64 protein-coding genes (1 of these 64 only partly in view) are annotated in these 54,216 nt (G+C 60.6%); 32 read left to right on the top strand and 32 right to left on the bottom strand.

What is annotated here, in order from left to right; translation table 11 throughout:
• From AC1DZU_RS05080 to AC1DZU_RS05050, 7 genes are all read left to right on the top strand, one after another.
• A protein-coding gene (locus AC1DZU_RS05080) for a DMT family transporter (protein WP_477282346.1) crosses the window boundary here: on the top strand, window positions 1–389 show its end. Its footprint begins 517 nt before the window's first position; 389 of the gene's 906 nt are visible here — the last part of the coding sequence; the start codon falls outside the window, past its left edge; the stop codon is at window positions 387–389.
• A gap of 253 nt (window positions 390–642) precedes the next feature.
• Window positions 643–2,169, top strand: coding sequence for an ABC-F family ATP-binding cassette domain-containing protein (locus tag AC1DZU_RS05075; RefSeq protein WP_477282344.1), 1,527 nt, complete (start codon window positions 643–645; stop codon window positions 2,167–2,169).
• Window positions 2,170–2,276: 107 nt separating this feature from the next.
• Window positions 2,277–2,555 carry a type II toxin-antitoxin system RelE/ParE family toxin gene (locus tag AC1DZU_RS05070; RefSeq protein ID WP_477282342.1) on the top strand — a complete coding sequence of 93 codons (279 nt, stop codon included), beginning with the start codon at window positions 2,277–2,279 and terminating at the stop codon, window positions 2,553–2,555.
• 27 nt (window positions 2,556–2,582) lie between these two features.
• Window positions 2,583–2,891, top strand: a complete 309-nt coding sequence (locus AC1DZU_RS05065; RefSeq protein WP_184874639.1) for a HigA family addiction module antitoxin — start codon at window positions 2,583–2,585, stop codon at window positions 2,889–2,891.
• Window positions 2,892–3,026: 135 nt separating this feature from the next.
• Window positions 3,027–3,209, top strand: coding sequence for a hypothetical protein (locus AC1DZU_RS05060; RefSeq protein WP_477282340.1), 183 nt, complete (start codon window positions 3,027–3,029; stop codon window positions 3,207–3,209).
• A 160-nt stretch (window positions 3,210–3,369) separates the two neighbouring features.
• Entirely contained in the window at window positions 3,370–3,792 is a 423-nt protein-coding gene (locus AC1DZU_RS05055; protein ID WP_457153410.1) for a VOC family protein, read from the top strand.
• Window positions 3,793–3,904: 112 nt separating this feature from the next.
• Window positions 3,905–4,258, top strand: a complete 354-nt coding sequence (locus AC1DZU_RS05050; RefSeq protein ID WP_477282337.1) for a DUF1428 domain-containing protein — start codon at window positions 3,905–3,907, stop codon at window positions 4,256–4,258.
• A 232-nt stretch (window positions 4,259–4,490) separates the two neighbouring features.
• Here the strand turns inward: AC1DZU_RS05050 and AC1DZU_RS05045 are convergent, their stop codons facing one another.
• Window positions 4,491–6,125 (bottom strand): tetratricopeptide repeat-containing sulfotransferase family protein, encoded by a 1,635-nt coding sequence (locus AC1DZU_RS05045; RefSeq protein ID WP_477282335.1) that lies wholly within the window; start codon window positions 6,123–6,125, stop codon window positions 4,491–4,493.
• Window positions 6,126–6,909: 784 nt separating this feature from the next.
• On the opposite strand from AC1DZU_RS05045, the gene AC1DZU_RS05040 reads away from it, so the two are divergent.
• From AC1DZU_RS05040 to AC1DZU_RS05020, 5 genes are all read left to right on the top strand, one after another.
• Window positions 6,910–7,116 carry a cold-shock protein gene (locus AC1DZU_RS05040; RefSeq protein WP_023809797.1) on the top strand — a complete coding sequence of 69 codons (207 nt, stop codon included), beginning with the start codon at window positions 6,910–6,912 and terminating at the stop codon, window positions 7,114–7,116.
• 148 nt (window positions 7,117–7,264) lie between these two features.
• Window positions 7,265–7,534, top strand: coding sequence for a hypothetical protein (locus AC1DZU_RS05035; RefSeq protein ID WP_095090880.1), 270 nt, complete (start codon window positions 7,265–7,267; stop codon window positions 7,532–7,534).
• Window positions 7,531–7,815: a hypothetical protein gene (locus AC1DZU_RS05030; RefSeq protein WP_477282332.1), complete on the top strand. Its 285-nt coding sequence runs from the start codon at window positions 7,531–7,533 to the stop codon at window positions 7,813–7,815. The genes AC1DZU_RS05035 and AC1DZU_RS05030 overlap by 4 nt, the downstream gene beginning before the upstream one ends.
• 41 nt (window positions 7,816–7,856) lie before the next feature.
• Window positions 7,857–7,994 carry a hypothetical protein gene (locus AC1DZU_RS05025; protein WP_477282330.1) on the top strand — a complete coding sequence of 46 codons (138 nt, stop codon included), beginning with the start codon at window positions 7,857–7,859 and terminating at the stop codon, window positions 7,992–7,994.
• 99 nt (window positions 7,995–8,093) lie between these two features.
• The gene (locus AC1DZU_RS05020) at window positions 8,094–8,318 is read left to right on the top strand and encodes a hypothetical protein (RefSeq protein WP_095091701.1); all 225 of its coding nucleotides are present in this window, start codon (window positions 8,094–8,096) and stop codon (window positions 8,316–8,318) included.
• A 59-nt stretch (window positions 8,319–8,377) separates the two neighbouring features.
• On the opposite strand, the gene AC1DZU_RS05015 is transcribed toward AC1DZU_RS05020, so the two are convergent.
• Window positions 8,378–8,797, bottom strand: a complete 420-nt coding sequence (locus AC1DZU_RS05015) for a Kazal-type serine protease inhibitor family protein (protein ID WP_477282328.1) — start codon at window positions 8,795–8,797, stop codon at window positions 8,378–8,380.
• Window positions 8,798–9,307: 510 nt separating this feature from the next.
• On the opposite strand from AC1DZU_RS05015, the gene AC1DZU_RS05010 reads away from it, so the two are divergent.
• The 4 genes from AC1DZU_RS05010 (at window position 9,308) to AC1DZU_RS04995 (ending at window position 10,686) form a co-directional block, all read left to right on the top strand.
• Window positions 9,308–9,520, top strand: coding sequence for a cold-shock protein (locus AC1DZU_RS05010; RefSeq protein ID WP_006202520.1), 213 nt, complete (start codon window positions 9,308–9,310; stop codon window positions 9,518–9,520).
• Between the two features lie 44 nt (window positions 9,521–9,564).
• On the top strand, window positions 9,565–9,756 hold the full coding sequence (locus tag AC1DZU_RS05005; RefSeq protein WP_477282325.1) for a hypothetical protein: 192 nt from the start codon (window positions 9,565–9,567) through the stop codon (window positions 9,754–9,756).
• 107 nt (window positions 9,757–9,863) lie between these two features.
• On the top strand, window positions 9,864–10,076 hold the full coding sequence (locus tag AC1DZU_RS05000; protein WP_013530020.1) for a cold-shock protein: 213 nt from the start codon (window positions 9,864–9,866) through the stop codon (window positions 10,074–10,076).
• Between the two features lie 181 nt (window positions 10,077–10,257).
• Window positions 10,258–10,686 carry a BA14K family protein gene (locus AC1DZU_RS04995; RefSeq protein WP_477282323.1) on the top strand — a complete coding sequence of 143 codons (429 nt, stop codon included), beginning with the start codon at window positions 10,258–10,260 and terminating at the stop codon, window positions 10,684–10,686.
• 122 nt (window positions 10,687–10,808) lie between these two features.
• On the opposite strand, the gene AC1DZU_RS04990 is transcribed toward AC1DZU_RS04995, so the two are convergent.
• The 3 genes from AC1DZU_RS04990 to AC1DZU_RS04980 form a co-directional block, all read right to left on the bottom strand.
• Window positions 10,809–11,447 carry an MBL fold metallo-hydrolase gene (locus AC1DZU_RS04990; protein WP_477282321.1) on the bottom strand — a complete coding sequence of 213 codons (639 nt, stop codon included), beginning with the start codon at window positions 11,445–11,447 and terminating at the stop codon, window positions 10,809–10,811.
• A gap of 139 nt (window positions 11,448–11,586) precedes the next feature.
• Complete coding sequence (locus tag AC1DZU_RS04985) at window positions 11,587–11,904, bottom strand: hypothetical protein (protein WP_095091700.1); 318 nt, start codon at window positions 11,902–11,904, stop codon at window positions 11,587–11,589.
• A gap of 145 nt (window positions 11,905–12,049) precedes the next feature.
• Entirely contained in the window at window positions 12,050–12,943 is an 894-nt protein-coding gene (locus AC1DZU_RS04980; RefSeq protein WP_379100864.1) for a branched-chain amino acid aminotransferase, read from the bottom strand.
• Window positions 12,944–13,191: 248 nt separating this feature from the next.
• Between AC1DZU_RS04980 and AC1DZU_RS04975 the strand changes: the two genes are divergently transcribed.
• Window positions 13,192–13,725, top strand: a complete 534-nt coding sequence (locus AC1DZU_RS04975) for a MarR family winged helix-turn-helix transcriptional regulator (RefSeq protein WP_167392346.1) — start codon at window positions 13,192–13,194, stop codon at window positions 13,723–13,725.
• Window positions 13,712–14,431, top strand: a complete 720-nt coding sequence (locus AC1DZU_RS04970) for a response regulator (protein WP_095090873.1) — start codon at window positions 13,712–13,714, stop codon at window positions 14,429–14,431. The genes AC1DZU_RS04975 and AC1DZU_RS04970 overlap by 14 nt, the downstream gene beginning before the upstream one ends.
• A gap of 44 nt (window positions 14,432–14,475) precedes the next feature.
• Here the strand turns inward: AC1DZU_RS04970 and AC1DZU_RS04965 are convergent, their stop codons facing one another.
• Together AC1DZU_RS04965 and AC1DZU_RS04960 are read right to left on the bottom strand one after the other, a co-directional pair.
• Complete coding sequence (locus tag AC1DZU_RS04965; protein ID WP_477282319.1) at window positions 14,476–15,453, bottom strand: tyrosine-type recombinase/integrase; 978 nt, start codon at window positions 15,451–15,453, stop codon at window positions 14,476–14,478.
• Window positions 15,454–15,566: 113 nt separating this feature from the next.
• Window positions 15,567–15,827 (bottom strand): XRE family transcriptional regulator, encoded by a 261-nt coding sequence (locus tag AC1DZU_RS04960; RefSeq protein ID WP_477282317.1) that lies wholly within the window; start codon window positions 15,825–15,827, stop codon window positions 15,567–15,569.
• Window positions 15,828–16,264: 437 nt separating this feature from the next.
• Between AC1DZU_RS04960 and AC1DZU_RS04955 the strand changes: the two genes are divergently transcribed.
• From AC1DZU_RS04955 to AC1DZU_RS04910, 10 genes are all read left to right on the top strand, one after another.
• Window positions 16,265–17,215, top strand: a complete 951-nt coding sequence (locus tag AC1DZU_RS04955) for an alpha/beta fold hydrolase (RefSeq protein WP_477282315.1) — start codon at window positions 16,265–16,267, stop codon at window positions 17,213–17,215.
• A gap of 144 nt (window positions 17,216–17,359) precedes the next feature.
• Entirely contained in the window at window positions 17,360–18,559 is a 1,200-nt protein-coding gene (locus AC1DZU_RS04950) for an adenylate/guanylate cyclase domain-containing protein (protein WP_477282313.1), read from the top strand.
• Between the two features lie 89 nt (window positions 18,560–18,648).
• The gene (locus AC1DZU_RS04945; protein ID WP_477283257.1) at window positions 18,649–19,659 is read left to right on the top strand and encodes a LacI family DNA-binding transcriptional regulator; all 1,011 of its coding nucleotides are present in this window, start codon (window positions 18,649–18,651) and stop codon (window positions 19,657–19,659) included.
• A 21-nt stretch (window positions 19,660–19,680) separates the two neighbouring features.
• A complete protein-coding gene (locus tag AC1DZU_RS04940; RefSeq protein ID WP_477282311.1) occupies window positions 19,681–21,000 on the top strand; it encodes an ABC transporter substrate-binding protein in 1,320 nt (439 codons plus the stop codon).
• A 58-nt stretch (window positions 21,001–21,058) separates the two neighbouring features.
• Window positions 21,059–21,904 (top strand): carbohydrate ABC transporter permease, encoded by an 846-nt coding sequence (locus AC1DZU_RS04935; RefSeq protein ID WP_477282309.1) that lies wholly within the window; start codon window positions 21,059–21,061, stop codon window positions 21,902–21,904.
• On the top strand, window positions 21,901–22,734 hold the full coding sequence (locus AC1DZU_RS04930; RefSeq protein WP_477282307.1) for a carbohydrate ABC transporter permease: 834 nt from the start codon (window positions 21,901–21,903) through the stop codon (window positions 22,732–22,734). Before AC1DZU_RS04935 ends, AC1DZU_RS04930 begins: the two co-directional genes overlap by 4 nt.
• A 31-nt stretch (window positions 22,735–22,765) precedes the next feature.
• Window positions 22,766–24,874 carry an ADP-ribosylglycohydrolase family protein gene (locus AC1DZU_RS04925; protein WP_477282305.1) on the top strand — a complete coding sequence of 703 codons (2,109 nt, stop codon included), beginning with the start codon at window positions 22,766–22,768 and terminating at the stop codon, window positions 24,872–24,874.
• Window positions 24,874–25,956, top strand: coding sequence for an ABC transporter ATP-binding protein (locus AC1DZU_RS04920; RefSeq protein ID WP_477282303.1), 1,083 nt, complete (start codon window positions 24,874–24,876; stop codon window positions 25,954–25,956). The genes AC1DZU_RS04925 and AC1DZU_RS04920 overlap by 1 nt, the downstream gene beginning before the upstream one ends.
• Before the next feature lie 126 nt (window positions 25,957–26,082).
• Window positions 26,083–26,703, top strand: a complete 621-nt coding sequence (locus tag AC1DZU_RS04915) for a cysteine hydrolase family protein (protein WP_477282301.1) — start codon at window positions 26,083–26,085, stop codon at window positions 26,701–26,703.
• Window positions 26,704–26,815: 112 nt separating this feature from the next.
• A complete protein-coding gene (locus tag AC1DZU_RS04910; protein WP_477282299.1) occupies window positions 26,816–27,928 on the top strand; it encodes an enolase C-terminal domain-like protein in 1,113 nt (370 codons plus the stop codon).
• Between the two features lie 314 nt (window positions 27,929–28,242).
• Here the strand turns inward: AC1DZU_RS04910 and AC1DZU_RS04905 are convergent, their stop codons facing one another.
• Window positions 28,243–28,659, bottom strand: a complete 417-nt coding sequence (locus AC1DZU_RS04905) for an organic hydroperoxide resistance protein (protein ID WP_477282297.1) — start codon at window positions 28,657–28,659, stop codon at window positions 28,243–28,245.
• Window positions 28,660–29,016: 357 nt separating this feature from the next.
• A complete protein-coding gene (locus AC1DZU_RS04900; protein WP_477283255.1) occupies window positions 29,017–29,382 on the bottom strand; it encodes a tautomerase family protein in 366 nt (121 codons plus the stop codon).
• On the opposite strand from AC1DZU_RS04900, the gene AC1DZU_RS04895 reads away from it, so the two are divergent.
• Window positions 29,302–29,550 carry a hypothetical protein gene (locus AC1DZU_RS04895; protein WP_477283299.1) on the top strand — a complete coding sequence of 83 codons (249 nt, stop codon included), beginning with the start codon at window positions 29,302–29,304 and terminating at the stop codon, window positions 29,548–29,550. The genes AC1DZU_RS04900 and AC1DZU_RS04895 overlap by 81 nt on opposite strands.
• Window positions 29,551–29,657: 107 nt before the next feature.
• Here AC1DZU_RS04895 and AC1DZU_RS04890 read toward each other — a convergent pair whose 3' ends face one another.
• The 8 genes from AC1DZU_RS04890 to AC1DZU_RS04855 form a co-directional block, all read right to left on the bottom strand.
• Window positions 29,658–30,254 carry a HupE/UreJ family protein gene (locus AC1DZU_RS04890; protein ID WP_477282295.1) on the bottom strand — a complete coding sequence of 199 codons (597 nt, stop codon included), beginning with the start codon at window positions 30,252–30,254 and terminating at the stop codon, window positions 29,658–29,660.
• 71 nt (window positions 30,255–30,325) lie between these two features.
• Complete coding sequence (locus AC1DZU_RS04885) at window positions 30,326–31,303, bottom strand: DUF4331 family protein (RefSeq protein WP_477282293.1); 978 nt, start codon at window positions 31,301–31,303, stop codon at window positions 30,326–30,328.
• A gap of 363 nt (window positions 31,304–31,666) precedes the next feature.
• A complete protein-coding gene (locus AC1DZU_RS04880) occupies window positions 31,667–32,434 on the bottom strand; it encodes an alpha/beta fold hydrolase (RefSeq protein ID WP_477282291.1) in 768 nt (255 codons plus the stop codon).
• A gap of 184 nt (window positions 32,435–32,618) precedes the next feature.
• Window positions 32,619–33,053 (bottom strand): VOC family protein, encoded by a 435-nt coding sequence (locus AC1DZU_RS04875; RefSeq protein WP_477282289.1) that lies wholly within the window; start codon window positions 33,051–33,053, stop codon window positions 32,619–32,621.
• 17 nt (window positions 33,054–33,070) lie between these two features.
• Window positions 33,071–34,117, bottom strand: coding sequence for a D-cysteine desulfhydrase family protein (locus tag AC1DZU_RS04870; RefSeq protein WP_477282287.1), 1,047 nt, complete (start codon window positions 34,115–34,117; stop codon window positions 33,071–33,073).
• Between the two features lie 43 nt (window positions 34,118–34,160).
• A complete protein-coding gene (locus tag AC1DZU_RS04865) occupies window positions 34,161–35,123 on the bottom strand; it encodes an enoyl-CoA hydratase/isomerase family protein (protein ID WP_477282285.1) in 963 nt (320 codons plus the stop codon).
• Window positions 35,124–35,201: 78 nt separating this feature from the next.
• Window positions 35,202–35,819 (bottom strand): nitroreductase family protein, encoded by a 618-nt coding sequence (locus AC1DZU_RS04860; RefSeq protein ID WP_477283253.1) that lies wholly within the window; start codon window positions 35,817–35,819, stop codon window positions 35,202–35,204.
• Between the two features lie 117 nt (window positions 35,820–35,936).
• Window positions 35,937–36,770 carry an alpha/beta fold hydrolase gene (locus AC1DZU_RS04855; protein ID WP_477283251.1) on the bottom strand — a complete coding sequence of 278 codons (834 nt, stop codon included), beginning with the start codon at window positions 36,768–36,770 and terminating at the stop codon, window positions 35,937–35,939.
• A 563-nt stretch (window positions 36,771–37,333) separates the two neighbouring features.
• Between AC1DZU_RS04855 and AC1DZU_RS04850 the strand changes: the two genes are divergently transcribed.
• The gene (locus AC1DZU_RS04850) at window positions 37,334–38,380 is read left to right on the top strand and encodes an alpha/beta fold hydrolase (protein WP_477282283.1); all 1,047 of its coding nucleotides are present in this window, start codon (window positions 37,334–37,336) and stop codon (window positions 38,378–38,380) included.
• A 43-nt stretch (window positions 38,381–38,423) separates the two neighbouring features.
• On the opposite strand, the gene AC1DZU_RS04845 is transcribed toward AC1DZU_RS04850, so the two are convergent.
• From AC1DZU_RS04845 to AC1DZU_RS04830, 4 genes are all read right to left on the bottom strand, one after another.
• Entirely contained in the window at window positions 38,424–39,086 is a 663-nt protein-coding gene (locus AC1DZU_RS04845) for a response regulator transcription factor (protein ID WP_477282281.1), read from the bottom strand.
• 157 nt (window positions 39,087–39,243) lie between these two features.
• Window positions 39,244–39,729, bottom strand: a complete 486-nt coding sequence (locus AC1DZU_RS04840) for a RidA family protein (protein WP_477282279.1) — start codon at window positions 39,727–39,729, stop codon at window positions 39,244–39,246.
• On the bottom strand, window positions 39,723–40,448 hold the full coding sequence (locus tag AC1DZU_RS04835) for an SDR family NAD(P)-dependent oxidoreductase (RefSeq protein ID WP_477282277.1): 726 nt from the start codon (window positions 40,446–40,448) through the stop codon (window positions 39,723–39,725). The genes AC1DZU_RS04840 and AC1DZU_RS04835 overlap by 7 nt, the downstream gene beginning before the upstream one ends.
• Before the next feature lie 25 nt (window positions 40,449–40,473).
• Window positions 40,474–41,019 (bottom strand): carboxymuconolactone decarboxylase family protein, encoded by a 546-nt coding sequence (locus tag AC1DZU_RS04830; RefSeq protein WP_477282275.1) that lies wholly within the window; start codon window positions 41,017–41,019, stop codon window positions 40,474–40,476.
• A gap of 201 nt (window positions 41,020–41,220) precedes the next feature.
• Here AC1DZU_RS04830 and AC1DZU_RS04825 point away from each other — a divergent pair, with 201 nt between their 5' ends.
• Window positions 41,221–42,123 (top strand): LysR family transcriptional regulator, encoded by a 903-nt coding sequence (locus AC1DZU_RS04825; RefSeq protein ID WP_477282272.1) that lies wholly within the window; start codon window positions 41,221–41,223, stop codon window positions 42,121–42,123.
• A gap of 5 nt (window positions 42,124–42,128) precedes the next feature.
• Here AC1DZU_RS04825 and AC1DZU_RS04820 read toward each other — a convergent pair whose 3' ends face one another.
• From AC1DZU_RS04820 to AC1DZU_RS04775, 10 genes are all read right to left on the bottom strand, one after another.
• Window positions 42,129–43,196, bottom strand: coding sequence for an NAD(P)H-dependent flavin oxidoreductase (locus AC1DZU_RS04820; RefSeq protein WP_477282270.1), 1,068 nt, complete (start codon window positions 43,194–43,196; stop codon window positions 42,129–42,131).
• A 17-nt stretch (window positions 43,197–43,213) separates the two neighbouring features.
• A complete protein-coding gene (locus tag AC1DZU_RS04815) occupies window positions 43,214–44,047 on the bottom strand; it encodes an oxidoreductase (protein ID WP_477282268.1) in 834 nt (277 codons plus the stop codon).
• Window positions 44,048–44,144: 97 nt separating this feature from the next.
• Complete coding sequence (locus AC1DZU_RS04810) at window positions 44,145–44,519, bottom strand: response regulator (RefSeq protein WP_477282266.1); 375 nt, start codon at window positions 44,517–44,519, stop codon at window positions 44,145–44,147.
• Window positions 44,482–46,437, bottom strand: coding sequence for a PAS domain-containing sensor histidine kinase (locus AC1DZU_RS04805; protein ID WP_477282264.1), 1,956 nt, complete (start codon window positions 46,435–46,437; stop codon window positions 44,482–44,484). Before AC1DZU_RS04805 ends, AC1DZU_RS04810 begins: the two co-directional genes overlap by 38 nt.
• Before the next feature lie 696 nt (window positions 46,438–47,133).
• On the bottom strand, window positions 47,134–47,928 hold the full coding sequence (locus tag AC1DZU_RS04800) for an enoyl-CoA hydratase/isomerase family protein (RefSeq protein ID WP_477282262.1): 795 nt from the start codon (window positions 47,926–47,928) through the stop codon (window positions 47,134–47,136).
• A gap of 129 nt (window positions 47,929–48,057) precedes the next feature.
• Window positions 48,058–48,489: a VOC family protein gene (locus tag AC1DZU_RS04795; RefSeq protein ID WP_477282260.1), complete on the bottom strand. Its 432-nt coding sequence runs from the start codon at window positions 48,487–48,489 to the stop codon at window positions 48,058–48,060.
• Window positions 48,490–48,793: 304 nt separating this feature from the next.
• Window positions 48,794–49,561 carry a molybdopterin-dependent oxidoreductase gene (locus AC1DZU_RS04790; RefSeq protein ID WP_477282258.1) on the bottom strand — a complete coding sequence of 256 codons (768 nt, stop codon included), beginning with the start codon at window positions 49,559–49,561 and terminating at the stop codon, window positions 48,794–48,796.
• On the bottom strand, window positions 49,558–50,181 hold the full coding sequence (locus AC1DZU_RS04785) for a cytochrome b/b6 domain-containing protein (protein ID WP_477282256.1): 624 nt from the start codon (window positions 50,179–50,181) through the stop codon (window positions 49,558–49,560). Before AC1DZU_RS04785 ends, AC1DZU_RS04790 begins: the two co-directional genes overlap by 4 nt.
• A 211-nt stretch (window positions 50,182–50,392) precedes the next feature.
• Complete coding sequence (locus tag AC1DZU_RS04780; RefSeq protein WP_477282254.1) at window positions 50,393–50,695, bottom strand: putative quinol monooxygenase; 303 nt, start codon at window positions 50,693–50,695, stop codon at window positions 50,393–50,395.
• Between the two features lie 45 nt (window positions 50,696–50,740).
• On the bottom strand, window positions 50,741–51,445 hold the full coding sequence (locus AC1DZU_RS04775; protein WP_477282252.1) for a metal ABC transporter permease: 705 nt from the start codon (window positions 51,443–51,445) through the stop codon (window positions 50,741–50,743).
• 899 nt (window positions 51,446–52,344) lie between these two features.
• Here AC1DZU_RS04775 and AC1DZU_RS04770 point away from each other — a divergent pair.
• Entirely contained in the window at window positions 52,345–53,034 is a 690-nt protein-coding gene (locus AC1DZU_RS04770; RefSeq protein ID WP_477282250.1) for a gamma-glutamylcyclotransferase, read from the top strand.
• Between the two features lie 750 nt (window positions 53,035–53,784).
• Here AC1DZU_RS04770 and AC1DZU_RS04765 read toward each other — a convergent pair.
• Window positions 53,785–54,216 (bottom strand): tetratricopeptide repeat protein (locus AC1DZU_RS04765; RefSeq protein ID WP_477282248.1); only part of this gene is annotated, 432 nt, incomplete at its 5' end.

Here is a 54,216-nt window from a genome sequence, read left to right as displayed (position 1 = left end):
GCTCGACCGGCTCGCTCGAACTCACCAGCGCCGCCTTCCTGTTCGGCGGATTGATGACGCTGCCGCTGCTGCTGGCCGTGCCGGTGCCGGCGATGCCGCGCGCCATCGACTTCCTCTATCTCGCCATCCTTGGCTGCGTCATGAGCGCGATGACCTATGTCGTCTATTTCCGCCTGGTCGCCCGCATCGGCGCCACCAGGACGATCAGCGTTGAGTTTGCTGTGACCGTGATCGCCGTGCTGGTCGGCACGGTCATGCTCGGCGAGTCGTTGACCATCGTCCAGGGCTTCGGCGCCGTGGCGATCATCGGCGGCTGCATACTGGTGCTCGATCCGTTCCCGCGCCGGATGAAAGCGGCAGCCTTGCCATCGGCCTCGCCCTTGGTGTAGTCATCTCCCGCACTCGAACGTCTTGAAAGGAGGGCTCACGTGTTTACGTTTTTTCGTCACCATCGTCAGCGTGGCCCGATTTCTGCCCTGCGAGCTAGCTTGCAGGGCTGACCAGGGACGGTCCGGGTTTTTCCCGCCTCGATTTTTTGGTCTGCCCTTCGTGGTGTTGCAACGCCGAGCCTGATGGCCAGCACGCGCACCGTCAAAGTGCATTGAACCGGAGTTTTCCTCCGGCAAGACCAGAGAAATCAAAATGGCCCTGATCAGCCTCAAATCCCTCGGCGTCACCATGAGTGTGCCGCTCTTTGCCAATCTCGACCTCACCATCGGCTCCGGCGATCGGCTCGGCATCGTTGCCGCCAATGGCCGCGGCAAGTCGACCTTGCTGAAATGCCTGACCGGCGAGATGGAGCCGACCTTTGGCGACATCACCCGCACGCGCGGCCTGCGCGTCGGCCATGTCGAACAGTCCGTTGCATCAGCCCTTCTCGACCGTACGTTCCACCAGGTGGTGGCCGATGCCTTGCCGCCCGAGCAGGCCGAAAGCGAGATGTGGCGCGTCGACGTCGTTCTCGATTCGCTCGACGTGCCGGAGCCGATGCGCGAACGGCAAATGCAGGCGCTGAGCGGCGGCTGGCAGCGGCTGGCCGTGATCGCCCGCGTCTGGGTCACCGATCCGGATGTACTGCTGCTCGACGAGCCGACCAACCATCTCGACCTGGCCAGGATCAGCCAGCTCGAAACCTGGCTGAACACGCTGCCGCGCGAGGTGCCCGTCGTCATCGCCAGCCATGACCGCGCCTTCCTCGACGCCACCACCAACCGGACGCTGTTCCTGCGCCCGGAACAATCGCCGGTGTTTGCCCTGCCCTACTCGCGCGCCAGGCAGGCGCTCGACGACGTCGACGCCTCGACCGAGCGCAAGTTCCAGCGCGACATGAAGGTGGCGCAGCAATTGCGCCGGCAGGCCGCCAAGCTCAACAACATCGGCATCAATTCGGGCAGTGACTTGCTGACGGTCAAGACCAAGCAGCTCAATCAGCGCGCCGAGCGCCTGGAAGAGGCGGCTGCCCCGGCGCATCGCGAGAAATCGGCTGGCGCGATCAAGCTCGCCAATCGGGGCACCCACGCCAAGGTGTTGATCACGCTCGACGATGCGGCTGTCGAAACACCGGACGGCACGTTGCTGTTCAGGACCGGCAAGCGCCATATCTGCCAGGGCGATCGCATTGTCCTGCTCGGCCGCAACGGCGTCGGCAAGTCGCGCTTCGTAACCCTGATCCGCAACGCCATCCTAGAGCCAGAGACGGTGCACAACGTGAAGGTGACGCCGTCGACCGTGCTTGGCTACAGCGACCAGTCGCTGTCGGGCATCGGCGGCGACGACACGCCGCTGGCGATGGTCTCACGCCGTTACGATGTCGGCGAACAGCGCGCCCGCTCGCTGCTCGCCGGCGCCGGCGTCGGCATCGATATGCAGGAGCGCCGGATTGGCGTGCTGTCCGGCGGTCAGAAGGCGCGGCTGATGATGCTGGCGCTCAGGCTCGCCAACCCCAATTTCTATCTGCTCGACGAGCCGACCAACCATCTCGACATAGACGGCCAGGAAGCGCTGGAAGCGGAGCTGCTGGCGCATCAGGCAAGCTGCGTGCTCGCTTCGCATGACCGCTCCTTCATCCGCGCCATTGGCAACCGCTTCTGGCTGATCGAGAAACGGCGGCTGACCGAAGTCGAGGATCCCGAGGATTTCTTCCGCTCGGTGGCCGAACTAGTCGGCTGAGGGCGACGTATCGAGCGCGATTCCTGGTCCGTTTTGAAGGGCACTATGCCTGTAAATTATTTGCTTACAGACTCTTGATGTATGTAAGCAATCTGTTTACATGCATCATGATCAAGTCGTTCAAGAGCAAGGCGCTGTCGGACCTCTTTCAAACCGGAAAAACCGGCAAGATCGATGCAAAGATGCACAAGCGCATTCTTGTCCGGCTTGACCGCCTGGAAGCTTCAGAAAAGCCGGAGGAGATGAATCTCCCTGGCTTCGACCTCCACCCGCTGAAAGGCTTCGACCCCATCCGCTACACGGTCCACGTCAATGGCCCGTGGTGCATTACGTTTGAATTCGACGGCAAGGACGCCGCCCGCGTCGATTTGGAGCAATATCACTGAGGCGGCCAGATTGGAGAAGTTCGACTTATGACCGTGCACGAGCCGACGCGTCCGATTGAGCGTTGCCCCTCCCACCCGGGAGCGCTGCTTGAGGACATTATCCCGGCAACTGGAAAGACCAAGGTGGAAATTGCAAATCTGCTCGGGATCTCCCGGCAGCAACTCTACGACATCATCCGCGAAAAGAAGCCGGTTTCGCCGGTTGTGGCCGCCCGCCTTGGGAAGCTGTTCGGCGACGGCGCCGCGATCTGGCTTCGGATGCAGGCGGCTTTCGACGCCTGGCATGCGGAGCGCGAAGTTGATGTTTCGGCGATCCCGACGCTCAAGGTTGCGTAGGTCCGGCTGACGAAATCTTCTTCGACCAAATCTGGTGCCGCGAAAAAATTCCGGCGATCTGTCGGGTCGCTTCAGCCCGCCACGTCCTTGGGATGCCGACACGATGATGCCGGCTTCAAGCAAGGAGAATGCATCATGTTCAACCTGTCATCCATCGGTCGCATAGCGACCCGTTACGCCGCAGCCCGCGCCCGCTGCCGCTCCGAGCGCGAACTGCTTTCTTTGCCGATCGAATTGCGCAAGGACATCGGCTTTCCGGAACTCTTCGACGCGCAGAACAGCCGCCGCGCAGCCACCTTCTCGGCCAAGGTCATATGACCGCGACCAGCCTGCCTCTGCCACTGTCGCTCAACTCCGCCGATTGCCCGGTTTGTCCGGGCCCGGCCTTCGAGAAAAATTTCGCGGCCCTGTAGGATTGCCGTCACCTCATGCGTCCTATGGTTCGCAAGGCCAAGCCAAACGCAAAGAGGAGCAAGACATGACTGACCAGACCCCCGTTCAGCCCGCGCCGAAAGTGCTCGGCGGATTGACCCCCTATCTGCAGGTGGACGGAGCCTTCAAGGCCGCTGAATTCTACAAGAAGGCTTTCGGTGCCGAGCAGGTATTTGCCTATCCGCCGGATGAAAAAGGCCGCACCATGCACATCCATCTCTACATCAATGGCTCGACGCTGATGCTGGGCGACGCCTACCCCGAGCACGGCCACCCGCATCAAAACCCGCAGGGCTACACAATGCAGCTGCATCTCCAGGACGACACCATCGAAAGCTGGTGGCAGCGCGCAATCGACGCCGGCTGCGAAGAAGTGGTGCCGCTGCAGGTGATGTTCTGGGGCGACCGTTGGGGCCAGTTGCGTGACCCCTTTGGTGTTGCCTGGGCGATGAACGCCCCGGTGAAGTAAATCTTCTCATCGAGCGGCAACGCTTTGCCGCTGGCAAGAGATGATGCGCTCACCTGCGCCGGGTCGCATCCCTGCCGGCCCGGCGCCCGATTTTCAGCAAGAGGAATATGCCATGTCCTATGTCGATGGTTTCGTGCTTGCCGTGCCAAAGGCCAAACTCGACGACTACAAGAGGCTGGCCAACCTCGCAGGCCCCATATGGATGGAACACGGTGCGCTCGCCTATGTCGAGTGTATCGGCGACGACGTGCCCTATGGCGAGGTCACCTCGTTTCCGCGTGCCGTTCAGGCAACTGACGACGAGATCGTCGTCTTCGCCTGGGCAGCCTATGAATCCAGGCAAAGCCGAGACGCGGTGATGGCCAAGGTGATGGCCGACCCGCGTTTGACACCCGATTGGGGGCCCATGCCGTTCGATATGAAGCGCATGATCTTCGGCGGCTTCCGGCCCTTCATCGAGCTTTGAGCAACTGAGCCCCCATCGCTTCGTCATCCTATGGCGGAGCAAGGAGCGAAGCGATGCGGCGCAGACCATAGGATCCATGCCGTTACGTTAAAGCATTGAAAACGATGAAGAATTCCGCTCCGCTGCATCCTCGATCGAGGTCCCGGAATGGATCCTCGGGTCTTCGCGACGCCGCTTCGCGGCTGCTCCGCCCGTGGATGACGAAGCTGGGGGTTAATCTGCCACCCGCGCGCTAATCCAATCTATCCAGCAGCGGCTTGAGCCTATCGCCATAACGCTTCCACAGATCGACCGAGCCCTGATACATCGGCTGGCGCACCTGCGCGGCGGATGCCGTACGCACCGGCCGGTCGGTCTCGTGGAACGACAGCACCGCATCGTTCCACGGCAGGCCGAGATGGGCGATCAGCGCCCGTGTCTGCCCTTCCTGGTCGGCGACGAAATCCTCGTAGCGCACATCATGCACCACCCCAGGTAGCACGGCATGCCAGTGCGCCATGATGTCGCTGTAGAGGTTGTGGAAATCGGCAAGTTCGCCGAGGTCGTAGCCGTAGCGATGGCTGTCGCCGCGGAAATGCACCTTGTAGATCGAAAGGCATGTCGCCGCCGCGTCGCGGGCGCAATGGACGATCTTGGCTTTCGGCAACATCATATGGAGGAAGCCGATGAGCAGGAAATTGCCCGGCATCTTGTCTGTGACATGCTTGAAGCCGGGATAGCGGGCGTGCAGCATGTCGAGATAGGCTTCGCCGGCCTCGGCGAAAGCCTTGTCGGGCATATCGGCGATGCCGGCCGGAAAGCCGCCCTTCATGGTCAGCGGAAATTGCTTGCCTACCGCCGTCTTCAGGATGCCGAGCTCGCCGGCGCCATAGACTTGGGGATGGCTTGCGATGATCTGCTCGATCAGCGTCGTACCGGAGCGCGGCATGCCGACGACGAAGATCGGCGTGTCGTCGACAATCGAGCTGGGCCTGTGCTTCTCGAAGAAGCCGGCATCGAAGGTTGCCTTCATGGCCTCGAATTCGGCGCGCGTCCTGGCCGCATCGTAGTTGATGCCCTTGCGGCGGATCGCATTGCCTTCGGCGAAATAGTCGAAGGCCCTGCCATAATCCTTCAGATCGTCATTGGCCTTGCCGAGGCCGAAAGACAGCTGCATGCGCGCCAGGCTATCCTGCGGCGCCTTGGTATGCTGAGCCTCCATGCTGGTCAGTTCGCTGTCACGCTCCTTCTGGCGCTTGACCTGCGTCAGCATCAGCCAGGCCCTGGCCATGCCGGGGTCGACCGCCAGCGCCTGCCGAAACAGGTCGGCGGCCTCGTCGAGCTTGCCCTTTTCCATCAGCCCGACGCCCAGCCCGTGCAGCAGGTCTGCGTCCTTCGGCCGGATGGTCAGCGCCTCGCGGAAGACGGCAAGCGCCTCGTCCAGACGTCCGGCTTCTTGCAGCGTTTCGGCAAGTCCGATGCGGGCGCGGACATGGAAGGGATTGCGAGCGACCGTGCCGCGATAGATGTCTTCGGCCTCCTCGAACTGGCCGAGCTGCTTCAGCGACGAGCCAAGATTGTCGCGCGCCGCGAGTTGGTCCGGCCGGATATCCACCGCACCGCGAAAGAAATCGATGGCAGCTGCGATGCGGCCGAGATCGCGCATCACCGTACCGAAATTGTTGAGGAAATCAGGATTTGCGGGCTGCAGGCTCACCGACTGTTCGATGAGATCGAGCCCCTCTTCGCTGCGCCCGGTCTGGTGAAGCAGCAGGCCAAGGAAATGCGCCGCGGCAGCGTGATTGGGCTTGCGCGCCAGTACTTGACGGTAAAGCGCCTCGGCTTCCTGCCGTCGCCCGGCCTGGTGCAGCTGCAGGGCCTGCTGCACATACTGGTCCAGCCCCAGCGGTGGCTGTCCTCCAGCGCCAGATCTGGCTCCCGCGCCCGCCGCTCTTCTCTGATCTCTGTTAATGGGAAACCTGCCGTGTTTTTCCGCCGGCCGCGATCTAAAGCAATTCCAGGAAAGGTATGAAACGGTCTTCCGTCCGGAATTGCGCCAAACAAGGAGATAGAGCGGTTCGGCGTTTCAGTGAAACGATGAACCGATCTAGGCCATCAGCGCTTCAGGTTCAAGGCTCGCTTGGTGTCCGTCAGCGTAGAAGCGATCAAATCAGCCGGTTGGTCTCCGCGACCTGCCTGGCACGCCGGAGCGTTCCATCGGTATCGGCTACCCTTCGCCTTGCCGCTTCGTCACTTCTGACGGTCAGCCGCGGCGACAGGATGGGCCTTGCCATCGCTGGTTTGACCAATGGCCCGATCGGAACTGTGGCTCCTGCCGATGTTGTTTCGGAGATCATGAGGTCTCGTCCTTTCATACATAAATAAACTGAAAATACCGGGAGAAATGTTCCCGCCTCTCTTCAAACAATTTTTGAAATCGCCGGGTTTGTATCATCATTTTTCTGAAAGTTACAGCGAGCAATTTTTTGAACGCAATCCGATTTTATTTTATATCGCCTTGATTAAATTGCGGCAAAGGCCTACATCTACAGGATCGCTTTGGGTAGAATTGGCACCTTGCGGCGTCAGAGCTTCACGACCCGCCAATCTCATTCCAAATCACCGATACTGGCCGCGTTTCGCGACCGCTTCTCACCCCTCGAAAGACCGACATGAACACCGGAACCGTAAAGTTCTACAATGGCCAGAAGGGCTTCGGCTTCATTCAGCCGACCGATGGCGGCAAGGACGTTTTCGTCCATGTCAGCGCGCTGGAGCGCGCCGGCTTTCCTGGCCTCGCCGAAGGCCAGAAGCTGCAGTTCGAGTTGGAGCGTGACACCAAGGGCCGCGAATCGGCCGCCAATTTGCAATTGATCTGATCCGGCCGAATTCGATGAACCCTGACCACGGATGTACTGGCAGCTCTCGAAAGCGGCTTATTTCCAGCGATTGCCGGAAATAGGAAAGCGGGGCTCGTCCCCGCTTTTTTGCTTTTCAGGGCCGTTGCGGAAGCATCAAGGCACGACAATGACCGATCGCACCACCCACTCCATCGCCCATTTCGCGGCACCCTTCGTGCTCGGCGGACTGGAAGGACAACTGCCGGCCGGCGACTACGATATCGATCACGACGAAGAGGTGATCGAGGGCATGTCGCGGCTTGCCTGGCGCCGCGTCGCCACCTTCATCCATCTGCCGGCAAGGGCAGTGAAAAATCCGACCACCAGCCAGCTTGTCGCCATCGATTACCTCGAACTCGAAACAGCGCTGAAGCGCGACAGGGAGAATGCAGCATGATCCGTTTCCAGCAGAATGCGCGCCCGCGCACCGACACGCCCTCGCACCAGTTTGCGATCGGTCAGACTGTCCGCATGAAGAGCCGCACCGGCCTCGTCCAGAAAACCGCGGAACTGTTCCAGATCAAGAGCAGGCTGCCGGTCAAGGACGGCTCGCCGCAATACCGCATCCGCAGCGAGCAGGAGACCCATGAGCGGGTCACCACGGAAGACAATCTCGAACCGGCCGACAACCCGGTTGTCACTGACAACCCGGTTGTTGCTGATCATCCGGTCGTCTGAGCGCCCAGCAAAGCCACGCCAACACGCAACAGGAGCACGACATGTCCAAGGGTCAACAGCGAAGCAATCGCGAGGCGCGCAAGCCGAAGAAGGACAAGGTCGTGGCCAAGCCAGCCGCCCCGTTCGGCTCGTCGGTCAAGCAGGCCGAGAGTAGCCTGAAGCCGAAGTCGAAGGGCTGACAGCCCAGGGGCGCCTCGTGCGTCGCTCGTCGCCCACGTTGTGAGGCGACGGACTGACACGACGCGCTTGCGCAACACACCCCGCATACGGAGGCGCGCTTGAACTTCGTCATCGAGTTCTACCGGTCGCGCGACGCCGACGAAGCCACGCTCGACAAGGTATCGCTGGAAGCGCCGAACCTGCGCGCCGCCCTCCAGGGCGCCACCGCGCTGTTCCACACGCTGGCCATGCCGCAAATCCCCGATCGCCTGCGCATTTCCGACGAAGACGGCAGCGAGCTTTACGCTGGCCCGGCCGACGGGGCGTATCCGGCGGAGGTATGAGCGAACGCCTCGGTTTTCCCTTCCCTTTGTGGGAAAAAGCTAAACACGCCCAGTTCCCTTCAGCACGGTCCGCCGTCGATGACGCGATAGTCCGCGGCGCGGGCTTCGCAGGCATTGGGGAAGGTGCGCAGTTCGCCATGCCGGCGCGCGCACACTGGAGCATATTCGCGGGTGCAGAACGTCTGCTCTTCGCCACCGCCGCCGCCACCGCCACCGCCGCCGTCGCGGCACGGACCGTCGCGCACGATGCGGTAGCCGGCCCGGTCGGCAAGGCAGGCATTGGCAAAGGTCTGCCGGTCGCCGCCGCGCCGGGCGCAGACCGGCTCGTACTGCCTGCTGCAATACTGCGGTTCGGGCCGTGGCGGACGCGGACGCGGCCCTGGTCCCTCATCGACGACGACAGTGCAGGCGGCAAGAATTGCCGACAGGAACAGGATGGCAAAACCTTGCCGCGAAAAGACTCTCGCCAGAAACTTCATGTTGATCTCTCCCTCGATCCCGTCCCGGGAAGACGATCCTTGCCATTCCATTGCCAAATGCAACCCCCGTTTGCAGCCTCCCGCCGGAAACGACGCGCGGAGCCATGTCACCCATCAGCCCCGTCCCGCTGGCGGCCACGACATCTGGCCCATTCGTGGCCGCGCTCTGGGCCGATGACCCGGCCGGCAACCAAGCCTATGTCGAGCCGCATCGATGCTCAGGTCAGTCGATCCATGCGTCGGGATGCGCCCATTGTGGCGGCCCGCGGCGCTATCTTGCAACCTTCACGTTTCCGTGCGATAAATTCCGTGTTCGGGCATTTGCGACCCGGAGAGCGGAACGTTTTGGACGACCTTTCCCCGATACTGTGAATCTCTGACGGCCCCGTTTTCGGCGGGGGGTTTGACCATGCGCCAATGCATGACTGCCGAAGCAACCACCGGGACTTGCCCATTGCGCCAGGCGGCGGGCAGGACCCACCAGACTGAACGGGTGAAGGAGTTTCCCCAATGGCCCAGACCGGCACCGTTAAATTCTTCAACGCGACCAAAGGCTTCGGTTTCATCACGCCCGATGGCGGCGCCAAGGATGTATTCGTCCATATTTCCGCGATCGAGGCCTCCGGCCTGCGCACGCTCGTCGACGGCCAGAAGGTCACCTTCGACGTCGAGCCGGATCGCATGGGCAAGGGCCCCAAGGCCGTCAACCTCCGCGCTGCCTGAGCCATCGGCACGCCGTGCGTCTCTGACGCATGACGGAGGCTCCAATGCCTGAACCTGGCTTGGAGAGGGATTTGAATTTGAAAGGCGCGGCGGTTTTCGTCGCGCCTTTTTCGTGCCGCGAGTTCTGCCCATGCCTGTCGCTCAAGAGTGCGCACTGGTTTCGAAGCAACGACGTTCATAAAAACAAAGACTTAAAAGTGCGTCGTCTGAGCCCCTTCAAACGCGACGCGCTTTAGGGGCCCCAAAAACTTTCTCTTGCCGATGGCGCTAAAATAAAGGACAAATTTCCATTCGGGCATTTGCCGGCCCGAGACTGGACTTTATGGGACCAAAGGAGCTTCCCATGCCGCAGACCGGCACCGTCAAATTCTTCAACCATGCCAAAGGCTTCGGCTTCATCACGCCCGATGATGGCGCGAAGGATGTTTTCGTGCATATTTCAGCCGTGCAGGCGTCGGGCCTTCCTGGTCTTGAGGATGGCCAGAAAGTGTCCTTCGATACGGAACCGGACAAGCGTGGCAAGGGCCCAAAGGCCGTCAACCTGTCGGTTGGCTGAACCGGCTCCAGACCGGCGACGGCTGAATAGCCCCGTTCCCTGCAGGGGTCTTTGACGCATGTTTTGATATTGCGCGTCGAAATCCGTTCAGCCCCCGTTCAGCCATGGTCGTATATTAGTCTTTGGTAAAGCCGGACTGCATCCCCCGAAACTTGCGCGGGCCGGTACGAAGGAGACCGACATGAATCGAATTTTCAAGACCGCTGTCCTGTCCGCTGCCGTGGTCGCCACCACGTTCGCGACCTTGCCCGCTGCCAACGCGGATGAGTGGCGCCATCACGGCCATCATGGCAACGGCGATGCAATCGCCGCCGGCGTCCTCGGACTCGCGGCCGGCGCGCTGATCGGTGGTGCGTTGGCCAATGACCAGCCCCGGCCCTATGCTGACCGCTACTACGATGACGGTTACTACGAGCGTGACGTCGTGGTCCGCCCGGCACCGGTGCGCCGCTACTATGCAGAACCGAGGGTCGTCTACAATGAAGGCTACGCTCAGCCCTGGACGCGTGACTGGTACGACTATTGCTCGGACCGCTACCGTACCTTCAATGCCCGCACCGGCACGTTCACCGGCAATGACGGCGAACAGCATTTCTGCACGGCGAACTAAGACCAAGGGCTTCCCTGCCCCAAACAAAAGCGCCGACCGCAAGGTCGGCGCTTTTTGTTTTGGCTCTACGATTTGACGCCCCGAAATGAGGCCCCCGCGGTGCGAATATCAGCACACCCTGGCTAAACCAGGAACGGGTTGGTGCGCCGCTCCTCGCCGAAGCGTCCGCCGGGACCATGGCCGCAGATGAAGCCAATGTCGTCGCCGAGCGGCAGGAGCTTGTCCTTGATCGAGGCGATCAGCGCCGCGTGGTCGCCGCCCGGCAGGTCGGTGCGGCCGACCGAGCCGCGAAACAGCACGTCGCCGACATGGGCGAACTTGGCCACGCGGTTGTAGTAGACGACATGGCCAGGCGCATGGCCGGGGCAATGCAACACCTCGAACACATGCGAGCCGAACGACACGGTCTCGCCTTCTGTCAGGAACCGGTCGGGCACGCAGTTGCGCGCGCCGGCGATACCGTACCGCCTGCCCTGGTTTTCCAGATTGTCGAGCAATGACTTGTCGGCCTCATGCGGGCCGATGATCTCGACGCCGAGCGCCTCCTTCAACTCCACGGCGCCGCCGGCATGGTCGATATGGCCATGCGTTATCCAGATCGCCCCGGCTGATATCGCGTTGTCCTTCAGCACCGCCAGCACCTTGTCGATGTCGCCGCCCGGATCGACGACGACACCCTGCTTGTCGTCCATGTCGAACAGGATGGTGCAATTCTGCTGGAACGGTGTGACCGGCACGATGCCGGCATTGAGCTGACCCATGATCGTCCTTTCGCTATTCCAGCGTGATGTAAAGGCGCGGGCGAAGGGCGTCCACCCCTCGACAGACGAACGGTCAGTCGCTCCGAAAACGAAAATGGGCGGCCGAAGCCGCCCATTTGAAACGCTTAGACCGAATAGCTTACTTCTTCATGGCACCCATGACTGCGCCGAGAATGCCGGTCAAGATCGCGCCGCCGCCGGCACCGCCGACGATGTTGTTGAGGTTCAGCGCGCTGCCGAGACCGCTCGTTGCTGCTGCCGCGGCCGCCGGATCGACCGCGCCGCCACCAAGCAGGCTGCCGAGGATCGCCGCACCGCCGACGCCGCCAATGGCTCCGCCCAGGATTTTGGGAAGCTGACCCAACGCCGCCGTCTTGAGCGCCGCACCGACCGCCTGACCACCGATGATACCCGTAATCACCTGTACAATGATCGGAAGAAGCGTGTTCATGTCCATAAGATTAGTCCCTCCATAGCTGCCAGCCTTCCGGGCCGACAGCATCATGAGACGCCGAATTGGACGAAAGTCAAATGCAGAAACGCTTAAATAAAAGGGGCGGCCTCAAAACCGCCCCTGCTTGCTCGAAAAGCTGTGACTTTCGTTATTCTGCCGCGATCGCGTGCTTGGGCTGAACCGCTGCAGAATAGTCATTCATAAGGTTCTTGGCGATTTCACCGACCTCGAATCGGTAAGGTCCGATCTCCGAAACCGGCGTTACTTCCGCTGCCGTCCCGGTCAGGAAGCACTGCTCGAAGCCCTCGAGTTCTTCCGGCATGATGGCGCGTTCGATCACTTCCAGACCGCGATCCTTGGCCAGGCCAATGACCGTGCGGCGGGTGATGCCGTCCAGGAAGCAGTCAGGCTTGGGCGTATGGATCTTGCCTTCCTTGACGAAGAAGATGTTGGCGCCGGTCGCTTCCGCGACCTGACCACGCCAGTCGAGCATCATGGCATCGGCATAGCCCTTGGCTTCGGCGGCGTGCTTGGACATGGTGCAGATCATGTAGAGGCCGGCGGCCTTCGACTTGGACGGCGCCGTGCGCGGGTCGGGCCGGCGCCATTCCGCCACGTCCAGGCGGATGCCTTTCAGCTTCTGCGCCGGATCGAAATAGCTCGGCCACTGCCAGATGGCGATGGCGCAGTTGATGCGGTTGTTCTGCGCTGAAACGCCCATCTGTTCACTGCCGCGCCAGGCGATCGGCCGGACATAGGCGTCCTGGAAACCCTGCTTCTTCAAAAGCGTGGTGGAAGCGTCGTTGAGCTCGGCCACCGAATAGGGAATCTTGAAACCGAGCAAGCGCGCCGATTCATGCAGGCGCTCGGTGTGTTCGTTGAGCTTGAAGATCTCACCGCCATAGGCGCGCTCGCCCTCGAAGACGGCGCTGGCGTAGTGCAGCCCATGGGTCAGCACGTGGATCTTGGCGTCACCCCATTGGACGAACGCGCCGTTCATCCAGATGAAGCCGTCCAGTTGATCGAAGGGAACGGATGCCATGGTAACCTCCCGCGGGCGGCAGCCCGCATAGTGTTGTATCGTTGTGTGTTTCGTGTCGGCCGCGCAAAGCGGCCTTTATGCTGGAGCGTAGGCGGATAATTGCGCTCTGGCAAACTCAGAAAGTTCCGGAAAAACCGGCCTCTCTTGCCTTTTCGTTCGCAATCCGCCCAAAAGCTTGTCAAAAATTACCATTGCAGGGAAATTACGTCAATAGTACTGACATAATCTCTCTTTCAAGCGGAGAAATGATGACGGATCGAAGCCACGCAGCCGGGAAACCGATCAGGACGGCGATCACCGACGAGGACGGCATCGACTTCGCCATCATCGAACTGCTTTTCTTCGCCTATCGGGACTTCACCTCCGATCCGGATCAGATCCTGGCCGATTATGGCTTCGGCCGAGCCCACCACCGGGTGCTGCATTTCGTCAACCGCAGGCCGGGCCTGACGGTTGCCGAACTGCTCGACGTGCTGAAGATCACCAAGCAGAGCCTGGCGCGGGTGCTCAAGCAATTGATCGACACCGACCATGTCGTGCAGTTGCAAGGCCCTCGTGACCGCCGCCAGCGCGAACTTTATCCGACAGCCAAGGGCCGCGCGCTGGCGCTGGCGCTGGCGCGGCCACAGTCGCGCCGCATCCATGCTGCATTGGGAGATTCCGGGATAACCGAACGGACCCTGGTTGAACGGTTCCTCGAAGCGATGGTCAATCCGGAGCTGAGAGCGCAGATCGACGTTGGGTCCGCAAAAATGTCAGGGAAAAGCCATGGAGAGCACTGAAAGGGTCGATCATGCGGCCGCACCGGACGACGACGCGCCGCATTTGCTCGTCGTCGACGACGACACCCGCATCCGCAATCTTCTCAAGCAGTATCTGACCGAAAACGGCTTTCGCGTCACCGTCGCCGGCAATGCCGGCGAAGCCCGGCGCAAGCTTGCCGGCCTCGACTTCGATCTTCTGATCCTCGACGTGATGATGCCCGGTGAAACGGGCGTCGACCTGACCAAGTCGCTGCGCGCCGAAAAGAACGTGCCGATCCTGATGCTGACGGCGCTGTCGGAAACCGATAGCCGCATCACCGGCCTCGAAGCCGGCGCCGACGACTATCTGCCGAAACCCTTCGATCCGCGCGAGCTGATCCTGCGCATCAACAACATCCTGCGCCGCGGCGGTCCGGCGACAACGCCGAAGGTCGAGCAACTGGTCTTCGGCCCTTACACGTTCCAGATAGCCAGGCGCGAATTGAAGCGCGGCGGCGAGGCGCTGAAGCTGACAGACCGCGAGCAGGAGATCCTGGCGATCTTCGCCGCGCGAGCAGGTGAGACGATCCCCCGCCACGAGCTTGTCGGCGACGATTCGGAAGTCGGCGAGCGCACCATCGACGTCCAGATCAACCGGCTGCGCCGCAAGATCGAGCGCGATCCGTCCAATCCGGTGTGGCTGCAGACCGTGCGCGGTATTGGGTATCGGCTCAGTGTGGAATAGCGGTTTCGCTACTAAGCATTTTCAATAACTTGCAGCTAAAACTGTCAAACCAAGCAGCCTGGTTTGACAGTTTTTGTTCCTGCTCCGTGCTCGGCGATGGAATTGATCGCCTCATGCGCAAGGCGCATCTGATCTACGGCCTCCGTGTAGCGAACGATCTCATCGAGCTTTTTGTGACCGGTGATCGCCTTGTTCTGGTGCGGCGTGCAGCCTGCTTGGGCAAGGCGTCGACTACATGCCTTCCTTAGACCATGCGGCGAAAGGCCCATAGCACCGCTTGCTAGATCCTCGCGCAGCCCAGCCTCGCGGACACAGACCCGGAACCAGTTAGTGAAAGACTCGGGCTGGAAGGGCTTGTCGTATTGCGTCAGGAGATACGTGAGGTTGTCCTGTGGCCGGGCATCGAGCGTGCCCTTGAGGTATGCATGGAGCGGGATCGAGACGGCCGTGCCCGTCTTCTGCTGCCTAATGGAAAGGACATCGTTCTTGACGTGCTGCCTACCCATGCCAATCACATCCGAACGCCGCTGGCCAGTGAACAGCAGGAGATCAAGGGCAAGCCGGGCACGGGTGCCCTCTGGGTGCGCCGCGTAGAACGCGACAATGTCCTCCTCCTCCCAAGTGATGAATCCGCCCGACTTGATTTTCAAGCGCCGTATACGGATCGTCGGATCATCCTTTCGCATCCCCATATCGATGGCTCGCCCCATCAGGAGCTTCATCATCTTCAGCAGTTCGTTGGCCGCGCCTGGGTGTCCAGCCTTCTTGTCCATCATCTTGAGGACATGGTTGCGCTCAAGCTTGGCGACCGAAGCAGTGCCATAGGTAAGGCGAAGGCGTTCGAGGGCGTTCCGATATGTCTTTTGACTCGCCTTGGCTAGATTTCTGAAATCTGCGCTGCCGTAGTAGGAAAGGATCAGTGCCTCAAATGTGCCGGGCTGTATGCGATCGGCACCGATCATAGTCGTTGGCGCGGCCCTGCCCGCTTCCCATGCATTTAGGGCCGCGCTGTAGGCATCCATGAACTCCGTCGAGTATGGAAGACCTGGCAGCGTGGTGTTCGAGTGTCTGAAATAGCGCCGCGACCGGCCGGTTCGATCGATGAAGGCTTTGACATGCTTGGGCAGCTTACACTTCATTGAACAAGCCGATCCCACTCGTTGTCGGTATCCTGAGAGTCGGAAATCCCGCTCAGGCAGTCAACCGCCCGCTCGAGTGCGCGGACATCCCAGCGCTTTACGCCAGGAAGCGGTAATGGCGGTGGCATGATGCCGGCCCGCACCAACTTGTCGAAATAGCCGACGCTAGCCCCCACGAAGCTGGCGGCTTCGGGACGGCCAAAGATGCGGCGGTCCGATGGCGGCAAGGCGTGTATAAGCCCGCAGGTGATCATCATGGCAGAATGCTCCTTCTACCTAACGATATAGCACTATCTCTGCCGTGAACTGAAAATGGGAACCGTAGAAGCCAACTTCAGGTTACGGTGAGGTAGTAGCAATACTGGTTAGCCAAAACTCACAGATCGGGCCCAGCGACCATCCTCTTGGTGGGCATCGCTTGACAGCAGGGACGAAGTTGCACCCATGATTAGCGGTTAAATGATAGGCTGCGCCCGGAAGCGGCGCTGCGATCTGTTCCATCAGGCGATGCGACCAATCGCCCGGGTGCGCATAATGTGGGTTCTCCCACTTGGGTCCATCCGACCGACGGGCGCTTGATGACCAACACCTTTGTATCATTGCTTCAACTTCAATGACGCCAGATACCTAGAATAGAGCATCTGAGGAAAGTCCTCGAATCCGGGATGCCCGTCCCCACCTTGAGGAGCCGAAGATGTCCGTAACCGTTTGGTCCACGTTCTCCCGCCACTTCCGCCGACTGGCGGCCGGCCTCGCCGCCAGCCTGGTGCTGGGCGCTCTGCCGGCGCACGCGCTCACGCCCTTCCCGGCAGACTTCCACAGCTCGCGGGTGGTAAACGCCGACGCGACGATCAACGTCCGCGTCGGTGGCCACGGGCCTGCGGTCGTGCTGATCCACGGCTTCGGCGAAACCGGCGACATGTGGTCGCCGATGGCAGCTGCGCTCGCGAAGGACCACACCGTTGTCGTGCCCGACCTGCGCGGCATGGGCCTTTCCTCGCACCCTGCCGGCGGCTACGACAAGTGGACGCAAGCTGGCGACATCCGCGCCGTCCTCGACAAGCTCGACATCGACCGCGCCGACATTGTGGGCCACGACATCGGCGTGATGGTCGCCTATGCCTACGCGGCGCGCTATCCCGACAAGACAACCCGCCTGGTCGTAATAGACTCGCCGGTGCCCGGCATCCCGCCGTGGGACAAGATTGTGCGACTGCCTGCGTTGTGGCACTTCAACTTCGGTGGCCCGGACGCCGAGCGCCTGGTCGCCGGCCGCGAGCGCATCTACCTCGACCGCTTCTGGAACGAGTTCGCCGGCGATCCGTCGAAGATCGACAAGGCGACCCGCCGCCACTACACCGCGCTCTACGCCAGGCCCGGCGCGATGCATTCCGCGTTCGCCCAGTTCCTCGCAATCGACCAGAAGGACGCGGCCGACAACCTCAGGGCTATGGAGACGAAGCTGACGATGCCCGTGCTCGCCATTGGCGCCGAGAAGGCCTTCGGCGCCAATGTAGCGATCCAGATGCGCAACGCGGCGACGAACGTGCAGGAAGTCATCGTGCCGAACGCCGGCCACTGGCTGATGGACGAAGCGCCTACGGCGACGATCGCCGCCGTGAAGGACTTCCTCGCAGCACACTAAGTCCGGTAACGCGCCTTCGCTCGGGCCACAGCCCCGCTGCGGGGGCTGGGTCCAACCGGCGCCGCAGCCCCCCCGCTAGCAATGGGATTTGCCGTGACTTCTGGCCGCTCCGTGCGGATCCAGGTCACCGTTTGAGAGTAACATATGAGCACGCCGCCAAACATCGAACACGTCACCGCACATTCTGACAGTCACGTTCTGCACTGGCTCGCAAACGACACTCGCGACGAGCGCTTCCTTGACAATATTTTCGCTGAACTGTGTCTCCGGCTCCAGCGAGCGGGCATTCCGGTCAAGCGGGCGACGCTTTATGTCATGATCCTCCACCCGCAATGGATCGGCTCCCGGATCATGTGGGCCGACGGCATGCGCGAGGCCGAACTTAGGAGGGTCGACTACGATGTCAGGGAGCTTCCCGAATTCACCGGCAGTCCCGCCAACGAAATCAACGACGGGGCTTCCGAGGTGCGCGAGAATCTGGAGCGTGATCCCGCGCTCGGCCGCAAGCACGCCGTCTACGACGGGTTGCGGGCAAAAGGCCTCACCGACTATGTGGCATGGCCGCTGTACCATACGCTCGGCAAGCGGCATATGGTGGCTTTTGCAACAGATCGGCCCGGGGGTTTCGACGACGCGGATGTCGCCACCCTGTTGAAACTGTTGCCGGTTCTGGCGCTGGTCAGCGAAATCCGTATGAAGAACCGGCTGGCGCAGACGCTGCTCGAAACCTACGTTGGGGCGCGTTCCGGTGAACTCGTTCTGGCTGGAGCCACCAGGCGTGGGAGCGGGACAACGATACGCGCCGCTATCATGATCTGCGATCTGCGTGACTTCACCCGGATCTCCGATAACTGGCCGCGCGATGACGTGATTGATCTTCTGAACGACTATTTCGACGCGATGTCGGAGCCGATTGCGCGCCATGGCGGGGAAATTCTGAAATTCATCGGCGACGGTCTGCTCGCCATTTTTCCGCTCAGCGATCCGTCCGCCTGTGCAAATCTGCTGCATGCCGTCGCCGAAGCCCGTCAGGCAATCGTGGCCTTGAACGAAAGGAACCGCCAGACCGGTCGTGTGTCGCTGAACTACGGCACCGGTGTCCACGTCGGAGACGTCATGTACGGCAATATCGGGTCGCGCACCCGCCTCGACTTCACGGTCATCGGTCCGGCGGTCAACATGGCTTCGCGTCTCGAAACCCTCACCAAACAACTGGGGCGAACGGTGCTGCTGTCCCGCGCGTTCGCCGACTTGGTCAACAGCGATTTCGACCTCGAACGCGTCGGCGAATATCCGGTACGCGGCTTCAGCGACCCAATCGAGCTGTTTGCGTATCACGGGTGATGGGGGAGGTGCCCGCTCTTCCGCGCTTGACATGTGTGCGCGAGAGGGTTAGTTATACGTATCATTAATACGTATGAACGGCGAATTTCCTGGGATCTCGCGCCACTCAAAAGGATGTTGCCCGAGCGGCCGGCGTCTCCCAAGCCACGGTTTCGATCGTGCTCAGCGGCGCCAGCGCCTCGATCCCGCAAGAGACTTGGGATCGAATCACTAAAGCAGCCAAGGACCTTGGATATGTCCCAAACCGCTTTGCACAAGCGCTCAAGACCAGCAGATCCATGACTGTCGCGTGTATCGTCCCGGATATCACCAATCCGTTTTATCCTGCATTGATCAGAGGGATTCAGTCCGTTACGGACGAGGTCAACTACGACCTAATAGCCGTCAATACCGATGGTCTGGTGGAGCGTGAGCGTCACTTTCTCGACTGGGCCCGGCAAGGTCGTGTCGATGGCGTCATCGGTGTCTTCTTCACCCTTCGAGCAACGGACTTCAGACCCTTGGCTGAAGCCGGCGTACCGGTTGTTCGCATCGAATCCTCGCGCAAGGTCGGAGGAAACATTCCGGTTGACGACATTTTCGTGGACAGCCAGTTGGCGGCCTTGGCGGCCACCGAGCAGTTGATTCAACAGGGGCATCGTCGGATCGCCATGGTTGCTGGTCGGCGAGGTCCCCAACTTCAGCGCATCGAAGGCTACCGCGCCGCTCTCGCAAAGGCGGGGTACGAAGAGCATGTCGTGATCGATGAAGAATTTTCCGAACGCGGTGGAACACGTGCGACGGAAGCAATTCTTGCCGGCGCTTTCGCCCCGACCGCCATCTTTGCAGCGAACGATCTCATGGCGATCGGTGCAATGCACGCACTTCGAGAGCGCGGCATCGAGATCCCTCGCGACATTGCGGTCGTCGGGTTCGACGACATCCCGGCCGCGAGGCTGGTCACGCCGTCCCTCACCACTGTGGCGCAGTTTCAGTGGCAGATGGGCGAGCTTGCCGCGCAAACGCTGATGGAGCGGCTGCGTGGCGCTAAAACCGGACCGGGTACCGCGATGGAAATGCCATTCAACCTAATCCAGCGTGGCTCGACAAAGGCCTGCTGATAACAAGTGGAGGAACCAAACATGAAGCGTCGCACTCTCTTGAAGGCCGGGCTTGGTCTGGCGAGCATTCCGCTAATGCCTCGCCTAGGATTTGCCGCCGATCAGAAGCAGATCAGCTTCTGGTACGAATCGGCGTCTCCGGAAAATCAGGAAGCGCTCCAGAAGCTTCTGGTCGAACCGTTCAACGCCGCCCATCCCGATCAACTTCTCAGTGTCGATGTCCGCGGCTCCGATCTCGATAAGCAGTTGCGGGTCGCGATGCTCTCGGGGACCGGTCCCGACGTCGTCTTCACCGCAGGCCCAAGCTATGTCGCAGCCATGGCGGAAGCGGGACAGCTTCTGGCACTAGACGACTATGCGGACAAGCTTGGCTGGAATAAGCGCGTGCTGCCGCTTTTCCTCGATCTCGGACGCAATGATGGCAAGCTCTACGCTCTCGCCAAGACCTACGAGACACTGGGCCTCTTCTACAACAAGACGCTCTTTGCGGCCAACAAATGGAAGGCGCCGACGACGATAGCCGAACTCGAGGCCCTGGCTGACGAAATGAAGGGCAAGAACATGGTTCCCTTCGCCGCTGGCAATGCCGACTGGCGCCCGGCCAACGAGTGGCATTTCTCAATCGCTGTCAACTCCATTGCGGGACCCCAAAACGTCTTCAAGGCGCTGACCGGCGCCATCCCGTGGACAGATCCCGCGTTCGTTGCCGCAATCGACAAATTGGCGCACTGGTGGGACAAAGGCTACTATGGCGAAAACTACTTCTCGCTGACCCTTGAGCAGAGTTTTGCGCAGCTCGCGACGGGCCAGGCGGGCATCGCGCCCACCGGGACCTGGAGCTTTACCAACGTCCCGACCTATTTCCCGCCCGCCAATGCAGAACCGGCATTTGTCGGCTTCCCTAGCGCCTCAGGCGATCCGATATTCCCATTGGGCATCGGCTCTACCCTTTCGGTCAACGCCAAGTCGGCCAACCCCGATGGCGCGGCCGCCGTCCTCGACTACATGCTTTCCGATAAATTCTACAGCGAGATGAATTCCGTCTGGCAGGGTGAGTGGAACCTGCCGTTGGCGGATCTTTCGAAGGTCAAGCTCGCCGACAACGTGCTGCCGCTCTACACCGAAACGATGAAGCAGCTTGCGGCCGCGGTCGGCGCTGGCAACTACGGCTACACGACCTGGACGTTCCTTCCGCCGGCCACCGACACCTACCTTGTCAGCGGCATGGAGGAAGTCTGGCTCAAGAAAACCTCCACGGCCGACTTCCTGAAGAAGCTCGATGAGACGTTCAAGAAGGAGAAGGATGAAGGCAAGGTGCCGACCATCCCGCCGCGCAGCTGACGTGAAGGGCAGTCGGGCGGCGCGACTTCGCGCCGTCACTTTCTCAGCAGGAGGCTCCATGCATCGGCTCTATGTCGTCCCAACGATGATTATCAACGCCGTTATCGTTTTCATCCCGGCGCTGCTGACGGTTGTGCTGGCGTTCTTCCAATGGGACGGGATATCGGCCCCCACCTTCGCGGGCTTTGACAATTTCCGTGCATTGGCGGCGGATCGGGTCTTCTGGACATCCCTCGGCAACAACATCATCTGGACATTAGTCTTCCTGACAATTCCGATCGTAATGGGCCTGCTTGCGGCATCGATGCTGCTCATTGCCCGTCGCGGCAGCAACTTCTTCCAGGTCGTCTATTTTTTGCCCGTCGTAATCGCGACGGCTATTACCGCGCGCGTCTGGCAGGGCATGATCTACAGCCCGGTAACCGGGGTGTTTGGCATTCTGAAAAAGTACGGACTTGCCATTCCCAACCCCCTTACCCAGCCGGCGGTTTCGCTGCTCGGTGTGGCGACTGTCGATCTATGGCATTGGTGGGGTTTTCTGTGCGTCATCTTTTTCGCCGCCCTTCGTCAGGTCCCGCAGGAACAGATCGAGGCAGCGCGAATTGAGGGCGCGACGTATTTTCAGATGATGCGCTATGTGCTGTTGCCCGGCATCTGGCCGACCATCACCTTGATGATGATCATGACCGTGATCTGGTCATTCCTTGCCTTCGACTTCGTCTACATCATGACACAGGGCGGGCCGGCCTTCTCAAGCGAACTGATGTCGACGCTGGCCTACCGCAAGGCATTCTATGACCTAAATGTCGGACAGGCCGCGGCAGCCGCCCTCGTCATTAGCTTCTTTGGTCTCGTCGGCACCTATTTCTACGTCCGCATTCAGACGCGAGAGGGCGAACAATGAGCCTTGTCGAAAGCCGCCTGACGCTGACCATATCCTACGCTCTGCTCGGCGTATTCGCCTTCATTGCGCTGTTTCCGATCGCACTGCTGATCTTGAACTCGCTGAAGCCAGCCGCGCAGATCGTCCAGAATCCCCTGGCGCTGCCAGAGACGATCCGCTGGCAGAACTTCACCAACGCGTGGAGCCACGCGAGATTCTCAACGACGTTTCTGAACTCCATTGTCATCACCGGGACGACGATAGTTCTGGTCTGCACGACGTCGTCGCTGACGGCGTACGTGCTGGCAAGACGCAAAATCAAGTCGTGGAAGATCATCACTTTCTATCTTCTTGCCACCACCACGGCGCCCATCCAGCTCTATATCTTCCCGCTCTATTTCGGCTTCGCAAAGCTCGGGTTGATAAACAGCATCTTCGGCGTCGCGCTGATCTACACCGCGCTTTACAGCCCCTTCGCGGTGATGTTGCTGAGAACCTATTTCATCGCCGTTCCGAAGGAGCTCGAGGAGGCCGCGATCGTCGACGGCGCCACGCACTGGCAGGTCTTTTGGCGGGTCATGCTGCCGATCGTTTCTCCTGGGATCCTGACCGTGGCGCTGATCATCGGTCTCAATTCCTGGAACGAGTTCCTTATCGCCACCACGTTCCTGCAGAAGCAGGAAAACGTCACCGCCGTCATCGCCTTCTATCTGCTCTCTGGCCAGTACAGTTCCGACTGGGGAGAGATCATGGCCGCGGCCCTCATCATCGTTGTTCCAGTCGTGGTGCTGTTTGTCGCCATGCAGAAGCGATTCATTGAGGGCATGGCGGGTGGGTCGGTCAAGGGCTGAGCAGGCACCTGTGGGTCACATGGAGTAAAAGATGCAGCTTCCCAACGACTATCTTGAACGCGTCTATGCGGGCGTTCTTGGAAAACTGATCGGCGTCTATCTTGGTCGGCCTTTCGAAGGCTGGACCTACCAGAGGATCATGAAGGAGCTCGGTCCGATCGAGTTCTATGTGCATGACCGCCTGAAGCAGCCTCTTGTTGTGACAGATGACGATGTCGCCGGCACCTTCACCTTCGTTCGCGCGCTTGAGGACTACGGGGCGAGGGCCGATCTCTCGGCAGCGGAAATCGGGAAGGCCTGGCTCAACTACATCGTTGAAGAGCGTTCGATCCTGTGGTGGGGCGGCAACGGCAATTCAACCGAGCATACCGCGTGGCTCAATCTCAAGAAGGGCGTTGCCGCTCCACGATCTGGCTCGATGGCCCTCAACGGCCAGGCGGTTGCCGAACAGATCGGCGCTCAGATCTTCATCGACGGCTGGGCAATGGTCGCCCCGCGACAGCCTGAATTGGCCGCTAGGCTGGCAGAGCAGGCAGGCAGGGTCAGCCACGACGGCGAGTCCGTCTATGCGGCCATGCTTTGGGCCGCCATGGAGGCTGAGGCGTTCTCGTCCTCCGATATCGACCATCTGATCGATGTTGGCCTCAGGCAGATCCCATCCAATTGCCTGATTGCCAAGCTGATTGGTGACGTCCGCGCGTGGCACAAAACCCATCTTGATTGGCGCGATACCCGCCAGAGGATCGAGGACCAGTACGGCTACGACAAGTACCCCGGTAACTGCCACGTGGTACCCAACCATGCCTTGATGATCATGGCGGTCCTTTATGCGCCGCAGGATTTCCAAAAGGCGCAGATGATCGTGAACACGTCCGGTTGGGATACAGATTGCAATGCTGGCAATGTCGGCTGCCTGCTTGGAATAATGAACGGCCTGGAGGGTCTTGAGGAGGGTCCGGATTTCCGCGGGCCGATTGCGGATCGCATGCTGATTTCGTCGGCTGACGGGGGCAACTCGATCAACGATGCGGTTCGTCAGACCTATTTCCTTGTCAATCTCGGCCTGCAATTGGCCGGCAGGCAATCAATGCCCGCTCCAAAAGATGGTGCCCAGTTCCACTTCTCACTTCCCGGCAGCCAGCAGGGCTTCCGGCCGCAGGAAGGGGTTCCGGTCCCTGGTAGGGTCCACGTTGGCAATATCGAGTTCGAAGGCCATCGCGCGCTGGCGATCGAGTACCAGGCGCTGGGTCCGACACAGGTCGCCGCAGTTTCAAGTCCCACCTTCTCGTCAAGAGAGGTGCTGGAGATGCGCACTTATGATCTCATGGCGAGCCCCCTCCTCTATCCGGGACAGACCGTCAAGACGCGCGTCAAGGCACAGGATGCCAATCGTGGTGCGGTCGAGGCCCGACTGCGCATTCGGGTTTTCAATGAACGAGACGAGTTGCGCGACATCGACGGCGCCTCGGTCACTGTCCCTCCGGGCGGCGAGGTGGTCCTGGAATGGACATTGCCCGACACCGGAGGCCAGCCGATTGCCGAAATCGGCCTTGCCGTGGCGACTGCCGAACGGCGCGCCGACGGCGTGCTCGTTGTCGACTATGTACGGTGGGATGGAGCTCCCGACGTGACGCTCAAACGTCCGGATGGAGATTGTGATTTCTGGCGCATGGCCTGGGTGAACGGGGCGAGCTTCTTTTCCAAGCGGTTCCCTTCAGCGTTCCGGATTTCTCAGGCCATCGGTGAAGGGATCATCATCCACGGAACCCGTCAGTGGAGAGACTATCAGGCCGCCGGCGATGTCATGCTGCACCTTGGCAACTACGGAGGTCTTGCCATTCGGGTTCAAGGCCTGCGCCGTTACTACGGCGCACGCGTCACCCGTAACGGCAAGATGCAGATCGTCAAGGTACGCGACGAGGATACAACAGTCCTGGCCGAAACTGCATTCGCCACCGAATTCGAACGAAACGTCGCGATGAAGGTGACCGCGAACGGCAATCGCATCACCTTTGAGGCCGATGGCGTCTCCCTTTCCGCAGAGGACGGCGGTGCCGACGCGTTCAGGGACGGCGGCATCGGGCTCATCGTCCATGAAGGCGCACTTTCCTCCAACGAGATCAGAGTCAGGGCCGTCTGATGGCAAACGTTTCCATCGAACAGGTTCGGAAAGCATACGGCAACGTTGACATCCTGCATGGTGTTTCGATTGCCATAGCCGACGGCGAATTCGTCGTCCTGGTAGGCCCGTCAGGCTGCGGCAAGTCCACTCTCTTGCGCATGATCGCCGGGCTGGAAAGCATCTCCGGCGGCACGATCAGCATCGCGGGCCGGGTCGTCAATGACCTGCCTCCAAAGGAACGGGACATCTCCATGGTGTTCCAGAACTACGCCCTGTATCCGCATATGACGGTAGCGGAGAACATGGCGTTTTCAATGACCCTTGCCGGCGCGCCGGCGGCGGACAAGCGCAAACGCGTCGCGGAGGCTGCCCAGATCCTTGGCCTTAGCCCGCTGCTCGATCGCTATCCGCGGCAGCTTTCTGGAGGCCAGCGCCAACGCGTGGCGATGGGGCGCTCGATTGTCCGCAAGCCCCAAGTCTTCCTTTTCGACGAGCCGCTGTCCAACCTCGATGCGAAGTTGCGTGGCGCCATGCGGGCAGAAATCAAAAGCTTGCACCGACGCCTTGCCACGACAATTGTGTATGTCACGCACGATCAGGTCGAAGCCATGACCATGGCGGATCGCATCGTCGTCATGAATGGGGGCAACATCGAACAGGTTGGCCGCCCGCTGGATTTGTTTGACGATCCACAAAGCGTCTTCGTCGCCGGCTTCATTGGATCACCCTCGATGAACCTGCTGAACGGACATTTCAACACGATCGAGGGTCGGTCCGTTTTCGAGTTGGACGATGCAGGTGCCCTCCCCCTGCCCGACGGCATGGCGAGGACAAACGGCGTCAAAGCGGTCTACGGGATCCGGCCGCAATATGTGAAACTATCGAGCGATGGTACGGGCTTGCCAGCGACTGTCGTGGTCGTTGAGCCGCTCGGTTCTGAAACCCAGATCACCGCGACCATCGGCAACCAAACGATCGTGACGCTCTCTCAAGACCGCGTGAGCATCAGCCCCGATGAGACCATCTGGCTGGCACCGCAGGTGGATCGGGTATGTCTGTTTGACGAATCCGGCCGGCGGATCAATCGCCTGACGGCGTGAGGAGCCAGACGCGGCTGAACCCGAGTCAATGCAGGCGAGCGACGAACGGCAGCCATCGCCAAATGTCCAAACCGGCGATGCCGGCGTGCCCGGCAGCGTTAACCAGGTCCAAAGGAACAAGCCACCGTGTTTCACTTCGGCAGGTTCAGACACATCGTCATCGACATGCAGCGGCTGGTTGCCGAAGAAACTGCTTGGCATTCGCCGATCGTCATGGCCATTTTGCCCAACGTCCTGCGGCTTTGCACGGCTCTGCGTGAGCAGACACTCTATGCGCGCTTTTCAGTGCCCTTCGATTCGGAATCGGCTCACGGAAACTGGAAAGTGTTTTACCGCCGTTGGTCGATGATCACCGGAAGAGTGCTCGACCCATCGCTTACGAACCTGGTCGAGCCGCTCGCTGCGCTGGCCCATCTGGACCAGGTGTTCGATAAGCTAGGATATTCGATTTTCTCCGCACCGGATCTCGATGATAGATTGCGAAGCGCGAATATCGAGACGCTGATTTTGTCCGGTATTGAAACCGATGTCTGCGTCTATTCAAGCGCCTTGGCGGCGATCGATCTTGGTTATTCGGTGGTGCTCGCCTCAGACGCGCTCGCAAGCCCGGACGAGCAGGCCCACCGCCTGGTTCTCGAGCGGCTCGCCCCTCGCCTGCCCGATCAGATCAAGGTCATGACAACGCAAGAGATCGAAACGGAATACAACGTCACTGCGTCAGCCGACGGGCGCAGCGGACATCAATGAGATTTCGCCTAAGGCGGCCCAACCGAGTTCGAACCTATTCTGACCTTTGTGCGGAAGAAGGTGTGCGACGGCCGGCCACATCGCCTTGAGCCCGAGATACAGGAGATCGCTGATGACCCCACCGCTGATCGGCGCCCCAGTCCGTCTAAGCCTGCGCAATGTACGTACTCGCGCCGTGCGCGTCCCGCTAACCTTTACGCTAGGGACGAGCGCTGCCATCATTCGGGCAGTGCCGATGCTGATGGTCGACCTTGAGACGGAGGAAGGCACAACCGGACGCACATATCTATTTTGCTATACCCCATCGGGCGCTCGTGCCATTGCCGGGCATATCCAGGAAGCGGTGGATCTCGTGCGAGGCAAGCCAACGACGTCGCTCGATCTTGCTCTGCTGCTGCAACGGCGCTTTTCGCTACTCGGTGTGACGGGCACCGTTAGGATGGCACTCTCTGCGATTGACATGGCATTCTGGGATGCGCTCGCCCAATCCCTCGGTCAACCGCTTGCCTGTCTGCTCGGTGGCTCTCTGAAGCCGCTGTCGGCCTACGACAGTCGGGGTCTCGGGTTGATGGCGCCTGCCGAACTTGCCGATGAGGCGGAGAGATTGCTAGCGAAAGGGCTGTGGGCGCTCAAGTTACGCTTGGGCCATCCTTCGCTCACCGAAGATCTGTCGGCGCTCGACGCCGTACGCCGTCGTGTCGGCCCGGCGGTCTCAATCGTGGTCGATTATAACCAAGCCTTGACGACGGCCGAGGCGCTAAGACGAGGACATGCCCTCGACGAGCACGATATCCTCTGGCTTGAAGAACCGATCGCTCACGAGGACTACCGCAACTACGCCCGGCTCGCTCGTGAACTGCGGACGCCCGTCCAGATCGGTGAAAATTTCAATGGCCCGCTAAGTATGAGCCAGGCGCTCGAGGCCGGTGCCTGCGACTGCGTCATGCCGGACGTCGCCCGCATCGGCGGCGTTACCGGATGGATGCAGGCGGCGGCGATCGCGCGGGCCGCCGATGTCGAAATCTCGTCGCATCTGATGCCGGAGATCAGCGCACAGCTGCTGTGCGCTACCCCCGGAGCCCATTTCCTCGAATATGTCGATTGGGCAGACGCTCTGCTAGAGGAGCCTTTGCAGATCCTGGACGGTATGGCTATCCCATCCGATCGACCCGGCGCCGGGCTTTCTTGGGACGAAAAGCGACTAGCAGTCTTGGAGATGCTGTAACGACTACTAGATCGCCTCATTCTCATCCAGGGGCGCCTACGATAATCGTCAAAGCGTCGAGCATCCGTCGTGCAAAAACAGAGCGGCGGGCCAAGCCCACCGCTCTTTGTTGTCGCCCGAGCATTTTGCTGGAACTAGCGGCCGGCCGGACTGGGCCGGCACGTTGGCATTGGCGTCGCCTGCACCTTTTCGGACTTAAGAGTCGCGCCGCCCGGCACGCAACGGTAAATTCGCAATTCATAGATCATGGCCATTACCTCCAGCTGTGTGGACAGCTTATCAGCCGGTCACTGCCTGCTCGCATCGGAGCGGCCTCAGACCAGCGTCGTTTCGACGGCGATGTTCCTGTCTGTTGCTCGCGAAAAGGGACACACCTGATGAGCCGCGTCCACGAGACGCTGCGCCGCCGCGCGCTCCATCCCCGGCAGGCTCACGTAAATGCGAGCCGCAAGGCTGAAGGCGCCACCTTCGGGACCAAGATCGATCTCGGCGTCGACCGCGTGATCGGCCGGCAACACGATCTTCATGTTCCGCGCGGCGAACTCCATCGCCGACTGGAAACATGCGGACCAGCCGGCCGCCAGGAGTTGCTCTGGATTGGTGCCCGTACCGGGGCTGCCCGGCCGTGACAGGCTGACCTCAAGGCGGCCGTCCGAACTACGCGACATACCTGAGCGCCCGCCAGTTGTGTGGACTCTAGCCGTGTACAGCACTTTCTCAAGTCGATTCATATCGTTCTCACTCGTCTTTCGTGGTTATGCAGTTGGCCTAGTTATGCAGTGGGCACGAAGGTGTAGCCCACATCGTCCGGGACGATCGTGCCGACGACCGGAAACGGAAAGTGGTTGCCGGTAACGTGCGCCTCGTCGGATACGGCACGGTCGAACAATCCGCGCCGCGGCCGTCGCAAGCAAAAGGACCAGGCCGTCTGATGCCAGTAAACTCTCGATGGCCCGGGTCTTCCGTTCCAGCCGCGCGGCCATAGGCATTGCACCGCTTCCAGCATAGGGACGGCGAGCACAGCTGAAATGTCGACGAGGGCAGTCACCTCAAGCGGACAGTCTTGAGGATGGAGGAAAGAAGCGCGGTCATCGTTTCGAGTTCGGTTTCGAGCCCTCTAATTCGCCGGTGAGGAATTGGGCCCGGCCAAGTCCGAAAGACCAGTCCTCGTCGGTGTTCTCGACGAAGCTTACGATAACGTCCGTAGGCGCAACGATGCACGCTACTTGGAGCTCCGAGCAAAGTTCGCGATAGAAAGCAGTTTTTTCCTCGGTGGTCCGCCGACGGGTCGTAATCTGAAGGGAGACAACTTTGTCCGAGCGAGGAATGCCGAGGCCTGTGTCCTCGATCCTAACCCGGCTGGGCTTGTGCTCGTGAACGATCTGATACCGGTCACCTTTTGGCACATGGAAGGTGCGAAGCACAACGCGATGGGCCGCATCGAGCAGCGTCACGAGTTCCTGATCGGTGCGGCCTTCGATGAGATCGAAGCGGAGAAAGGGCATAGTTGTACTCCAGGCGGCGGCATGGCCGATGCCAACAGTCGACACCTGCAAGGGCAGACGACCTCTAGGGGCATGGCTCAGACCGGCAAATACATTCTCATTTATTTCTGGACCTGATATTCTGTTCGTCCGGTTGCTCGGTCGACAGTTCTTGCGTTCCGCAGTCCTGCGCATAACATCGCGATCCTGCCGTAGTTCTGACCAGTCTCGTTGGACGCAAGAAATCACCCCGTGCCTCGGTTCAAAGAACTCCTGCGCCCAAGCCCACGCCGATGGCGAAGCAGACCGAACCAGCGAGGCGATTGACCGGATCTGACGCCGCGCTGCAAAGCGAGCGCCAGACCGATGCCAACTGCATGCAAAATGGCGGTGGCGAGCGCAAACCCCGCGAAGTATCCGAGCCCATTCACGGTATCGGGCACCTCAGTTCCGTGAGCATGACCGTGTAGCAGCGCGAAAACACCGATGATCACGGCGCCGACCCATGTCGGCGGCTCTATGGCCAACGCCACCATGACCCCGAGCACGACGACCGAAGCAAGGATGCCTGGCTCGACAAACGGCAGGGCGATATGCGCCAAGCCAAACGCACCGCCGATCAGCATGATCACGACGAAGGTCAACGGCCATATCCAGAGTGCGCGGTTGCCTTTGACAGCGGCCCACAGGCCGACCGCCACCATGGCCGTGATGTGATCGAGGCCGCTGAACGGATGGTCCACGCCTGCGGTAAAGGAGACGGCAGAGCCGATATTGGGATGAGCCGAGGCCGGAACCACGAATGCCACGGTTAGAACTATCCAAATCAGGATCAATCGCATCGCATTCTCCTTATAAAACGTTTGATGGGTCGTAGCCCGTCTGCCTGGGGAAAGAACAACACTCGCGTTCATCAGTAGGCGACATGCGGCGGCCCCAAATAGGGGAACTCGACAAGCAGATCGCTGTGCGGGCCGACCATATCCCCCGCCACCTTGCCGTTCGTGAGAATAGCTATGAACACATCGACTGCGTCATCAGTGAGTGTCCTGCCATTTTTCGGAAAGCACGCGGGCTTTGTCGGGTCATAATGCAGAATGTCCGGCAGCAAAGTCATCGCCACCCGCTCTGCTTCATCTGGCCAATATCCACCGGTGTGCTCAAGCGCATGTGCGAACACCTTTACGAACCGGGCATCGTCTGCAGGCTCGCCCGCGAGATAGGCCTCTTTCTGGTCACCGGGCAGGAAGACTGCCTGCTGGGGGCGCGCGCCGCGTTCGACCTGCACCCAACCCGTGCTGTCCTTCGCCAAAGTGCGGGCCCACAGCCCAACCGGTTTGGACCCCAGTACAGAATTAGGCACTTCCAGCGCGATGCTGCATACATCCTTGTCCAAGAAGAAATCAGCTCCAGTGAACTGCAGATCATTCACTGCACCCAACGTGTCGAAGAAAAACGGATCGCTTCGCCAGCCCGCGAAAAACCGGTAGTCGCCGGCTTCCGTTATCTGCGCATCCCGGCCTTCCGAGACTGGCGCGTCGCGAACGACAACCTGTCCGCCGTCGGCAGTTCCTGCTGCGAGCACACCTTCAACGCGACGTACGGTGGCGATCTGATTGCCCCCTTCTAAGGACGAAACGCTTACTCGATACGCGATATCGGCAACCGCATCGCCATTCGTGTCAATCTTGAGCTCATAGAGCGCGTCGGGCGCAAAAGGCTCGGTGGTGGTAGGCTGCGGATGGATCACGGTGGCGGACGGATGCACATTCATGATGAGGATTGACTTGTTGGCATCCCCCGGCTTGGGAAAGGCATATAGATCGGTCAGGTCGAGACGGGCGTCTCCGCGTGGGAACCCAAAATCGGGACCTGAATAATGATGCGACATCTTCAGACGCTCCTCAGCTGCAAATTTTTGCGTTGAGCAAACACTGGCAGCGCCCAGAAATTGAACATATTGGACAATGGTATCTCCGATACTTTGGTGTCGATCGCATCGATACTTTCGCATGAGCCGGGCACCATCCCGGCTTCAAGCCAGGACAAGATACGGGCAAGTAGGGTTCGATTCCGTTGGCACCCGTCGCGGCCTTCATAGCTTCAGGCGCGGCGTCATCGCGTTCATTTGCAACGGTGGCGGCGCATCGAGCGAGCCGGACCACGCGCACATACTTCGCTTCTTGGCGAACAGCAAAGTATGTGCGCCCGCAGACGAGTCGGATGATCCGCTGATGTTCAGCGTTCTACCGGTCTACTTTGCGGCATCCTCGATCACGCGTGCGACCGCGGCCGGCTGGGAGATGAAGACAGCGTGACTTCCCGCCACTTCGGTGACCTTGGCGCCCGAGCGCTGATACATCCAGCGCTGAAGCTCCGGGCTCACGACGTGATCCTGGGTGGTCAGGATGGCGAAGCTGGGTTTGGTTTTCCATGCCGCCACGGAAACAGGCGCCGCCAGAGCCTTCTCCGCGAGTTGCTGCTGTGAATCCGCCAGGAACTGAGCGTCCGATGCCGGGACGTCCTGGGCATAGGTCGCAGCAAACTGAGCCGGCTGCATGAAGAAATACTTGCCCGTGGCGGCTGCCGGGGCCGGGGTGGCGCGCATGGCATCGTTGGGGGCGGCGAACTTCGACAGAAGCTGCCCGCTGGCTTCCCCAACATCGGGTTGAAGTGCGGCAACATAGACAAGCGCACTGACCTTCGGGTCGGCACCTGCCTCCGTGATCACCGAACCGGCATAGCTGTGACCGACCAGCACGACAGGCCCTGTCTGCTGATCAAGGATGCGCTTGGTGGCGTCGACATCCTCTGCCAGACCCGTGAGCGGCTCCTGCACGACGGTGACATGGAACCCGTCTTTGGACAGGATGTCGTAGACGGCCCGCCAGCCCGAGCCATCCACCAGGGCGCCGTGGACAATGACGATATCTTTCGCAGCCTGCGTTGATGCGGCGTGCGCCATGGTGCCGCTCGTGGCAACCATCAGGGCAATGGCAAAGCTCTTTCGTAGTGTGGACATGTGGGTCTCCTGTGTTTCAATTTACCCGCCGTTTCGCATGGCCATCATGGTGGCGAGCTTGTATCGATCGGTGATGGCCAACCGGGGTCGTCGCTGATCGAATTCGCGCGCCGGCGTAGCGGGATTCCGCGCTCATCGATGGTGTTTGAAAAACGATCCTCTTCTTCGGGCTGCCTGAACCGGATCACCGCGCCTTGCGTGAGTCCTCGAGGCGAGGATCGAATGCAAACTCGATCCGTACCCCGCTAGGCTCCTGCACGATGAAATGGACCTTGGGGCCGGCGCCCGAAGGTTCCGGGCCAAACTCGACGACGACGCCAGGCCAATTCGACACGCGTTCGTAGAGAGTATCGAGGCCGATCCGATCGACAACGGCGAGGGCCAGATGATGCAGCCCGACGTTGGCGCGCCGATCGAACGGGATCGCTTTGATTGGCGTTTCGACCTGCCAAAGCGTCACGACGTCGTGTCCGTCCGATACGAACACCGCTGGATAGTCCGCCCGCTCACCGACGATCCGCCATCCGAGACAATCGCAAAAGAATTTCCGCGTGCTCCCGAGGTCACGGACGCTTAGCCCGATGTGGTCGACACCGCATGTGCTGATTCCATCTGCCATAGGCAGCCCTACCTTGCTCACGCCGGATCCCTCCGGTCGGCGCCGAGGAAATCGCTTGCGTAGGCGTAGAGGCCGGGGGTCCCGCCGGTCATGATGAAGAGGATGTTGTCGCCGGGCGCGTAGCGTCCGGCCGAGATGTCGGCAAGTAAGCCGGCGAAGGCTTTCCCGCCATAGACCGGGTCGAGCAGCAGGCCCTCTCGGCTCGCCATCAGCCGAACTGCTTCGACCATAGAGGGTGTCGAAACGCCATAACCTGCACCCAGCTGGTCGCCCGAGACGCTGACGTCGTTCGACCTCAACGATGCCTCAAACCCCAGGAGGGTCAGCGCTGCATTGGCCCTCTCAACCGTCGTCGAGATGGCGCTGGCGACGGGCGCGAGCACCGAGAAAGCCCGCACCCGCGTGGTATCAAGCCCGAGCGCCCGATACCCCGCAACCAATCCGGCGTGTGTTCCTGAACTTCCATTCGGGACCACAACCGCGGCAAAATCGATATCGAGATCCTTGGCCTGCGCCTGGATTTCGAGCGCGCAGGCCGCGTAGCCAAGGCTTCCAACCGGCGAGGAGCCGCCGAGCGTGGCCATATAGGCGGTGCGGCCGGCCAGACGCAGTTCCTCGAACCGCTGCTGCGCGAACCCCGTCGAATTGACGCCGGCCGGCAGATGGTGGGTGCGAGCGCCGAAAAGATCGTCGAGCAGAATATTGCCGTTCCGATCATATTCGTCCCCGCCACGCGGAACCAAGGGTGAGAGAACCACTTCGCATGCCAGGCCGAGCCTCGCGGCCGCGGCAGCCGCCAGGCGCGTAAAGTTCGATTGCCGGCCGCCTGTGGCGACGATCGTGTCGGCGCCTGCTGCGGCGGCATCGCCGAGCAGGAATTCAAGCTTGCGCAGCTTGTTGCCGCCGCCGCCCAGCGACATCAGATCGTCGCGCTTGACGTAGATTCGAAGACCATTCAACGACGAGCCCAAAGCGTCCTCGATACGATGGAGGCGCTGTATGGGAGTCGGCCCCTCCAACAAATCGCGACGCGGCATGAGTTTCAGGGCATCGGAAAGAGACATGACTACACCTCGGAAATGAGCAACAACACGCTCGCCTCGTTGCCTATTCTTTGAACTCGGCCGTGGACCGATTGAGGTGGCTCTCGAGCTCGCCAGACTGACCCAGCCCCTTTTCGATGAGCGCTTTCACGCGCGCCTGGGCCCCGGGTCGCTGCACCGAGGTCAGGAAGGTGTCCCATCCCGTTTGACTTTCCGCATCCGGGGGCAGGCTGGCGAGGTCGACCAGGTTCTTGGTGTCGACGATCGTCTGCCGGTCGAACGACGCGATGCGGGTCGCCAGGGCGTCGACAAAGCCGTCCAATTCGGCATCGGGCAGCGCCCGATTGACATAGCCATAGCGTTCAGCCAACTCGCCGTTGAATTCGTCGGCGCCAATCAGGATCTCCAGGGCGCGGCCACGCCCGACCAGGCGTGGCAGTCTGGCCATTGGGCCGCCGCCCGGGGCAAATCCCGCGCCGACTTCGAATTGCGAAATAAGCGCCTTTTCGCGGCTGGCGAAGCGCATGTCAGCAGCCAGCGCCAGTTCGCTGCCGATACCGCTGGCCCGGCCGCGGATCGAAACGATCGTCACCGCCTTGAGACGGCTGAGGCGCACCATGAAGTCGGGAACAGGATGCATGCCAGTGGGGCCTGGCGTCATCTCGGTCGAATCCGTGAGTGGCTTCAAGAGATCATAGTGCGCCATGAAATAGTCGGGCAACGCACTGTCGAAGACGACGACCTTGACCTTCGGGTCGGCTTCAATCTCGTCGAGGATCTTGACCAGATCGCGTACCTCCGCCGGGCCGACGATATTGAAGGGCGGGTTGTTGAAGGTCACTTCCCAGTACGCGGCGCTTTTGCGAGTCAGGCGGATCTTCGCGGTCGCCGCGCTCTCGGCTGCCTGAGACTTGGTGCCGGCACCATCGGCTGCCTTCGTGGTCTGCGCGAAAGCTTGAGTTGAACAGTACAACGCCGCAGAAATGGCAAGCAGAATGGCCGCTCTGCTCGGATTTAGAACTTTCATCGTCAAATTCCTCGTCACCTAGCACGCCGCCTCAATACTTTGAGCGCGCGCTTGTTTGGTTCGGCTGCAGTGTTGAGTTCAGACAACGCTCAGAAGTTCGGTCACTGAGCGCCGCGGCTTCTGTGGCCAATTGCCCTCGGCGGCGTAGCCGACCGTCACGAGCACGACCGGGACTTCGTCACTGCGAAGGCCAAACTCACTGGCAACGCCGGCGGCATCGAATCCGATCATCGGCGATGAGCCCAGCCCTTGAGCCTGCGCCGCGAACATCAGTTGGCCGGCACCGAAGGTAGCGGTGCGAACGGCCTCGTCGCGCTGCCTCTGCGGCTGTTCGAAGTAAAGCGCCTTGCCCGCGCCTTCCCAGCCCGTCACAACATCGGCAGGCATGAAGCCGGCAGCGACCGATGACGCCAGCCGCTCAGCCATGAGGAGATGCGATGCAAGCTGTCCAACGACGATGAACGTCACCGCCGCTTCGGTGACCTTCGGCTGATCGAAGGCAAGCTGTCGCAAGCGCGCCTTTGCCTCGGGCGTCTTCACGGCGATAAACCGCCAGTTCTGCAGGTGAAATGCCGTGGGCGCGCGTGTCGCCAGGCGCACCAGCTCGTTGATCTGGGCATCGCTGATGGTGCGCGCGCTATCGTATTTGTTGGTCGTGCGCCGATTTTCGATCGCGTCGAGAACTGCATTTGTCATGATCGTTCCTTGTTTGCATGCTGGAGCCTGCGCGCCCGCAGCTGCGGACTCGGCTTCCATGGTTGCGGATTCACAATTACCGTGAGCTGGCGGCAACGGCCGCCGCTGCATTGGCAATCAGGGCTTGATGAACGCCAGGATGTCGGCGTTGATGAGTTCAGCGTGGGTGGTGGCCATGCCGTGCGACAACCCCGGATAGGTCTTCAGCATCCCGGTCTTAAGCAGCTTCACTGACAGCAGGGCGCTGTCTCCGATCGGGACGAGCTGGTCGTCTTCTCCGTGCATGACCAGCATGGGGATGGAAATCTTCTGCAGATCTTCCGTGAAGTCCGTCTCGGAGAAGGCCTTGATGCAGTCGTATTGGGCCTTGGCGCCGCCCGCCATGCCCTGCCGCCACCAGTTGTCGATGGTCCCCGGCGACACCTTAGCCCCAGGCCGATTGGCGCCGTAGAACGGGCCCCCGGCAACGTCCCGGAAGAACTGCGCGCGGTTAGCCGCCAGGCCGCCGCGGATGCCGTCGAAGACCTCCATCGGAAGTCCGCCTGGATTGGCAGCGGTCTTCAACATGAGCGGCGGCACCGCGCCGATCGTCACGGCCTTGGAGACTCGGCCGCCGCCCCCGTGCCGCGCCACATAGCGGACCACCTCGCCGCCGCCCATAGAATGGCCGACGTGGATGGCGTGCTTGAGATCAAGGTGGGCGACCAGCGCCGCCACGTCAGCGACGAAAGTGTCATAGTCGTTGCCCTGGTCGGTCTGGGTGGAGCGGTTATGGCCGCGCCGGTCATGCGCGATAACCCGGTAGCCGTGGGACATAAAAAAGAGCATTTGGGCATCCCAGTCGTCAGCCGACAGCGGCCAGCCGTGGTGGAACACGATTGGCTGACCAGTGCCCCAGTCTTTGTAGTAAATCTGCGCTCCGTCCTTGGCGGTGATGGTTCCGCTGCTCATGAGTGCTCCATTGATTTGAGTGGGTTGCGTAGCCGAAGCCTCCGCCAGCGAAAGCGTCGGTGCCAGCGCGGCAAGGCTCATGCCGGCAATGAGGAAATCGCGGCGCGAGACGCCGGAACCGTAGAAGCCCGGGCTGCTTGGGTTGCCGGCTGCCGACAAGTTTGCAGGTCCGGATGCATCTGGCAGGGATGTTTTCTTCATAGCGACGCCTGTGCTTTTCCGATCCAGTTGGATCCCGCACAGGGTCCTCCGACGGCGAACCTAAATCCATTGTACGAAGATGTATCCGCTGACCGTCTTTGCTCCGTCCACGCGAGTGATAAGGGACACCAAAGCACAATGGACGATCGCAGGCCTGTCGCAGCTCTGCGTGTTTGCAAGGGACAGGGATGAGGACGGAAGCTAGTGCAACTCTCCGGGTGCGCGAACCGATGCCGACCTGAGCGATACCTTCGTCCAATAGATTGTCACACGGGAAATCCGGATCATCGGGGCCGCATGCGAGCAAAATCGGCAGGACCCCCAACGATAGACTTTCGCTGCCATTGAGGGAGGAGTTTCCAATGGATGTTGTGGACGAGATCGACCAACACCGCCGCCGCTTCGTATCCGCTGCCGCGATCGCCCTTGCTGCCGCCCAGCTCGGTTTCACGGATTCTGCGATTGCCGAAGAGAAACCAGCAACGCCCGCAATCAAACCTGGAACAAACGTGTCCTTTGGACCGCTGAAGCAGATCGATACCGAGATCCTCAATGTTGGCTATGTCGAGGCCGGCGCCGAGAGTGACCCCGCGGTCATTCTCCTGCATGGCTGGCCTTACGACATCCACAGTTTTGTCGATGTCAGCCCGATGCTGGTCTCGGCAGGTTATCGTGTGATCATTCCATACCTGCGCGGCTATGGCACAACGCGATTTCAGTCGAACGAAACTTTTCGCAACGGCCAGCCGTCGGCACTCGCCGTCGATCTGGTCGCCCTGATGGACGCTCTCAAGATCGACAAACCAGTTCTGGCCGGCTTTGATTGGGGTGCCCGAACCGCAGACATCGTTGCCGCGCTCTGGCCCGAGCGGTGCAAAGCGTTGGTATCCGTTAGCGGCTATCTGATCGGCAACCAGAAGGCCGGCAAGGTGCCATTGCCGCCGAAGGCTGAACTGCAATGGTGGTATCAGTTTTACCTCGCCACGGAACGTGGAAGAGCCGGCTATGAAAAATACACGCATAATTTCGCCAAGCTGATCTGGCAGCTCGCGTCGCCGCAGTGGAAGTTCGACGATGCCACCTTCGAGCGAAGCGCGGCGGCCTTCGACAATCCGGACCATGTCGCGATCGTTGCCCACAACTACCGCTGGAAGCTCGGCCTCACGGAGGGCGAGGCAAAATTTGACCCGTTGGAAGATAAACTCGCCGCGGCGCCGGTCATCGGCGTTCCGACAATCACTCTCGAGGGTGACGCAAACGGCGCCCCACATCCGGAAGCCAGTGCTTACGCAAAGAAGTTCTCAGGCAAATATTCGCACCGGCTCATTAGCGGAGGGATCGGGCACAACTTGCCGCAAGAAGCTCCTCAGGCCTTTGTCCAGGCGATCCTCGACGTTGGCGTTTCCTGAATCTGCGTGGCGAACCGGCACGGGCCTGGTTCGCCACCTGAGGTCATCCAATCTTGCGCTGGTCGCGAAAGCTGTTTGCCTCGCCATAAGGTGACGTTATCCCTAGTCTCGCCGCCATGTTCACCAGTTCGGGGAGTGAGCGCGCATCCATCTTTCGCGTCACCTGGCCTCGGTGCGCCTTGACGGTGATCTCGCTGATGCCGAGCTCGAAGGCGATCTGCTTGTTCAACAGCCCTGAAACGACCAGGACCATGACCTCTCGCTCGCGTCGGCTGAGCGTCTTGTAACGGTCACGTAACGTGCGAACTTCGAGGTCCAATTCAAACGCAGCCCTGCTCAGTTCCAGCGCATGCTCGACTGCGGTGAGCAGAACGTCTTCGCTGAAGGGCTTCATCAGGAACTCGACCGCGCCAGCCTTCATTGCCTTGACCGTCATTGGCACGTTGCCGTAGCCGGTCACAAAGATGATGGGCATGTCGGTGCGGTCGACGGAGACCAGCCTCTGCAGGTCGAGCCCGTTCAGGTCGGGAAGATGGACGTCCAGGATCAGGCAGTTGGGGACAAGCGCTCGGGAGCGAGAGAGGAACTCCCGGGCGGATTTGAACGTCTCCGGTTGCCAGCCGGCGTGCCTGATGAGCAACTCCAGCGATTCGCGGATAGAAACATCATCGTCGACGACGAACACCACGGGTGTTTCGTTCGACATGGACGCCGGCTTCTCCCTCATTGCCATCGCGGCCGCCACCGCCCCCCGTCATTGATATTTCGGGAAGGCTCGCCGTAAGACTTTTCGGTCAAAGTGCCCTGCAACGCGTGTTGATATTTCATCGTGACCTCCATGTGTTGCAGCATTGCCTTGTTACCTAGGCAGCGACTTCAAAGATGAGTTCGACTTCGATCGGCATGCCGAGGGGCACGCTGGCGACGCCGAGCACAATGCGGCCCGAGAGCATCCCGGTGCCGAAGACCTTGACGAGAAGCTCGGACGCTCCGTCGGCGACTTTCGGATGATCCCGGAAATCACCCTCAGTCGCGATGTAGACACCGAGCTTTGCCACGCCGGTTATCTTGTCGAGCGAACCGAGATGCGCCCTGGCCGCCGACAAGGCGTTGAGGCATGCAATCTCCGCCGCCTTTCGCCCCTCCTCCGCCGACAGCGCGCCACCGACGCGACCGATATATTGCGGCTCGCGCCCGACGACCGGCAGCATGCCGCTCAGATAAAGCAGGTTGCCGATCTTCACGGTCTCGACATAGGCGCCGAAGGGGGTGGGCGACGGGGGGAGCGCGATGCCGAGATCACTCAGCCGCTGCTCTGCGCTGGTTTGCGTGCTCATAGCTGTCACCATCTTCCCAGATGTGCGCCGCCATCGACGTTCAGCACCTCCCCGGTTATGCGCGGCGCCTCTGTCAGGAACAGGACGGCATCAACGATTTCCTGGACGCTCGAGATGCTGTGCATGGGTGAGAGCGTCTTCAGGAACTCCTTCGGGTTGTCCTTGTGCAGCGGCGTATCGACAACGCCGGGCGCGACCGTGTTGGCGCGGATCTGCTCCTTGGCATACTCCATGGCGATGTTTTTCGACATGGCTTCGATGCCGCCCTTGGTCAGCATGGCGACCGAGGCGTTGACGCCGGCGATCGGGCGATCAACCATCGGGGTGGTAATGCTGACGATGCTGCCGCCGCGCTTCTGCGCCAGCATCTGCCGCACGACGCGCTGCGTGAGGTGCAAAAACCCTTCGAGATTCGTTGCCGCAAGGCGGCGGTAATCTTCGACCGTGTAGTCGATGAAGGGCTTGGTGAAGAAGATCCCGGCATTGTTGACCAAAGCATCGATCGAGCCGAACCGCGCAAGCGCGGTTTCGACGACGGCCTTGGCCGTCTCCGGGTCGGCGATGTCGCCATCAACGCGGACCAGGCGGTCGGATGCATTGAGCTCCGCCGACCGACTGACCTGCCGTGAGGTCGCGACGACGTTGTAGCCTTTTTCGAGAAAGCTATTAGTGAGGCCGGCACCGATGCCTTGGGAGGCGCCGGTGATGACGATCGTTTTATGCGTCTGCATGTTCATCTCCATTGGAAGAGCAGTGTCACTGCTGCGTTTGGGCCTCGAAGGCCGGGTCGATCGAGATAGGGTTCAGGTGGTCGAGGTAGTTGCTCATTGTCTTCAGGGCGACGCCGGCCAAGATTTCCATTAGCGCGACGATGTCGTAGCCTGCCTCGAAGAAGGCCCTCTTCGCTGCCTCCGAGACGTAGCCGCGCTCGCCGGCGAGTTCCCGTGTCACCGTTACCAGCGCGTGCTGTTTCGGATCTGCCAACAGCGACCTGTTCCGGATTGCGTTGATGGTCGCCACATCGAGGTGCATTGCCTCCAGCGCCGTCGCATGCACGGCGATGCAGTAGCGGCATCTGTTTGCCACCGACGCCGCCAACAGGATCATCTCCCGCTCCTCGGCGCCGAACGATGAGCTTTCCCACGCCGTTTCGAGGGCCAGGTAACCATTCAGCATCGCCGGAGAATTGGCGAACGTCGCCAGGAGGTTCGGCACGAAGCCGAACCGTTCCCGGATCGCCCGCAGGTTTTCTTTCGAACCTTCCGGGGCCGTTTCGTCCGTCTGCGGCTTGAGCGTCTTCATGGTCACGATGGAGCCTTTAGGCGAATTGGCTCCCTGTAGGTCCGCTGATCCCGTTGGAATCGCCGGTGCTGACAATGTTGTCGGTCATGTTACCTCTCCGTCGGCCGGGTTGCTTTGAGGCGCTATGTATGGCGCAAGTCCGATTGCTCGATTAGGCAGAAATACCTGGAATGTCTTTTCCACCTATGCAAAAATCGAGACATGGCCGATCTCAACGACATCGCCGTGTTCGTGAGGGTGGCACAGTTCGAGAGCTTCAGCCGCGCGGCGCAGGCACTCGGAATGCCGGTCTCCACAGTTAGCCGCAAGGTGACGGCGTTGGAGGAACGGCTCGGCGTTACCCTGCTGCAGCGCACGACGCGCAAGCTCAGCCTGACGGCGCAGGGCCGTGCCTACTACAATCAATGCAGCGAGCCGTTGAGCGACCTCTTCGACGCCGAACGGGTGCTCACCCAGACGCAGAAGAAGCCCGAGGGCCTTCTGCGGATTTCCGCGCCGGTCATTCTTGGCCAGGAAGCGTTCTATGAATTCCTGTCCTCATTTCTGAAGACCTATCCGCGCATCCAGGCTGACCTCTTCATCACCAACCTGTTTCTGGATCTGATAGCCGAGAATATCGACGTCGCCATCCGCTTTGGCGAATTGCGGGATTCGAGCCTGATCGCCCAGCGCATCGGCAAGAGCGTGCGCTATGTCGTCGCCACGCCGGAATATCTGCGTGGTCGGCTTGCCCCATCGCGGCCCGAGGATCTGCGCCAGCATCAATGCGTCCTCCTGCAGGCGCGCAACAACGAGGTGGAATGGCATCTGGTCAGCGGTAAGAAATCCATCAAGCTCCACGTTACCGGGCCGGTGTCGGCGAGAGATTTCCAAGCGGTGAGCGCTTTCACCTATCGAGGCCACGGTATCGGCCTGCTGCCATCGACCTATTGCGACGCCCACATCGCCAGTGGCGACCTCGTCAGGCTTCTGCCTGATTGGTCGTCGCCGGAAATTTTCGTGCATGCCGTCTATCCGACACGCCGATTTCTGCCAGCGAAGCTGCAGGTATTCCTCGAGGAATTGAAGGCCTGGAAGAGTCCTCTATGGATTCCGCTGCGATGATCACGCTAGCTCGACAGATCGGCGATCAGTTCAGCCATCAGTTTCCCGGTTGAGAGGGAGCGCACGAGAGGTGCCCCCTGACCGGCCCACTGAGCGCCGTAGCCAAACTCACCCACCATCTTCGCTGCGGCGTGCAGTGATTTTCCCGCATCGTATGCGATTGGATACCCCGGGATATCGCTCGGCGCTGCGCTTGCGCCGATTGCCGTGAACCGGTTTGCAAGACAGCGAGCTGGGCGCCCGGAAATTGCGCGGGTCATGACCGTATGATTGGCGGCCTCGCCTTGCAAGGCGGCGCGATATCCTTGATCCGCGGCGGATTCGTCCGTCAGCACGAACGCTGTGCCAAGCTGCGCAGCGCTAGCTCCCAGCCGGAGCGCGGCAGCGATACCGGCGCCGTCCATGATGCCGCCCGCGGCAATCACCGGGACAGGCAGCTCGCGCACGAGCAGCCGCGTCAGGGCTATCGTTCCGAGTTGGGCATCTTCACCGTCGGGATCGAAGATCCCTCGATGACCGCCCGCTTCGTAGCCCTGAGCAACCACGGCATGTATGCCGGCGGACACCAGGAGCCGCGCCTCACGAGGGCTCGTTGCGGAGCCGAGCAGGACGATGCCCGCCGCTCGCATGGCCTGGATCCATTCGGGAGGCGGCACACCGAAATGGAAACTCACGACCTTCGGTCCGGTCGCGAGCAAGGTCGAGAGCATGTCCTCATCCTCGAGGAAGCTCTTGTAGATCTCGCGGATAGCGGTGGGAGGCTCCGCATGGACTCGATTGAATTCAGGGCGCAGACGCTCGAGCCATGCTGCCTCGCGCGCCACATCGGCTTTCGCCGGTTCATGGCAGAACAGATTGACGTTGAACGATCGGTCCGTTCGTTCGCGGACGGCTGTTATCATCTCGCCGGCACTCGCCGCGCTCACCACACCCACGCCGAGCGAACCCAGTCCTCCTGCACTGGAAACCGCCGCCGCCATAGCGGGCGTCGATATCCCCGCCATCGGGGCCTGTATGATCGGCCACTCGATATTCAGGAGTTCGAGAAAGACCTGTGATGAACGGAGCGGCACCGGAAGCCTCCTGTGTTTCAATCAAAGCTTGTCGATCGAGACAAGCTCTCCCACGCAGCGATTTCAGCCTTCATCGCCACGATTTTTTCCTCGACGAGCTTGAGTGCGTCGCCGCCGAGGTAAAGCCTTGCCGGTGGATTTTTTGCCTCGACCAGTTTGAGCAGAGCCTGCGCCGCCTTTGCAGGATCGCCGGGCTGGTTCCCACTCTTAGCCTTCCGCGCCGCGCGGATCGGATCCATCACCGCGTCATATTCAGTGATCTTGCGCGAGGCCCGCACCATCGAACGTCCAGCCCAGTCCGTTCGGAACTGGCCCGGAGCCAGCGCCGTAACATGAATGCCGAGATGCTTCACCTCCTTGCCCAGCGCCTCCGAAATACCTTCCAGCGCGAACTTGCTGCCGCAGTAATACGTGATCCCCGGCATCGTGATGAAGCCAGCCATCGAGGTGACGTTGATGATATGCCCGCATCGTCTTTCACGCATTTTGGGGAGCACGGCCTTCATCATTGCCACGGCGCCGAACACGTTGGCGTCGAACTGACGTAGCAGGTCGGCGAGCGATGATTCCTCAAGCACGCCTTCATGACCGTAACCGGCATTGTTAACGAGGACATCGACAGGGCCAACCTCGCGAACTGCCTTTGCTACCGCCTCAGGAATTGCGTCAAAGCTGGTGACGTCAAGCAGGATCGCATGAGCGCGTCCTTCCGCGAGTTTGTTGAACTCAGATGCCGCCTGGTCGCTGCGCACCGTGCCGATCACGTGATGTCCTTCCTCCAAAGCGCCCTCGGCGAACGCCTTTCCCAGGCCGGAACTGACGCCTGTGATCAGAAAAGTTTTGACTTTCATGCTTCGCTCCTTTCGCGTGCGCGGACACTAGGTCGAGACTGCCCCGAGGCCGCGTACACTGGCTCAATTGATTGTTGGCTTGCTCTGCGTCTGAAGATCAGTTCGTGCGTAGCGCTAGGTTGAGCGCGTCCTGCAGTGCCGCGTCGCTGAATGGCTTGAACAAGCATTCCACGGCCCCCTGTTCGATGAGATGTCGTCGCATGGCAGCGTCTCGTCGAGCGGTGATGAAAACCGTGGGGATTGCCAGCCCGCGCCGCCCCAGTTCCCGCAGCAATTCAAGTCCTGTCATCCCAGGCATGGCGACATCCAGGATGAGCCCGCGGGTCCTGTCCACGCAATCGGAAGCCAGGAACTCTTCGGCCGACGAGAAGGCTTCAACGCGAAAGCCCAACGCCTTGACCAGATCTGGGAGGGACTCCCGTACGGAATCATCGTCATCGACAACTGATACGAGCGGAGACGCGCTGGTCATGAAAACCTCCTGCATTATGGGCACTTCCGTCGGGCGCTCGCGATACACTGATCTCAGGCAGAGGTACTTCATCACCGGAGTACACGGGTATGGCGAAGGAGAACGTCGCCCCCGGGCCGTCATTGGATAGCGCCCATAAACGGCCGTTATGACATTCGATGATTGACCTGCTGACAGACAATCCGATTCCCATGCCATCGCTTTTTGTTGTGTAAAAAGGTTCGAAGAGCCGCTCCAGGCTGTCGGTTCCGAAACCGGCACCAGCGTCCTGGACCGAAAGGCGCACGCAGTTGTCGGTGTCCACCTCGGTCCTCACCTGCAGCCGCCTCTGCCGATCCGTTACGCCGCTCATCGCATCGGCGGCGTTTCGCAGGAGGTTCATGACCACCTGTTGCAGTTGGATTCGATCTCCAGCAACAAACGGAAGCCCGCAGGCAAGTTCAGTGCAAAGTACAACACAGTTGCGCTGAAATTCGCCCGAAGCCAAAGCGATAACCTCGCGCACAGCCTCGTTCAGATCCAGCCGTTCGATCATAGCCGTTCGCTTGCTGAAGAGCGCACGCAACCGCCCGACCACGTCGGCTGCGCGATTGCCGTCGCGAATGGTTCGTCGCGCGGTCTCCTTGGCTATTTCGATGTTCGGCGGGTCTGTGGCCAACATGCGAAGGCAGGTGCTGGCGTTGGTGATGATGCCTGACAATGGCTGATTGACCTCATGTGCAATTGAGGCCGTCAGCACGCCAAGGCTCATGATCCGAGTGACCTTTGCAAGTTCGGAGCGGACCTTCTCGAGCGCATCTTCCGAATGGCGGCGTTGTGTGATGTCGAGCACTGCGCCGATGTACTCGGTCTGCCCACTACGGTCTTCAATCCTGTGTGCAACAACGTGCAGGTGCTTGACCGACTGGTCAGGCAGCACGATCCGATGTTGGTATTCGAAGTGGCTCTCGCCACGTTCAGCCGCTTCCAGCATGTCCTCCATCAATGGAATGTCTTCGGGATGTACGCGACTGGCGATCAGATCGAGTGTCACGACGCTATCGGGCTCGAACTCGAAAATGCGGTAAAGCGGTTCCGACCAGACGATCTCGCCCTTCGCGACATGCCAGGAAAGATTGCCCATTCGGGCTAGATGCTGGCCTTCTGCCAGGAACGCTTCACTGCGCCGCAATTTCTCCAATGCCTGCTTTCGAAACTCGATACCGATGTGAACGCCGTACCACTTGACGATGGTTCCGGCATCGTCGCGCAACGGATCAACACGGAACAGAAACCACCGGTACTGGCCATCGTAACGGCGCATCCGAAGCTCGCATTCGCCGCGCGTTCCGGAGGCCAGCGTGGCCAGCCACACAGCCTCGAGCTTGGCGGCATCTTCTGGATGCACCGCCCCTGTCCAGCCTCGCTCTCGAGCTTCTTCGGCAGAAAAGCCGACATAGTTGAGATAATACTGGCTAAGGAACTGCGCTTTGCCGTCCGGATCCGCCGACCATGCCAGCACCGGGATCGTGTCGATCATGAGCTTGAGATCGCGCTCACTCCGTGTGATGGCTTGCTCGGCAAGCTTGCGGTTATCAATATCGATGTTGACGCCACACCATTTCACAAGGTCCCCTGACTTATCGCGAAGGGGACTGACGCGAACCAGAAACCACCGATATTCGCCATCGTAGCGGCGTAGGCGCGCCTCTATTTCACCCGGCCTGCTGGATGCCAAAATCGATTGCCAGCGTTCGACCAGGCCGGGTAGGTCATCCGGGTCGACCAGCGCCCGCCACTCCCACTTGTCGATTTTCCCTGGCCGGACACCGGTGTAATCGGACCATGCTCCATTCACATAGTCGATGCTGCCGTCAGGCAGCGCAGTCCACACCATGGCCGGCAGCGCATCCAGAACGCGGCCTACATTGATTTCCATCGCTACCCTTTCCGCATGCGCCCGCGCGGTGACGATCATGCAACGGGCGGAATGCGGATTCTATTATGCCTAGGTGTCGATCACGATGAAGGGAACTCGACCTGAATGCTCAAGATCACCCAAGGTATCACCGACACCGTTTTGCAATCGATTTGCCTCCACTTAGCGCAGTAACAGGGATCGCCCCACGGCAATCCGCAACCCGTTAAGGAAGGTCAAAATTTAATGAGAAAGATGTTTTTGGTTTGTGCTATGGCTCTAGCGGCAGCAAGCAGTTCTTCTCTTGCCGGCGCTTTCGATGAACCCGACAATATGGCGCCGTTCTTACCGATGCCACTATAACGAAGATGAAGTCGCGTGCCGAGATGAAAGCAGCGTGGAACGCCATGGCGCCGGAAAAGCAAAAGGCCATGATGATGCCGCCATGAGCAAGCCGTACGCGGAATTCTGCGCTGACCTAATGCCCCTCGGCGGCGCCAACAAGTGAGTTTTACGCCCGCAGCCTGATGATTGCGAAAACGGGTCGATCAGCGGGGCGCCGGTCATTGACCGCCGTTCCGTGCCGGCACGAGCACGTGCCTCCACATGATCCGCGCCATTCTTCGCAGGCGACGGCCCTTCCATGGCTTGTTGCAGGACGCGCAATGGCAAGAACGCGAATTCGACGTTTCGTCGCGTTCGACACATCTTATCCAGCTATCGCAGGTAGAAGCCCAGTCGGTCTTCCACATAGCCCGCTTTGTGAAAGCCCTTCGCCAATAGAGCCTTGATCTTCGCCTGCGCAGCCGGCCGCGCTATCGATGCCATGCAAGCATCCCATCCTGCCCGGAGTTCGACGTCGGTCGGCAGATCGGCCGCATTCACAAGGCGTTTGGTGTTGGAGATCGCCCACTTGTCGAATGAAGCGATACGTGTCGCAAGCGCATCGACAAAATCGTCAAGCTCGGCGTCCGGCAACGCCCTGTTCACGTAGCCATAAAACTCTGCCAGGTCGCCTGGAATATCGTCCGAGCCCAGCAGCACCTCAAGCGCGCGTCCTCTTCCGATGAGCCGCGGCAGTCGAGCCATGGGTCCACCACCCGCCACTAAGCCGACCCCCACTTCCCACTGCGACAGGATGGCCTTTTCCCGGCTCGCGAAACTCATGTCGCACGCCAGCGCGATCTCACTCCCGTTTCCGGTGGCCCGGCCGCGGATCAAGGCGATAGACACGAAAGGGGCTCTGGTCAGGCGCGCCAGGATGTCCGGCCATGCCTCCAGGCCGGTTGGGCCCTGAGGTATTCCGGTCAGATCCTCGAGCTTGCCGAGAAAATCGGAGTGATTGAGAAAGAAGCCTTCGACGGCGCTTTCAAAGACCACGACCTTGACTTGCGCGTCTGTCTCGAGCTCCGCCATGATTTCGCGAAGCGCCAGAACAATATTCGGACCCATGAGATTGAGCGGCGGGTTGTCAAATATCACACGACAATATGCCGGCGATATTCTGATCATGCGTGCCTGAGTTGCCGTAGAGCTCACCTGAGCCTCCTTCGCCAATACTATGAAAATGTCGAGAGTATCGCGCCGCTGCGGCCGTAGGACCTTTGATCGATGCGGCCGGCCAGGTCAGTCTGCGCGTCATCAGACTCGGCCAGGGCGTCGCGTCGTAACCTCCTGGACGATCCAAGCGTTGCCGTCGGGATCGCTGAAGGCGAAGAAAGACCCATAGCTCGTTCGTTTGGGGTCGGGGCCGGGTATCCGCGCCTCCGGCGGGACCGGAGCGCCATGCCACATGTCGCTCGCTTGAATGCCACGGTGGACGAACTCGTTGTGAGCAGCGACAATGTCAGAGACGACCAGCGTCCCGAAGGCCGAGCCAGGGGCGGCCGGCGTCAGCCCCGTGCCGAATGTGATGGAACACCCGGAGCCGGGAGGCGTGAACTGGACGATACGGATGTCCTTCGCCGGAGACACATCGTCGTCAAGCCTCCAACCAAGGCGTCCGTAGAACTGCTTGGATTGCTCGACATCGGCCACGGGGATGATGTCGACCTCAAGGCGCATATCGACCATATCTGTCTCCTTTGGCGCCTTGGCCTGCCGCGCCCGAAAAGTGCGGGTTTCTTCAGAACCGTCTGCTAGCGCGCTTCGTACACCCGGCGCCAGACAGCCGAATACCGTCGCTGGTTCTGTTAGGCCATTACACCTAGGTATCTCCGATACCTTGGTATTGGGTTTGAAACCGGCGGTGGCGAAGCGGGCTCCAGAGATCGTTGCGTAGAGGGCATCCGCCGGAAAATGTCGGCAAATCCGTTGGCAGATCGTGCGGCGGCATCTGTGGTGGCAGCTACCCGCCTCACCCCCGTCGGGCGATCGACTAAGACCCCGAAAACCAGTTGTAGCCCTGGTCCTCCCAGTAGCCGCCTGGGTTGGTGTTGGTGACGGAAATGGCGCTGATGTTCTTGGCGCTCTTGAAGCCGAGCTTGGTCGGGATCCGCAGCCGCACCGGAGCGCCCCATTCCGGAGTGAGAGGCAGGCCCAGGAAATCGAGTGCCAGGATGGTCTGCGGATGCAGCGCGCTCGGCATATCGATACTAGTCGAATAACCGTCGAAGCATTTGAAGGCGACATAACCGGCCCTGGGATCTGCGCCGATCCGTCGAAGAAAAGCGCGCAGCGACACGCCGCTCCACTGGCCGATCTGGCTCCAGCCCTCGATACAGATATGCCGCGTGACCTGCGTTTCCAGCGGGAGTGCGCGAAGCTTGTCGATCGTCCAGGGCGTCTGGTCGTTGATGAGACCCGACACTTCGAGTCGCCAGTCGGAGGGCGTTTCCCGGACCTGCCATTCCTCGTAGAACGCATTGAAGCGGAAGGGCTCGGTCACATCGCTTACCGGATAGGTCTGCGCAAGGCGTGCGCCAGAGAACAGGCCAGCTTGCACCCGGTCGTTGAAACGCATCATCGCCCAAAGGGCTGCGTCGACCCCTGAATGAGTTGATAGGTCGCAGCCAGTCAGCAGCGCCAGGCCGCCAAGCGAGAGCCCTCGTGTGACCAGTCCGCGGCGGCTGATCCGGATCAACTCGGGGCGGATATCTTCCATGGTGACAACAGGCTTTTGCCGGGGCTCGCGGGGGCAGCTCATGGCGCTTCCTCGTCGGGCTCGGCCTGAGTGCTTGCGATCATGGCGACGAGGGTGCTGGGGAAGATTGCCACCAAAGTGAGATGGACGATAAAGAACAAGACGATGCCGATCATCGCAGCGAGGTGTATGCCGCGGGCGATCGGATAACCGCCCAACAGGTCGGTGAGCCAGGCCAGTTGCACCGGCTTCCAGATCGCGAAACCGGTCACGACCTGGCAGCAGATCAGCACGACCACACCCGCGTAGAGCAACCGCTGCACGGCATTGTAGTGTCCCAGGCTGTGGCCAAGTTGTCCGGTCAAGGCGGCGACCATGGTCCCGATCACCGCGCGCGGGCTGGGCGGGAAGAGATCGCGGCGGAAGTGGCCGCTGGCGAAGCCGTAGAGCAGATAGACGATCCCGTCGACGAACAGCACCCACATGACGCTGATATGCCAGGCGATACCGCCCGCCAGCCATCCGCCCAGGGTCATCCACGACGGAAAGGTGAACGGCAGGCTTGGCGAAGCGTTGTAGATCGCCCAGCCGCTGAGCACCATGCAGATGACCGCTGGCGCGCCGATCCAGTGCATGATCCGGATCGGCAGCGGATGCGCGGGGGGCCTGAGCGTCTTTGTCATCGATACGCGAGCCTCGTTGTACTGATCGGCTTCGTTGTCACTGGCCAGACCGGCGGGGGCGGATTCTGGCCAAATACGTCATGTAGTAATCTGGCGTTGCTGTCGTGCCCCCCTCGCCGGACCTCGTTTGCTCATGACCTGACGCGATCGGCGCGCGAGCACCTTGTTGCTGCGGCCGGGAAGGCGCGCACCCTGATCGAGCCCGACCGGCCTAGACGAGCGTCAGGTCGAGCGACGCGTCGTAGATCGTTCGCTCAGGCGGCGCCACCAGCGACTCCGGCAACATCGCCATGACCCTGTGCACCTCGGGAAGTGACTCCTGTCGTTCAAGAGCGGCGCCGTCCTCATAGACCGCCGTCGCGATGAACCGATCGGGATCGCGCAGAACCCTCGCGATGTCGAAGTTGATCACGCCCTCGGTAGCTCGCGCCGGAGTGATGATCTCGGCCAGCGCCGCCATCAGTGCGTCGCTCTTGTCGGGTTTTGAATGGATTTTGAAACGGAGGATCACCATGGTGTTTCCTATCGTGTGAGTGATGAAAGGTTGGGAGATCGTCGGCTAGAACGGCGGGGTGAGACCATGGCTGCCGACCGCCACCAGGGCTGCGGTGGTCTTGCCATCGGTCTGGTCGGCGTTCACGAAGACGGCGGCGCCGGGCTTGACGATGGACGCGTCGCCTAGCACGAAGGCCACGATCGGGGCTGTCGGGGGAATTAGGATGTTCTGCTCGCCGCCATTGTAGGTCACCGTCAACAGCTTCACGTTGCCGTTTGCCGTCGCGGTGGCGACGCTGCCGTTGGTTGTTGTGCTGTTGACTTGAGGAGCACTCTCAGCCGTTGCGATAGTCTTGACGTTGGCGTTGGTCATGCTGCTGGCGGTGCGGGCGCCGCCAGACAAGGTCGTGTCGGGGAGGATGTCGTAATCAGCGTGTCCTTCGGCGGCGCCCTTCAACGAAGGCGGGAAAACGATGACAGAGAGCGCGATCAGCTTGTCGCCGGCATTCTTGCTGGCCACACCGACATAACCGCCGCTCTCCACGTGGCTGAGATCGGAGGGGACGACCGAGACAAAGGCCGTCTTGCCCTGGAGCGACGCGTAGACGTCACCTTTCTCCGTGTGCACGGTCAACGCGCTGGATGAGATCGAGACGACGGTGCCGCGAATGCGCAGCGGCGCAGCCCCGGCCGCCGTGGCGAGCGCAAGGCCAGTCGTGGCTGCGAGTGCCAGTCCGAGGAACCGGTTGATGATGCGATGTGTCTTCATAGTGGTGATGCGTCCTCGTCCTAGGCAACCCGCCTGCCAAGGCATCGCACCAGAACCATGCCGAACGAGCTATTGCACTATGGTATCGGCGATACTTTCGCGATGCCGAGCCTTGCGAGCTTGGCTCGCTTGCCGGGACGACGCCGCGCGCCGCAGGCGGACCGAGACGTCCGTCAAAGCGCGCGCGACACCTGCAAAGGTCAGGCGAGCTCACTGAAGAGCTTGAGCACCGGACTGCAGGATTTGCTGCACAACACCACGGCGCTCTCTGACGGTCACCCCCGACAGCCTGGTGAGCGAATTCGGCGCCCTGCGACCAGCTTGCTCCTTGCTACACCTCGCTGACCTCCAAGGCACCGGTTGGTTGACGGATTTTCATCGATTCTCATACCAGCACGTAAGCATCCCGCCGGCGCAACTTCGTCTATTTAGGTGTGGCCTGTCAGAGGTTTAGGGGATCAGCGACCTGGAAACTGGGCGGGACACGAAAATAGTTCCCGCGCTGTATCGAGGCCACATCGACCGAGCATTTATCTCCGGTCCCGTAGCGCAGCCTGCCCGGCTCGGCCACCACTTCCTGGATCCGCTCGTGGTTGACAAAAACCGGAAAAACTTGATTTCGGAGAATTCTGTCAACTTGATGTAAACTTAGGGTAAAGCGCGCTCTTACGGCTTAAGAGAACGCACGTTTTCTGATTGACAGAAATGCCCACGGATCGCCTCTCCCGGAGAGGCCAAGTTGACACTGTCAACCTAGATCCTCGGTCGGGTAGTGTCTCAGTTTGAATTTCGGCTACGAGTGGTTTTCAGACGTTGGGCGCGACAGTATTGTTGTAGTGTGGGTCTGCAAGCACACACATGGGTTTCGAGAGGTATGTATGCCCAAAGCGCGAGGCCGAATGGCGCTGACCGCAGATTTGGTCGCGCGCGCCTATCGGGCGATTGAGAACACCGGCCCAGCCCCGGATATGGTTCGTAATACCGAAACCGAGTGGAACGCCACCGTTCGAGAAATGCTTGCGTCGCGTCCTGGGGGACAGGATGTGTGGATCTTCGCCTATGGCTCACTTCTCTGGAAGCCGGCTGTGGAGCATGTGGAGCAGCGTTCGGGCGTCGTGCGGGGATGGCACCGTTCGTTCTGCATTGGCATGAAAGATTGGCGCGGAACCGTCGACCAGCCGGGCCTGATGATGGGGCTCGACAGGGGTGGGCGGTGCAAGGGGATGGTTTTGCGGCTGGCCGAGGATAACGTTGAGGCCCAGCTCGGAAAACTTGTCCGGCGCGAGATGCCCGTGAGGCCCTCCAGCAAGCCTTTCACCCACACCCCGCGATGGGTGCAGGTTCATACAGCCCAAGGGCACTTTCAAGCACTTGCCTTCGTCGTCAATCGGAGGGGGGTCAACTATGTGGGAGGCCTTACGCCGGATGAGACGGCGGGTATTTTGGCCAAAGCATGCGGCCATGGAGGGTCGTGCGCCGAATATCTTTACAACACAATCTCGCAATTGGAGGCTTTAGGTATTCGGGATCGTAACTTGTGGCATTTGCAATCGCTTGTGGCAGACAAGCTTGTTTCATTGCATCCGTGACAGGGCCTCAGGCGGACCCACAACCCGGCTGGGTTAAGCGCTGAAAGGCTGCGCAATTGCCATCTTTGCCGAGCCACCGGGGTCGTAAGCAAAAATTCAAACTGAGACACTGCCCTCCTCCGGTATGTGAGCAGCGAATAGGCAAGCTCTCTGTGCAGGATTAGCCGGCGCAAAGCGGGCGATGCGTTGAGCCGCCTCCCGTCACCCCACAAGGAGCGGAGCATTGGTGATATTTTTTCTCCGGCAACAAAAGGCGTCCCCATGCGCTCGCCACGGCTTTCCTATGACTTCGTCCAGACTCAGAAATAAAGTCCATCGGTTCCTAGGAACCCAGGCGATCGTCGTCAGCTTCCTCTCATAGCATCCCGAACCGGCACCCGATTGCCGTAGTGGTGCACTCGCTGATGTGCGCCTGCTTCGCCGACCCTGCTGGATTAGCGGGACTGACCGAACATGCTCTCCAAGCTCGCCATGGGCGCTCGAGCTCGCTGGCAGATAGGGATCGAAAGTCAGCTGGCTGCCACCATTGGCTTAGATGGATTGGAAGTTGTCGTTCGGTCATCCACCAGAACGAGCACGTTGCGCCATGTTCGGACCTACGCGGGGGTCAAGCGTGAACATCTCATCTCAACCATTCCGTTACCTTCCAGTCCACACGGACGAACGCGCGTCTTGGGTGCGCAATGAGCCAAGCTTGCATCAAATCGACGCAAACGGCGTTGTCCGGAACCGACGCAGATAGGTGCGACCTCAACGGCTCAGGGCGTCCAGCGCCCTTTGTGCCGCGATGAGGTCGACGATTGGATACCTAGTGTTAAATGTGTGGACCACCGCTTGCAGACGCGTCGCGGCCTCATGGACACGACCTTGACGTGCCAGAACTGGTGCTAGTTGGGTTGTGGCGCGAAGCTCGAAGAGTCTCGCTTGCTGACGACGGGCAGTGGCAATCGCAGTTTCGAATAGGTGCGCGGCGCCCGTCAGGTCACCTCTGCCCGCGGCGATTTGGCCACGAAGGCGAATGCATTCTGCTAGGTAGCTCGCTTCGTCCGTATCGAAAACGAGGGTATCGATATCATCAAGCATTTGCGATGCCTCGTCGAGGCGACCGGCCCGCAGGAGAAGATCACAAAGTTCGCATGCCTTCTCAGGGGTATGAAATACGACGCCCTGCCCACGCCAAAG

The organism is Mesorhizobium sp. P2_A12, assembly GCF_056405075.1.
Note: the sequence above shows the minus strand (reverse complement) of the source record. Positions and strands in the feature narration are given on the sequence as shown.

Excerpts from the sequence above, each read along its gene's own strand:
- AC1DZU_RS05075 (WP_477282344.1), top strand. The coding sequence starts at position 643 with ATGGCCCTGATCAGCCTCAAATCCCTCGGCGTCACCATGAGTGTGCCG.
- AC1DZU_RS05070 (WP_477282342.1), top strand. The coding sequence starts at position 2,277 with ATGATCAAGTCGTTCAAGAGCAAGGCGCTGTCGGACCTCTTTCAAACC.
- AC1DZU_RS05065 (WP_184874639.1), top strand. The coding sequence starts at position 2,583 with ATGACCGTGCACGAGCCGACGCGTCCGATTGAGCGTTGCCCCTCCCAC.
- AC1DZU_RS05060 (WP_477282340.1), top strand. The coding sequence starts at position 3,027 with ATGTTCAACCTGTCATCCATCGGTCGCATAGCGACCCGTTACGCCGCA.
- AC1DZU_RS05055 (WP_457153410.1), top strand. The coding sequence starts at position 3,370 with ATGACTGACCAGACCCCCGTTCAGCCCGCGCCGAAAGTGCTCGGCGGA.
- AC1DZU_RS05050 (WP_477282337.1), top strand. The coding sequence starts at position 3,905 with ATGTCCTATGTCGATGGTTTCGTGCTTGCCGTGCCAAAGGCCAAACTC.
- AC1DZU_RS05040 (WP_023809797.1), top strand. The coding sequence starts at position 6,910 with ATGAACACCGGAACCGTAAAGTTCTACAATGGCCAGAAGGGCTTCGGC.
- AC1DZU_RS05035 (WP_095090880.1), top strand. The coding sequence starts at position 7,265 with ATGACCGATCGCACCACCCACTCCATCGCCCATTTCGCGGCACCCTTC.
- AC1DZU_RS05030 (WP_477282332.1), top strand. The coding sequence starts at position 7,531 with ATGATCCGTTTCCAGCAGAATGCGCGCCCGCGCACCGACACGCCCTCG.
- AC1DZU_RS05025 (WP_477282330.1), top strand. The coding sequence starts at position 7,857 with ATGTCCAAGGGTCAACAGCGAAGCAATCGCGAGGCGCGCAAGCCGAAG.
- AC1DZU_RS05015 (WP_477282328.1), bottom strand. The coding sequence starts at position 8,797 with ATGAAGTTTCTGGCGAGAGTCTTTTCGCGGCAAGGTTTTGCCATCCTG.
- AC1DZU_RS05010 (WP_006202520.1), top strand. The coding sequence starts at position 9,308 with ATGGCCCAGACCGGCACCGTTAAATTCTTCAACGCGACCAAAGGCTTC.
- AC1DZU_RS05005 (WP_477282325.1), top strand. The coding sequence starts at position 9,565 with ATGCCTGAACCTGGCTTGGAGAGGGATTTGAATTTGAAAGGCGCGGCG.
- AC1DZU_RS05000 (WP_013530020.1), top strand. The coding sequence starts at position 9,864 with ATGCCGCAGACCGGCACCGTCAAATTCTTCAACCATGCCAAAGGCTTC.
- AC1DZU_RS04995 (WP_477282323.1), top strand. The coding sequence starts at position 10,258 with ATGAATCGAATTTTCAAGACCGCTGTCCTGTCCGCTGCCGTGGTCGCC.
- AC1DZU_RS04990 (WP_477282321.1), bottom strand. The coding sequence starts at position 11,447 with ATGGGTCAGCTCAATGCCGGCATCGTGCCGGTCACACCGTTCCAGCAG.
- AC1DZU_RS04985 (WP_095091700.1), bottom strand. The coding sequence starts at position 11,904 with ATGGACATGAACACGCTTCTTCCGATCATTGTACAGGTGATTACGGGT.
- AC1DZU_RS04980 (WP_379100864.1), bottom strand. The coding sequence starts at position 12,943 with ATGGCATCCGTTCCCTTCGATCAACTGGACGGCTTCATCTGGATGAAC.
- AC1DZU_RS04975 (WP_167392346.1), top strand. The coding sequence starts at position 13,192 with ATGACGGATCGAAGCCACGCAGCCGGGAAACCGATCAGGACGGCGATC.
- AC1DZU_RS04970 (WP_095090873.1), top strand. The coding sequence starts at position 13,712 with ATGGAGAGCACTGAAAGGGTCGATCATGCGGCCGCACCGGACGACGAC.
- AC1DZU_RS04965 (WP_477282319.1), bottom strand. The coding sequence starts at position 15,453 with ATGGATGCCTACAGCGCGGCCCTAAATGCATGGGAAGCGGGCAGGGCC.
- AC1DZU_RS04960 (WP_477282317.1), bottom strand. The coding sequence starts at position 15,827 with ATGATGATCACCTGCGGGCTTATACACGCCTTGCCGCCATCGGACCGC.
- AC1DZU_RS04955 (WP_477282315.1), top strand. The coding sequence starts at position 16,265 with ATGTCCGTAACCGTTTGGTCCACGTTCTCCCGCCACTTCCGCCGACTG.
- AC1DZU_RS04950 (WP_477282313.1), top strand. The coding sequence starts at position 17,360 with ATGAGCACGCCGCCAAACATCGAACACGTCACCGCACATTCTGACAGT.
- AC1DZU_RS04940 (WP_477282311.1), top strand. The coding sequence starts at position 19,681 with ATGAAGCGTCGCACTCTCTTGAAGGCCGGGCTTGGTCTGGCGAGCATT.
- AC1DZU_RS04935 (WP_477282309.1), top strand. The coding sequence starts at position 21,059 with ATGCATCGGCTCTATGTCGTCCCAACGATGATTATCAACGCCGTTATC.
- AC1DZU_RS04930 (WP_477282307.1), top strand. The coding sequence starts at position 21,901 with ATGAGCCTTGTCGAAAGCCGCCTGACGCTGACCATATCCTACGCTCTG.
- AC1DZU_RS04925 (WP_477282305.1), top strand. The coding sequence starts at position 22,766 with ATGCAGCTTCCCAACGACTATCTTGAACGCGTCTATGCGGGCGTTCTT.
- AC1DZU_RS04920 (WP_477282303.1), top strand. The coding sequence starts at position 24,874 with ATGGCAAACGTTTCCATCGAACAGGTTCGGAAAGCATACGGCAACGTT.
- AC1DZU_RS04910 (WP_477282299.1), top strand. The coding sequence starts at position 26,816 with ATGACCCCACCGCTGATCGGCGCCCCAGTCCGTCTAAGCCTGCGCAAT.
- AC1DZU_RS04905 (WP_477282297.1), bottom strand. The coding sequence starts at position 28,659 with ATGAATCGACTTGAGAAAGTGCTGTACACGGCTAGAGTCCACACAACT.
- AC1DZU_RS04890 (WP_477282295.1), bottom strand. The coding sequence starts at position 30,254 with ATGCGATTGATCCTGATTTGGATAGTTCTAACCGTGGCATTCGTGGTT.
- AC1DZU_RS04885 (WP_477282293.1), bottom strand. The coding sequence starts at position 31,303 with ATGTCGCATCATTATTCAGGTCCCGATTTTGGGTTCCCACGCGGAGAC.
- AC1DZU_RS04880 (WP_477282291.1), bottom strand. The coding sequence starts at position 32,434 with ATGTCCACACTACGAAAGAGCTTTGCCATTGCCCTGATGGTTGCCACG.
- AC1DZU_RS04875 (WP_477282289.1), bottom strand. The coding sequence starts at position 33,053 with ATGGCAGATGGAATCAGCACATGCGGTGTCGACCACATCGGGCTAAGC.
- AC1DZU_RS04870 (WP_477282287.1), bottom strand. The coding sequence starts at position 34,117 with ATGTCTCTTTCCGATGCCCTGAAACTCATGCCGCGTCGCGATTTGTTG.
- AC1DZU_RS04865 (WP_477282285.1), bottom strand. The coding sequence starts at position 35,123 with ATGAAAGTTCTAAATCCGAGCAGAGCGGCCATTCTGCTTGCCATTTCT.
- AC1DZU_RS04860 (WP_477283253.1), bottom strand. The coding sequence starts at position 35,819 with ATGACAAATGCAGTTCTCGACGCGATCGAAAATCGGCGCACGACCAAC.
- AC1DZU_RS04855 (WP_477283251.1), bottom strand. The coding sequence starts at position 36,770 with ATGAGCAGCGGAACCATCACCGCCAAGGACGGAGCGCAGATTTACTAC.
- AC1DZU_RS04850 (WP_477282283.1), top strand. The coding sequence starts at position 37,334 with ATGGATGTTGTGGACGAGATCGACCAACACCGCCGCCGCTTCGTATCC.
- AC1DZU_RS04845 (WP_477282281.1), bottom strand. The coding sequence starts at position 39,086 with ATGTCGAACGAAACACCCGTGGTGTTCGTCGTCGACGATGATGTTTCT.
- AC1DZU_RS04840 (WP_477282279.1), bottom strand. The coding sequence starts at position 39,729 with ATGGTGACAGCTATGAGCACGCAAACCAGCGCAGAGCAGCGGCTGAGT.
- AC1DZU_RS04835 (WP_477282277.1), bottom strand. The coding sequence starts at position 40,448 with ATGCAGACGCATAAAACGATCGTCATCACCGGCGCCTCCCAAGGCATC.
- AC1DZU_RS04830 (WP_477282275.1), bottom strand. The coding sequence starts at position 41,019 with ATGAAGACGCTCAAGCCGCAGACGGACGAAACGGCCCCGGAAGGTTCG.
- AC1DZU_RS04825 (WP_477282272.1), top strand. The coding sequence starts at position 41,221 with ATGGCCGATCTCAACGACATCGCCGTGTTCGTGAGGGTGGCACAGTTC.
- AC1DZU_RS04815 (WP_477282268.1), bottom strand. The coding sequence starts at position 44,047 with ATGAAAGTCAAAACTTTTCTGATCACAGGCGTCAGTTCCGGCCTGGGA.
- AC1DZU_RS04810 (WP_477282266.1), bottom strand. The coding sequence starts at position 44,519 with ATGACCAGCGCGTCTCCGCTCGTATCAGTTGTCGATGACGATGATTCC.
- AC1DZU_RS04805 (WP_477282264.1), bottom strand. The coding sequence starts at position 46,437 with ATGGAAATCAATGTAGGCCGCGTTCTGGATGCGCTGCCGGCCATGGTG.
- AC1DZU_RS04800 (WP_477282262.1), bottom strand. The coding sequence starts at position 47,928 with ATGATCAGAATATCGCCGGCATATTGTCGTGTGATATTTGACAACCCG.
- AC1DZU_RS04795 (WP_477282260.1), bottom strand. The coding sequence starts at position 48,489 with ATGGTCGATATGCGCCTTGAGGTCGACATCATCCCCGTGGCCGATGTC.
- AC1DZU_RS04790 (WP_477282258.1), bottom strand. The coding sequence starts at position 49,561 with ATGAGCTGCCCCCGCGAGCCCCGGCAAAAGCCTGTTGTCACCATGGAA.
- AC1DZU_RS04785 (WP_477282256.1), bottom strand. The coding sequence starts at position 50,181 with ATGACAAAGACGCTCAGGCCCCCCGCGCATCCGCTGCCGATCCGGATC.
- AC1DZU_RS04780 (WP_477282254.1), bottom strand. The coding sequence starts at position 50,695 with ATGGTGATCCTCCGTTTCAAAATCCATTCAAAACCCGACAAGAGCGAC.
- AC1DZU_RS04775 (WP_477282252.1), bottom strand. The coding sequence starts at position 51,445 with ATGAAGACACATCGCATCATCAACCGGTTCCTCGGACTGGCACTCGCA.
- AC1DZU_RS04770 (WP_477282250.1), top strand. The coding sequence starts at position 52,345 with ATGGCGCTGACCGCAGATTTGGTCGCGCGCGCCTATCGGGCGATTGAG.